Origin of the sequence: Pseudomonas sp. GL-B-19, assembly GCF_019956415.1 — a bacterium.
Lineage (GTDB): Bacteria > Pseudomonadota > Gammaproteobacteria > Pseudomonadales > Pseudomonadaceae > Aquipseudomonas.
The window spans coordinates 113325-164050 of the sequence record NZ_JAHBDK010000010.1 but is presented as its reverse complement, the minus strand read 5'-3'; the positions used below and the strand labels follow the sequence as shown (position 1 = coordinate 164050).

Here is a 50726-nt window from a genome sequence, read left to right as displayed (position 1 = left end):
CTGCGTTCGGCTGCGCAGCAGTCGTAAAACCTGAGTTTGCGGTCTTCCTGAAACACTGCATCGTCTGATTTCGCGACTGCTGCGCAGCCGAACGCAGGCTTCGCCAGCTGCTACAAAAATTGCGTTGCCGCATAAATTGCTTAACTGATCGGCATTAGGCATGACCACGGTCATTGCGCCCCGAACACCATCGTCCAATACACGCCTTTATCACTGCGTGCTTGCGCCGCATAACCTGCGCCGACTTGAGTAAACATCGGGTTCATCAGGTTCGCACAATGTCCGGGGCTGGCCAGCCATCCCGCCATGGCCTTGCTCGGTGAACTCTGGCCGGCGGCGATGTTTTCGCCGATCTGCCTTCCGCGAAAGCCTGCAGCCCTCGCTCGATCCGCTGGCATATCACCGTCGGGGTCCTGGTGTGCGAAGTAATTGCCGTAGGCCATGGCCTTGCTGTGCCCTTGTGCGGCGGCGCCGAGAGCGGGGTTCCAGCCAAGTGGTCGAGCGGCGGCGAAGCGCTGGCCGCCACACATCCGTGGTTTGGAGCGTGCTGCGTTGACCTGAGCCAACAATGCTTTGCTGACCGCTCGCGAATCGCCGATCTGACTGTCGAGCACTGGCCGCGCCAGCACCACTTGCCATTCGGTCCTGGAGCGACTGACGCCAATGTCGGCGTACTGGCCGTCCAGCAGCGCCCCGCAGTAATCGTCCTGCAGCATATCGAAGGCTTCATCGGCATCCTGTGCGCCGACCACCCGAATGCTGCGTACCGCCACCGCTGAATAGCCGGAATCTTTCAGCCGTTCGCGCAAACCGCCGCCATAGCCGATCGGCAGCGCCAGGCTGGAGTTCAGCGCCAGCGGTGCCAGACGCTGGGCCGGGCGTCTGTCGCAACGTTGCGGGTGGGCACGATAGTCGTTGATCGCCGCTACCAGTTGACGTTCGCCATTGGCATGAGCGGGGGCGGCGGATAGAGCAAGTACAGGCAAGAAACACAGCGAGGCGCAGCGCAAGGCGAGGACGGTCGGGTGCATGAGGCGGACAGCTCTGATAAGAGGAGGGTGGTAATGGGAATTCACGGCGGGAGTAAGACTGGGGTTTGCACACTAGGTTCAGGAGGGCGAGGGGCAAAAAGAGCGGCTTTGCCTACCGCATGTCGCAAATTGCTAAAAGTCCCGGTCCGGCGTTAAACATGTGGCGGCCGCGGTCGATAGCGTTTTCATAACGCCGACGTGGCAACAGAGGGCTTCACCGTGTCGATAAAACTCCGTTTACTCTTGTTGATTGGCACCAGTGTGCTCACCGCGCTCATCGTGAGCCTGGTCAGTTACGTGGGAAATACGCAGATGGCTGAAGCAGCGAATGAAAACGAGGTCAGCATGACCGCGCTGCGCAATCACCTCGAAGCCGACATGATGCATGACGCCCTGCGCGCCGACGTGCTGTCGGCGATATTGGTGGGCCTGGGCAAAAGCACTAGCAGCAAAGCCGAGGTGCACAGTTCCATCGAGGAACATGCCAAGCATTTTCGCGAAGTGCTGGGCGAAAACCTCAAGCTGCCGGTCAACGACACCCTCAATGTTGCACTGAACAAGGTCAAACCGAGCCTCGACACCTACATCAGCGCGGCCGAGCGCATCGTCGGCCTGGGGCTGGAAAATCCCGAAGCGGCGCAGAAAGAGTTGGGCGCCTTCAATACCGTGTTCAGCCAACTGGAAGACCAGATGGCGGCCCTCAGCGAGTTGATCGAAACCAACACGCAGCAGACCAGCCAAGGCACTGCGCAAGCCATCCAGAGCGCCAAATTCACCCTCGGCATCGTGCTGGTCGCCAGCCTGGTGTTGCTGCTCGTTCAGGGACGCTGGGTGATGCTGAGCATCATCGGGCCATTGCAGACCGCCAGCCGGATTGCCCAAAGCATCGCCCATGGCAATTTGAGCGAACCGATTGCCGAACCGACGCAAAAAGACGAAGCCAGCGCATTGATCCGCAGCCTGGCGACCATGCAGCGCGACTTGCGCGGCATGATCGAGGTGGTGCGCAGCAACGCTCACGGGGTGAGCGGCATGAGCGATCAATTGAGCAGCGGTTGCCATCAGGTCGCCGACAGCAGCCAGCAGCAAAGCGCCGCCGCCAGCACCATGGCCGCTGCCGCCAGTGAAATGACCGCGAGCATCGAGGAAATCACCCGCCACGCTGAACGTGCCCTGGACATGGCCAATCAAGCCGAGTCACTGGCCAAGGATGGCGGCCGGGTGATCCATCAGGTCGTCCAGGACATGGACGGTATTGCCCGTTCCGCGCAGCAGTCGGCTCAGGTGATCCGTACGCTGGACAAGGAGTCCGAAGGGATTTTCAACATCATTCAGGTGATCAAGGGCATCGCCGATCAGACCAACCTGCTCGCGTTGAACGCCGCCATCGAAGCCGCCCGTGCCGGCGAGCAGGGCCGTGGCTTTGCCGTGGTCGCCGATGAAGTGCGCAGCCTCGCTGGCCGCACCAGCGCCTCCACCCAGGAAATTGCCAGCATGGTCGCGCGTATCCAGCAAAGCACCCGCGAGGCGGTGACCAGCATGGAAGCCGGCGTGGCGCAGGTCGACAAAGGCATGGCCGTGACCGCCGACGTCGAGCGCGCGATTCGTCAAATCCTCGACGCGACGCTCAACACCACGCAACTGGTCAACGACATTACTCGCACCATCGGCGAGCAAAGCCTGGCCAGTAACGAAATCGCCCATCAGGTGGACATGATTGCCGGGATGTCGGAAGGCAACAGCAAGGTGATCGGGCGGACCGCGTCGACGACCGATGAGCTGTCGAGTCTGGCAGGCAAGCTGTCGCAGTCGGTGGATCGGTTTCGGCTCTGACGGATTTCAACGGCAGGCATCTGGCCCGCACGCCTTCCCGCTCCCACGCTGTTGCGTGGAAGCGGGGGAGAGGTTTTTAGATAAGTTCACCGCAGAAAATATCGTGATTGCCATCGGCCGGGCTATCGCGCACCACCAGCGAGTAATGGCCGGAACGCAGCGTGTCATAAGGCAGAGGCACAGTCTTCTGGAGATGGATTCCTTCTGTTTCGTTGAAGTTGTTAGTAATGACTCTGTTGAGTGAATAGGCCGGTTTCGGCTCATGCTTGGCACAGCTTCCCGAGTAGACATAGGTATACAAGTGCGCCGGAACCAAAGTGCCATCGGGTACACCACCCACGAACAATGAGAGCTCCGTTTCATTACTGTTCAAGGGGGTTAGAACGGCCTGAGCGATATGCCCGGCATTGTAAGTAGTTGCGTTCAAGGGAACGGCGTCGATCTGCTTCGGGGTTGCTACAGCCACGGAGATGCATCCTGCCGCTACCATCAACGCCAGCGAAGATACGATTTTCATCGTAGAACCTCCTGCCTTACAAAGGCGCGTTGAAGTGATTCCCCCTGTAAATTTTAGTCGTCTATACAAACCCAGGCTTTCTTCGGATAGTCGGTCTAATAGCGATTGGATATGTACCACGGTACTCGAACGGTCTTACGGGTTGCCTCTGATGTCTTAGAGCTGATGTCTTAGAGGTATTTATCCGTCACAGCCCCTTCCGAAGCACTCGACACGGTCTTCGCATACTTCGCCAACACCCCTCGCTTGTATTTGGATTCCGGCCGCACCCAACGGCTCTTACGCTCGGCCAACACTGCATCGGAAACATCCACTGTAATCTGCCGGGTTTCGGCGTCGATGGTGATTTTGTCGCCGTCTTCAATCAACGCAATCGGCCCGCCTTCAAAGGCTTCCGGCGTTATATGCCCCACAACAAAACCGTGCGAGCCGCCGGAGAATCGACCGTCAGTGATCAACGCGACATCTTTACCCAACCCCTTGCCCATGACTGCCGACGTCGGCGAGAGCATTTCGCGCATGCCCGGTCCACCCTTGGGCCCTTCATAGCGGATCACGATGACGTCGCCAGCCTTGACCTCGCCATTGAGAATCCCGGCTAGCGCACCTTCTTCACCGTGATAAACCCGGGCCGTGCCTTCAAAACGCAGGCCTTCCTTGCCCGTGATTTTGGCCACCGCGCCAGTGGGTGAGAGGTTGCCGTGCAGCACCACCAGATGTGAGTCCTTTTTGATCGGCTTGTCGAAGGGCAGGATCACGTCCTGGCCTTCGGGGTAATCGGGTACGTCTTTCAGGTTTTCAGCCAGGGTCTTGCCGGTGACCGTCAGCACGTCACCATGCAACATGCCGGCGTCGAGCATGCGTTTCATCAGCGGCTGGATGCCGCCAATGGCCACCAGTTCGCTCATCATGTATTTGCCGCTGGGGCGCAGGTCGGCGACGACAGGCGACACCTTGCCCAGCTCGACGAAGTCGTCCAGCGTCAAGTCGACATCCACGGCATTCGCCATGGCCAGCAAGTGCAGCACCGCGTTGGTCGAGCCGGCGAGGGCGATGACCACGCGAATTGCGTTTTCAAAGGCTTTGCGGGTCATGATGTCGCGCGGCTTGAGATCCAGCTTGAGCAATTCCATGACCTGCTGACCGGCGCGGAAACTGTCTGACGCCTTATCGCTGCCAACCGCGTCCTGAGAACTGGAACCGGGCAGGCTCATGCCCAACGCTTCAATGGCTGAGGCCATGGTGTTGGCCGTGTACATCCCGCCGCAGGAGCCGGGGCCGGGAATCGCCACTTCTTCGATCTGTTTGACCTGGATTTCGCTGATATCCCCCCGCGCATGCTGCCCCACGGCCTCGAACACGGAAATGATGTCGGTGTGGCCTGCGCCCGGGCGAATGGTGCCGCCGTACACAAAGATCGACGGGCGATTGAGCCGCGCCATCCCGATCAGGCAGCCCGGCATGTTCTTGTCACAACCGCCCACGGTCACCAGGCCGTCAAAGCCCTCGCAACCGACCACCACCTCAATCGAATCGGCGATCACCTCGCGCGACACCAGCGAATACTTCATGCCTTCGGTGCCGTTGGCGATGCCGTCGGAAATGGTGATGGTGTTGAAAATGACGCCTTTGGCGCCGGCCGCGTTGGCGCCTTTTTCGGCCTCAAGGGCGAGCTTGTCGATGTGCATGTTGCACGGCGTGACCATGGCCCAGGTGGACGCGATGCCGATCTGCGGCTTCTTGAAGTCTGCATCGGTGAAACCCACGGCGCGCAGCATGGCGCGTGCGGGCGCGGCTTCTACGCCGTCGATGACTTGAGAGGAGTATTTGCGCAGATCGTCTTTGTCGCTCATGACTTTTGCTCACATCAGCAGACCGTATCGGCAAGGATTGAAGTCTAGACCCGGGTGCCGCAAAAATCAGTTTGCCGATGCACACACCTCGCGAACACATTCGCGTAACCACCGATGCGCCGAGTCCGCATCCATGCGCGGGTGCCAGAGCATGGAGATCGTGATTGGTGGCGTCGGGATCGGCAGTAGAAAACTGTGGAGTCCGGCGCGCAGGTTTTGAGTATGTCGCTCAGGCACGGTCGCGATCAGGTCCGAGGCGCGGGCCAGTGCCAGTGCGGCAGAAAAACCGCCAACGATGGTGACGATGTCTCGCTCCAGTCCCAATGCTTTCAAGGCGTCATCCATCGGCCCGCTGTCCCGCCCGCGTCGCGAGACCAGGATGTGTCGGCCAGCGGCGTAACGGGCGGCTGTGATCTCGCCGTCGCTCAACCCGTGTCCAGCGCGCACCACACCGATAAAACGATCCTGAAACAACGCGCGGGTGCGCACTTCGGGGCTGGTGGTGTCGCCCACCACGCCGGTTTCCAGATCGACCGTTCCGTCACGCAGCAGTGCGCTGTCCTTGTTGAGTTTCTGCACGAACTTCAGGCGCACGCCGGGCGCTTCCGCGCTGAGGCGAGCAATGAGCGCCGGGCCGAAGTTTTCGACGAAGCCGTCGCTGGTGCGCAGGGTGAAGGTGCGAACCAAGTGCTGGAGGTCGAGTTGCTCGGCCGGGCGCAACACCGCTTCGGCGTGCTGGACCAATTGGCTCACTTGCTCGCGCAATTCAAGCGCTCGTGGGGTTGGCACCAGCCCACGGCCGGCGCGCACCAGCAACGGGTCGCCGGTGGTTTCACGCAAACGCGCCAGCGCCCGGCTCATCGCCGACGGGCTCAGGCGCAAGCGCTGGGCGGCGCGCGCCACGCTGCCTTCGGCGAGCAGGGCATCGAGGGTAATCAGCAAGTTCAGATCGGGTGTGGTCATGGCTGAACGTTAGCACGACTGTACGGTGACATGGCGTTGTGTGCATGTATCAAGTGCAAATGGTGCGTCTTCCGCCCTGTCCGCCGTGGGAATACGCTGAAAGCCAACCTTGCAGAAGCGGCCACCTCCATGAAAACCCTTACGCCATCCGCCCCGGTCCGTTGGGCGCTCGCCAGCCTTTCACTGTCGATGTTGATGCCTTCCCTCGATACCAGCATTGCCAATGCCGGATTGCCGACATTGGTTCAGGCCTTTGGCGCAGCGTTTGAAGACGTGCAGTGGATCGTCCTGGCTTATCTGCTGGCGATCACGACGTTGATCGTCAGCGTCGGACGACTTGGTGACCTGGTCGGTCGCAAACGCTTGTTGTTGAGCGGCATCGTCATTTTCACCCTGGCCTCACTCGCCTGTGGGCTCGCGCCTTCCTTGGGCTGGCTGGTCGCGGCCCGCGCCGTGCAAGGCCTCGGCGCGGCGATCATGTTGGCGCTGACTGTGGCGTTTGTCGGGGACACGGTGCCGAAGGCGCAGACCGGCAGCGCCATGGGCTTGCTTGGAACGATGTCGGCGATGGGCACCACGCTCGGTCCATCCCTGGGCGGTGTGTTGATGTCCGGTTTTGGTTGGCAGGCGATTTTTCTGGTCAACGTGCCGTTGGGCGTTCTGAACTTTGTGCTCGCGTATCGTTGCTTACCGGCGGATCGGCCAGTGGCTCGGCGGGGTGGATTCGATTTTCCGGGGATGCTGCTGTTGGCGCTGACGCTCGGTACGTATGCGTTGGCCATGACTTTGGGTCATTGGGGGTTGTTGCTGGTCGCGGGTGTCGGCGCCGGGACTTTCCTGTTTATAGAGGCGACGTCCAGATCGCCCTTGATCAGGTTGGCGCTATTGCGTGAACGTGGACTGAGTGCAAGCCTGGCGATGAGCGCGTTGGTGTCGACGGTGATGATGGCAACGCTGGTGGTCGGGCCGTTCTATCTCTCGGGTACGCTGGGGCTGAACGCGGCGCTGGTCGGGCTGATCTTGTCAGTCGGACCGCTGGTGGCGGCGCTGGCCGGCGTTCCAGCCGGTCGGCTGGTGGACCGTTTTGGCGCGCAGCGCATGACTGTGTTCGGGCTCTCCACCATGGCGCTCGGCGCTGGGGCGTTGTCGATCATGCCGGCGGGTTTCGGCATTCCCGGCTATATCGCGCCCATCGCGGTGATCACCGCCAGTTATGCGTTGTTTCAGGCGGCCAACAACACCTTGATCATGACGGGCGTCAGCGCGGATCAGCGGGGTGTGATCGCCGGATTGCTCAGCCTGTCGCGCAATCTGGGGCTGATCACCGGCGCCTCGGCGATGGGCGCGGTGTTTGCCGGCAATGGCATGCGGGTCACGTTTTTGGTTGCGGCAGGGTTGATCGTCCTGGCGTTGGCCATCGCGTTACGTGCCCAAAAACGCCAGCCCGCCGCCATCCCTTGTAGGAGCTGGCTTGCCAGCGAAAGCGGTGGATCAGTCGATATAAATGTTGACTGACATGCCGCTTTCGCGGGCAAGCCAGCTCCTACAGGGGACTATGCGGTGAGTCAGCCTTCGTCATCCTTATGCTCAATCGGCCGCAGTTTGAACCGGCAGACATTGCCGCCCCGGACCATGCATTCCGTATGGTCGACCTCACCACCGCCCAATGCACCAATCAAGGCCAGGTCCAGCTCGCACACCACCGGATGAGCGGCAGCGAGGCGGTGGAACACGCAGTTGTGCGCGACGATTTCCTTGTCGCCCGAGGAGCGAAAGATCACCTCGGCTTCGTACCCGGCCTGATTCATGTGCTGCACGATTTTGGCTTCGTCCACCACCTGTTGCTCACGGTCCAGCGCCAGTTTGCGGCCCATGCTGCGCATCAGCGACGCGAGCGCCTCGGGGCCGATGATGTCGGCCACTTCGTCGATCAGGACGCTGGCCAGCAGTTGATACTGGCGCGGAAACAGCTCCTTCGCATGCTCGGTGAGACGATACAGCTGCTCCGGACGCCGACCTGTCGGGCGCGTGTCCCCGCGCAGGACCAGGCCGGCACCCTCCAGCGCCGCCAAGTGCTGGCGAATCGCGGTGCGGGTGACGGCCAATTGCTCCGCCAGCTCGTCAATGCTCATGCCGTTCGCATGGTGCAGCAGCGCATTGAGCAAGTCCTGCTGGGTGCGGCCCAGTCCTTCAAGCATGACGTGTCCTCGCTCGGTTTCAGAATTTGTCCGGGAACTGTTTGACCAGTGCCGCCGTCAGTGCGTCGGCCAACGCCTGTATATGAACGCGCATCATGTGCCAGGTGCTGGCTTCGCCGGCATAGTCATGCGCGGCGATTTGATCGATCTGACTGACATGGTGTCCGCCGTGGGCTGACAGCATTGTGACCAATGTGCTTTCAGGCAAGTTGGGGTTGGCTTTGGCCAGGAAAGCCGCGATGGCCTTGGCATTGCTGGTCAATTCGGCAACGGCGGCCTGCTTGCCTTTCGCATCTTTGGCGACGGTGGCGTCGCTGTAGTGTTTCACCGCGGCCCAGTGACCGGCCAGCAGTTTGAGCAGCTGATCGGCGGCAGGCTGGCCGTAAAGCGGGGCGATGCTGTTGGCGATTTTGGTGGCGTTGTCGACGACCTGCTCAGCAGCGATTTTGGCTTGTGCCTTGTCGCCCGCCTGGTTGGCAATCACGTAGTCTCTGATCCAGAAAATATGCTCGACCCACAGGTCGCGCAACGCGAGGCGAGTGGTGAGGGCCGCGCTGTCGGCGGCGGGTGGTGTGGCGGGGGGAGTCTGGCTCCAGACGGGTTGAGCGCACAGAGCCAACAACAATAAAGCCAAGGTTTTGATATTCATCACGGCACCCTCTGTTCGTGGGATTGTTCGACAATATCAATTAAAGCATCAAAATATGTTTTTATTAGGCAGAAGTAAAACTTGCGGATCAACGGTCACGCCATCGATGTACCAGCGCAGCAGATGTGAAATCACCTCAACACAAAGTCCACCGGCGCCAGCACTGGAGGTAGCTGCGTTTCTCCCATCGCGGTCAAGATCTCCCGCTCGATGGTGCGCACGATCGCATCGAGCGGCAGATCGTTTTCGTCGCGACCAAAAGGGTCCTCCAGATCATCGCCAATCGCATCCAGGCCAAAAAAGGTGTAGCTGACAATCGCGGTGAAGATCGGTGTCATCCAGCCCAGGGGTTCGGCCATGGCGAAGGGCAGCAAGAAGCAGAAAAGGTAACTGGTGCGGTGCAGCAACAACGTGTAGGCAAACGGCAGCGGCGTGTGTTTGATCCGTTCGCAGGCGGCCTGTGCCTGGGTCAGGTGGGCCAGATGATTGGCCATGATCGTGTAACGCCATTCGTTGATCACCCCCGACTCGCTGAGCGCCGAACACTGCTGCCCGACCTGCAACAAAATGCTCCCGCTGAAGTCAGGCGCGTTGTCATTGGGGATCGGGTCGAGCCAGCGGCCACTCGCTGCCCGTTCGTTTTCCTGGCGCAGCTTGGCTTTCAGCGCATGGGCGAATCCGCACAAGTCACTCAAGATGGCGTTTCGCGTGTCGGCGTCCTTGATGATCGCGGTTTCGCGAATCATCGAACGAATCGCAACCATCACGTCGCCCCAGGCTTTGCGGCCTTCGTACCAGCGGTCGTAGCAGGCGTTGTTGCGAAAACTCATGAAGATCGACAGCGACAACCCCAGCAACGTAAACGGCGTTGCGCTGACTTTGGAAAAGTAGCTGGGGTGCATTGTTTCGATGAGCACAATAACCGAAGCCAGCAGCATGACCATCAGGCTGCGCAAGGCAATCCGTTTGGCAATCGAGCCCTTGATCGCGCTGAGGATATTGATGAAGTTCGGTTTGGGTCTGACGATCATGGAGTTCTGCCTTCAGGTATTTCGCGTCGCGCGCAGGCTAAGAGCAAGCAGGTGTGGAGTCCAATCACTCTCCGTTACCGTATGATCGATGCCGTCTATGAAGGGCCTCGTGATCATAATCCGTCGCCCAGTAATTTGAGGTATTCAGGGCTGTCGGAAAGGGAGTTATGACCCGCGTCCGGTATCACCTTCAGCGTGGCTACGCCGGGGGCGAAATGGGTGTAGAGCTGCTGCGTACTCGAACGCGGTATGACATCGTCATGCCCGGCGGCGATCAACAACGTCGGCACTGTGATGTGTGCCGCGTATCGCCACGATTCGTACCGATCCTGTAGCAGCCACTTCACCGGAAACAACGGGAAGCGCTGTTTGGCGAGGCTTTCCAGGCTGTTGTAAGGCGTGATCAGGATCAGCCGCGAGGCGGGGCGTTGGCTGGCCAGGCGCACGGCAACGCCCGAGCCCAGGCTGCGACCGACCACTGCAATATTCGGATGGCGGTTGTAGACCGTGTCAAACAAGGTCAGGGCATCGTGCGCAATCGCCTCTTCGGACGGCGAGCCGGTACTGCCGCCGTACCCTCGGTAGTGCATCAAGTACAGCGCATGCTCGGGAAACGCCTGGGAAAAATCGGCCAGGTTGCGAGAGACATCCTCGGCATTACCACCAAAGTAGATCAGCGCGTTCGGGCCGTCATGCGGCCTGACTGAAACCTGCACCTGCGCGTCCTCGACAGTCAGCGTCAGCAGCGAAGCGGGTGTTGCGATGGCACTGGGTTGCGGGAAGTAGATCAAGGCGCGCTGAAACACGAACAACGCCGCACATAGCGCTAGGTACAACGCGGCAATGATGACGATGGAAAACGCCAGGGTTCTGAACATTCGACTAACTTTAGTGGGCGACATTGACCGCTCTGGAGTTGAGGTCCGCTAACACGTAATCAGTGCCAGAGCTTAGTTCAACGGTAGCGGGGCACGCCGGTTTGGGCCACACAGGCAGATACGATGAGCCACACTGACGGATACACGCGTCGACAACTACTCACGCTGGCTGCCGGTGCTTCGGCGGTTTTCACCTTCGATCGGGCGTTGGCAACCTCTGCGCCGTCGACGGAAACAGGAGGCAAGACCATGCTGACTCGCGCCATTCCCTCCAGCAACGAGCCATTGCCCATCGTCGGGTTGGGCACGTATCGCGGTTTTGATGTCGAGCCTTCCAGCCCCGCCTACAAACAATTGCCAGAGGTACTCAGCGCCTTGTTCAAAAAGGGCGGGACCGTTATCGACAGCTCGCCCATGTATGGCCGCGCCGAACAGACCACCGGTGAGTTGCTGTCGATCCATGAGCCGCGCTCGCCGGCCTTTCTCGCCACCAAGGTGTGGACCAGCGGCCGCGAGGAGGGCATCGCGCAGATGGAGCAGTCCTTTCGCTTGCTGCAAACCGATCGCATCGACCTGATGCAGATCCACAACCTGCTGGACTGGCAAACCCATTTGCCGACGTTGCGCCATTGGAAGGAACAAGGGCGCATTCGCTACATCGGCATCACTCATTACACGGCATCGGCGTACGACGAAGTGGAAGCGCTGCTCAAGGCCGAACGGTTGGATTTTTTGCAGATCAACTATGCCCTGGACGATCGCGGTGTCGAGAAACGCATCCTGCCGCTGTGCCGCGAACGTGGCGTGGCAGTGATCTGCAACCGGCCCTTCGGTGGCGGTGGTTTGCTCGAACGATTGAAGGGCAAGCCACTGCCGGGATGGGCCGCGCAAGTGGGGGTCACCAGTTGGGCGCAACTGGCCTTGAAGTTCCTGTTGTCCCATTCTGCGGTGACTTGCGTGATCCCCGGCACCGGCAACCCGCGTTACATGGCGGACAATGCCGGCGCCGGTTTCGGGCCAATGCTCACGGGCGCGCAGCGTGAGCAATTGATCGATATCGTGCGTTAGGCGCGCGGGTAAAACCGTTGCGGGATGTCTTGCGCAAACGGGTAAAGCGGGAAGTAAGGCTGGGCTTCGTCGATCACCCGCTGCACGGATGGCCTGTTCATCAGCCTGTCGAAATAGGCGCTCAAGTGGCCGTATTCATCAGGAATCCGCTCAAGCGTACTGGCATAGAAAAGTGCCGGGGCCGCTGCGCAATCGGCCAGGCTGAAATCCGCGCTGGCCAGCCAGGTGCCGTTCGCCAGTTGGCGGTCGAGCATGCCGTAGACGGTCTGTAGCGTGGAGCGTTGCTGGGTTAGATTGCCGTTCGCACCGATGATGCGATCCAGGACAATTTGTTGCAGTGGGGTCTGAAGATAGTTGTCGCAGATCCGGTCCCACAGACGGACCTCCAACGCAGTGTCCCAATCGCCCGGAATCAACAGTTTTTGCCCGGCAAAATAGCGATCCAGGTATTCAATGATGATCGTGGACTCCGCCACGTCGAACTGACCGGTGTGATCGCGAATGACCGGGAATTTGCCGATCGGCCATAGCGCCTGCAATTCTGCTTTCTCTGCTGCATTGCCCAGATCAATGATCCGTTTTTCGAAGTCGACCGCGTGTTCATAGAGCGCGATCAGCACTTTGTGGCAGTACGACGACAGCGGATGGTAATAAAGCGTCAGTGACATTTTTCAGCTCCTGCGGGGAAGTGGCCTCCATCAGCATAGTCACCGTCCGCGAGGGTCAGATGGCGGTGCTAGACTTTTCAGGTTAGACCGATCAGCCCTCACCGGTGGTGTGAGGACGAGAAAGCTGGAGGTATGTCATGACTGCTCAATCGCTGGACAGGGAGCACATCAGCGTTGTCATTCGCAATTACGTAGAAGGGATGGTGTTCGCCGACGAAGTGCTGCTGCGGCATGCGTTTCATCCCGCTTGTCACATCATTGGCCACTACCATGGCGAGCTGGAATGGTCGTCGCTGGATGACTTTATCAGCGCTATCAAGGCCGAAGGGCCGGCGCCCAAAGAGGTCAAACCGTTCTGGGAAACGATCAGTGTCGATATCACGGGGGATGCCGCCGCCGTCAAAGTGATGGATGACTACATTGGCATGCGGTTCACGGATTATTTGTCGTTACTGAAAATCAACGAGCGCTGGATGATCGTTAACAAGCTGTATTACCTACACGAATAAAACTGCTGCCTGGGAACCAACGACTCCCAGGCAGGGTTTTTCGCTTAGCGGCGGTCCAGCCACACGGTCTGCGCATTGCAGAGCTCGCGAACCCCGAAGTGCGACAGCTCGCGGCCGAAACCGCTTTTCTTCACACCGCCGAAGGTCACGCGCGGGTCGGAAGCACTGTAGCCATTGATGAACACACCACCGGTTTCCAGTTCGCCGGCCATCTGTTGGGCGAGCGCGACATTGCCGGTAAAAATGGTTGCAGCCAAGCCGAACTCACTGTCATTCGCCAGTTCCAGTGCGTGCGCAGCGTCCCGCGCCGTGATGATCGACGCGACCGGGCCAAACAATTCTTGTTTGAACGACGTCATCTGATCGGTGACATCAGCGAACACGGTCGGCTCATAGTAGTTACCGGGGCCTTCAGCCTTCTTGCCACCCATCAACAACGTTGCGCCTTCCTCAAGGGTGTCACGCACTTGTTGATCCAGTTCGTCACGCAGGTCAAAACGGGCCATCGGGCCGATGTACGTGCCGGCGGCCAGTGGATCACCGACCACCAGTTTGCCCGTGGCTTCGACGAACTTGCGCGTGAATTCCTCGACAATGCCTTGCTCGACGATCAAGCGCTTGGCCGCCGCGCAGACTTGCCCGGTGTTCTGGTAGCGGCCGATGACGGCGGCTTTGACCGCTTCATCGAGGTCGGCATCGTTGAGCACGATAAAGGGATCGGAACCGCCCAGTTCCAGCACGCATTTCTTCAACGCCGCACCGGCCTGAGCGCCGATGGCCATGCCGGCGCGCACGCTGCCAGTGAGGGTCACTGCCGCGATACGAGGGTCGGCAATCGCCGTGGAAACGCCCTCCGGCGTGACGTTCAGCACTTCAAAAACACCTTGAGGGAAATCGGCATTCTTGAAGGCTTCCAGCAGTAGATAAGCACTGCCCATCACGTTGGGCGCATGTTTGAGCACGTAGGTATTGCCAGCGATCAACGCTGGAACAGCACCGCGCAGCACTTGCCAGATCGGGAAGTTCCACGGCATCACCGCCAGAATAGGTCCGAGCGGGCGGTATTCAATGCGCGCCTTACCGCCTTCAACCAGCGTCGGTTCGGCGTTGAGCATGGCCGGGCCGTGTTCGGCGTACCACTCGCAGAGCTGCGCACACTTTTCGATTTCGCCGCGGGCCTGGGTGATCGGCTTGCCCATTTCCAGGGTGATCATGTTGGCCATTTTGTCGGCACTGTCGCGCAGTGCCCGAGCGAGGGCGGTCAGCAACTGCGAGCGTTGCTCGACGGCTGTTTTGCGCCAGACGCGAAACCCGCCAGCGGCCCGCGACAGGGCGGCTTGCAGAGCCGATTCGGACTCGAAAGGGTAATGGCCTATCTGCTCGCCGGTGGCCGGGTTGATCGAAATCGCATGGGTAAGGCTGGAAACGCTGGTCATGGCACCGTCCTGCTGGGTGGGAATGCGATCAGGTTATGGTGGTGTTAATTTTCTGGAAACTGAATAATACTGAGCATAACGTTCACGTTTGGAGAATGATTTGGATCTGGTTCAGCTGGAAATTTTCAAGGCGGTTGCCGAGCACGGCAGCATCAGCGTCGCCGCGCAGCATATCCACCGGGTGCCCTCCAACCTGACGACGCGGATCAAGCAGCTGGAACTGGATCTGGGCGTGGACCTGTTTATCCGCGAGAAAAGCCGCCTGCGTTTGTCGCCAGCCGGCTGGAGTTTTCTCGACTATGCCCGGCGCATTCTCGACCTGGTTCAGGAAGCCCGCGCCACCGTGGCAGGGGAAGAGCCGCAAGGCGCGTTTCCCTTGGGTTCACTGGAAAGTACGGCGGCGGTGCGTATTCCCGAGCTGCTGGCAGCCTACAACCAGAAACACGCCAAGGTTGAACTGGACCTGTCCACCGGCCCTTCGGGGACCATGATCGACGGCGTGTTGTCTGGCCGCCTGGCCGCCGCATTTGTAGACGGACCGGTGCTGCACCCGGCACTGGAAGGCGTGCCGGCGTTTGAGGAAGAGATGGTGCTGATCGCACCGCTCAACCATTCGCCGATCCATCGCGCGCAGGATGTGAACGGCGAAAACATCTACGCCTTCCGCTCCAATTGCTCGTACCGGCACCACTTCGAGAGCTGGTTTACCAAGGACGCCGCGGTGCCTGGCAAGATCTTCGAAATGGAGTCCTATCACGGCATGCTGGCCTGCGTCAGCGCCGGTGCCGGCCTGGCGTTGATGCCGCGCAGCATGCTGGAAAGCATGCCGGGGTGCACCACGGTGAGTATCTGGCCGTTATCGGAGTCTTTCCGTTATTTGCGCACCTGGCTGGTGTGGCGCCGAGGCACGGTGTCCCAGAGCCTGACCATGTTTGTGCGCTTGCTGGAAGAGCGAGGCGTGGTGCAACCACAACCCTGAGTTCACCCCATAACCCTGTAGGAGCTGGCTTGCCAGCGAAAGCGGTGGGTCAGTCACATCGATGCTGGATGTGCCGCCGTCTTCGCTGGCAAGCCAGCTCCTACAGGGGACCGTGTTGGTCATGGGGTCGCCACCCCCTCGGCCTGGCCGGCAAACCATTGCATGATCAGCGCGCACGCCGGATGTGTCGCGGCCGAGGGTTGCAGGCATAGCGAATAGCATCCTCGGGTCTTCAAGGGATGACCAAACGGGACGATGAGCACACCACGCTCGATCGACTCCTCAGCCAGGGTCATGTCCGTCATTGCCACACCCAGACCACGCGCGGCGGCATCCAGCGCCAACTCATCGAGGTTGAAGGGGATGTGGCGGTAGTCCTCCAGCGACTGGCCACCATTGGCTGCCAGCCAGTCGATCCACGCCTGCTTGTCCGCCGAACGATGCAGCAGCGCGAAGCCGCTCAGGTCCTCCACCGAGACCAGTGGGCGGGTCGGACTGCCGAGACCGGGGGCGCACACCGGAATCAGCGCTTCCTCGAACAGGGTCAGGCAGGCGGGATCATTGGACGGCTCAGGCAGATAGAGGATGTAAGCGTCACTGTCGCTGGCCGGCTCGACAATCTCGGTGGCCACGGTCTCGATCGACAGGGAAATGTCCGGATGATGACGATAGAAGTCGCTCAGCTTCGGCAACAACCAGCGAACCGCCAGCGACACATGCATGCGTATGCGGAAGGGGCGTTTTTGCGGGGACAGTCGATCTTCGAGGGTTTTCAATTGCTCAAGGATAGTGCGCGCACTGCCCAGCACCAACTCACCCTCCGGCGTCAGGCGAAGGCTGCGACTGCTGCGCACAAACATCGGCACGCCAAAGTGGCTTTCCAATTGCTGGATTTGTCGGCTGACGGCGCTTTGGGTCAGGCACAGCGTTTGCGCCGCTTGCGTGAAGCTGCCGGCTTCAGCGACTTCCACCAAGGCTTGCAAGGCTTGGAGATTAGGTACGTGGCGAATTTTATCCATGCGTTTTCAGAATGGCTCAATGATTTTATAACGTTGGTTGTATCACCGAAGACCTAATAGATTCTAGCCCTGACGGCCACCATCAATCATCGTCTATGCGATTGCTGCATGCGAAGGCCGGAACGACAGTCAAGGCAGGTGATGCATGAAAAATGAATGTGGCTGGATCGCGCAAACCGAGAGTGTACCGGCGCGTGATCGTCTGAGCGGTTCGCAAAAAGCCGATTGGCTGGTGATCGGTGCCGGCATCACCGGCCTGAGTGCCGCCCATGCCCTCGCACAATTGCACCCTCAGGCGCGCATCGTGGTGGTCGACCGCCAGCGTGCGGCGCAAGGCGCCTCCGCGCGCAATTCCGGCTTTGTAGTGGCCCACGAACACCCAGGCAACGATGAGTTGATCGGCAGCGCCGGGTTCGCCGAATTTGACGTCGATACCACGATTTCACGCACCGCCAGCGCGGAAGTCCGCACGATGATTGCGCGTCACGGCATTGAGTGCGACTTCAAAGACTCCGGCTATTTCTTCGCCGTCAGCGATCCGGGCAAATTGACCCACGTCGAGGCCAAGCTGCAAACGCTGCGGGCACTCGGGGCTTCTGCGCAGTTTCTGGAAGGTGAACAACTGGCTCAAAAACTCGGCACCCGGCATTACCGCGCGGCAATCTGGTGCGGCAATGGCAACGCGCTGCTGCAACCGGCGAAGTACGTGAAAGGCTTGCTCGATGCGGTGCCCCAGACGGTCACGGTTTACGAAAACACCGACATCACCGGCCTCGAGCGTCTGGGTAAAGGAGGTCTGCGGGCCAACGGTGTCGAGGGCAGCATCGAGGCGAAACGGGTGTTGGTCTGCCTGAACGCCTTTGTGCCTCGTGCAGGCATCCAGGACAGCGGCACGTTTGCCATGGAACTCAGCGCCAGCCTCACGCGGCCGTTGAGTGACGCCGAGTTTCGCGAGATGGGCAACGTCGAACCTTGGGGCGTTTTGTCCACCCGTCCCCTGGGCGCCACAGTGCGGCTGACCCCGGATCGTCGGGTGATGATCCGCAACACGGCGGAATACCGTTCGCGGGATTTGTCTGCCAGTGAGCTGTCGATCCGCCGCCAACACCATGTGCTCGGCTTGCAACGACGTTTCCCCTGGCTGGGCGAGCAAGACATCCAATACACCTGGACCGGACACCTGAGCGCCTCGCGCTCCGGGCAACCGTATTTTTCACAGGTGCAAGAGGGCGTATTTGCCGTGGCCGGCTGCAATGGTTCCGGCGTGGCGCGCGGCACCCTGTGGGGGCGGTTGCTCGCCGAACTGGCGTCGGGCGTTGACTCGCCGATGCTCGATTCGGTGATGCGCAGGGCCCAACCCGGCTGGCTGCCGCCGCGCCCCTTGCTCGACATCGGTGCCATGCTGCGGATGCGCGTAGAGGCCATCCGGGCAAAGTCAGAAATCTAGAAATCCGCTTATCACAAAAGAACAAAAAGGTGATTGAACATGCGCGTTAACACTATGCCCTTGATGGTCCTGCTCACGACGTTTTCGGCAGCCACGTATGCCGACGAACAGGTCAATATTTCCAACTGGAACGGCTACATCGCCGACGACACCCTGGTCAACTTCACCAAGGAAACCGGGATCAAGGCCACTTACGATATTCACGACAGCAACGAAGTACTGGAATCCAAGTTGATGACCGGTAACACCGGTTATGACGTGGTCAGCCCGTCGAACCATTTCCTGTCCCGACTGATCAAGGCCGGGGCGATTCAGAAACTCGACAAAAGTCAGCTGCCAAACTGGAAGAACCTTGACCCTGCATTGATGAAAAAACTCGAGGTCAATGACCCCGGCAACCAGTACGGCTATCCGTATATGTGGGGCACCGCGGGTATTGGCTACAACGTCGAGAAAATCAAAGCGATCTTCGGCAACACCGACGTCACCCGTTCCTGGAACCTGTTTTTTGATGAAAACAACATCAAGAAGTTGAGTGAATGCGGGGTGGCGATTATCGATAACCCGACACAGATCCTGCCGATCACCCTCAATTACCTCGGTCTGCCGCCTCACAGTCACGACCCGGCGGATTACAAGAAAGCCGAGCAGGCCTTGCTGAAAATCAGGCCCTACGTGCAGTACTTTCATGCCTCCAAGTACATCAGCGACCTGGCGAATGGCAATGTCTGTGCGGTGATCGGTTTCAACGGCGATGTGGTGCAGGCCGCTGCCAGCGCCAAGGAAGCCAACAACGGCATCAACATCGCCTATTCGATTCCTGACGAAGGCTCGACGCTGTGGTTCGACATGGTGGTCCTGCCCAAGAGCGCACCCCACGAGAAGAATGGCTACACCTACATGAACTACCTGCTGAAGCCGCAAGTGATTGCCAACATCAGCAACAGCATTCATTACGCCAATCCCAACAGTGCCGCGGATGAGTACGTGGTGCCCGCCGTGAAGCAGGACCTGGCGATCTACCCGCCAAAAAGTGTGCTGGATAAGTTGTTCACCGTAGAGGAACTGCCCGCGGCCATTGCGCGGTTGAGTACCCGGTTGTGGACCAAGTTGAAGACCAATACCTGATGAACGTTGGGTCCCGTTGCCGGGACCCAAGGCATTACTTCAGAGCGCGCGTTTCGGCAGTTTCCAGTTCGGCCGGACGAAATGGCAGGTATAGCCATTGGGCACTTTTTCGAGGTAGTCCTGATGCTCCGGCTCTGCCTGCCAGAACGGGCCGGCGGGAACGATTTCCGTCACCACCTTGCCAGGCCACAGACCGGACGCATCGACGTCCGCCGCAGTGTCCTCGGCTACGTCGCGCTGTTCTTCGTTGAGATAGAAGATCGCCGAGCGGTAGCTGGCGCCAATGTCGTTGCCCTGACGATTGGCGGTCGAAGGGTCGTGAATCTGGAAGAAGAACTCCAGGATCTGGCGATAACTGATCACCGCCGGATTGAAGATGATCTCGATGGCTTCCGCATGGGTGCCATGGTTGCGGTAAGTGGCGTTGGGCACGTCTCCGCCCGAGTAACCGACCCGGGTAGACAGCACGCCGGGGATTTGTCTGATCAAATCCTGCATGCCCCAGAAGCAGCCACCGGCCAGGATCGCGGTTTCGGTTTGCGTGGTCATAGCTTTCACTCCTCAGTATTCATTGATTTGATCAGGTTGTTTCGCAGTTTTACGATTGCTTTCTGCATCTGCGTGAACTCGTCCGCCGTCAGGCCCGTTGCGCCGGCGAGGCCCGTTTCTGGGCGACCTTCGCGCAAGGCTTTGCCTTCTTTGGTCAGGTTGATGCGCACCTGACGCTCGTCCTCGGGATCGCGCTGGCGTTGCAGGTAGCCCATTGCTTCGAGCTTTTTCAGGATCGGCGTGAGCGTATTCGACTCAAGAAACAGCTTTTCGCCCAGGCTGCCGACGGTCTGATTATCTTCCTCCCACAACGCCACGATGGTGATGTATTGCGTGTAGGTCAGGCCGAGCTTTTCGAGGATCGGCTTGTACGCCTTGCCGAAGGCGAGGTTGGTGGAATAGACCGCAAAACACAGAAAGTCAGAGAGCTTGTGGCTCGCGGGTGCCGCTGGGTCGGTGGGTTTCATCTGTCACCTCATTCGTCAAAGACTGCTGTCGCGCAGGGCTGAAATATACCTCGTGTGCGATGGTGTCGTAAGAGCGATAAATCCAAAGTTGATCAGCGGCAGGTGGCGGGCTCGTCGAACAGCTCGAACCCGCCGCGCCGGACATCACGCCGTGAGCACGTTCAAGTCCACGTCGATGTTGCCTCGAGTTGCTTTCGAGTACGGGCAGATTTGGTCAGCGGTGTGGGCCAGCGTTCTCGCGATGTCGTCCGCCAGGCCTGGCACGCGCAGCGTCAATCGCGCCTGGAGGAAGTAATCCTGACCGGTCTGACCGACATCGACTTCGATGTCGACGGACAAATCCGCCGGCAGCACCACGTTCATGTCATTGGCCACCAGCCCGACGGCGGCGGTGTAGCAGGCCGACCAGGCACCGGCGAAGAGTTGCTCGGCAGTCGGGTGCGGCTGGGTCGCGGCGAACACATGCGAAGGCGTGGTGTTGCCGGGCGACGAGAGCGCGATATCAAGGCTGCCGTTATGGCCGCGCGAAGTGTGGCCGGTGCTGCTGGCGGTGGTGTGGGTTTTGCCGGTGGCCAGGACTTTTTCAATCTTGCTCATGATGATTCCCTAAGAGCTTGGTGATTTGTGTTTCGCATGCGTTTATATCGCATGCGATATATATGGGGTTTTTAGAAGCCAATGACTGGCTCGGTTACACGGTTCTTCAAGCCGTGAGGACGTTAATGGCCACGTCGATGTTACCGCGCGTTGCTTTCGAGTACGGGCAGATCTGATCAGCGTCGTGTGCCAGTTTCGTCGCGACCTCGTGCGACAGGCCAGGTGCGCGCAGCGTCAGTCGAGCCTGAAGGAAGTAGGCCTCGCCGGTCTGGCCCAGGTCGACTTCGATGTCCACCGCCACATCAGAGGGCAGTTCGACGTTCATTTGCTTGGCGGCGAGGCCGACGGCGGCGATGTAGCAGGCCGACCAGGCACCGGCGAACAACTGCTCGGCTTTAGGGTGTGGCTGAGTGGCTTCGAACACATGCACAGGGGCTGCGCTGCCGGGTGAAGAGAGCTGAATGTCGACGGTGCCGTTATGGCCGCGCGACGTGACGCCAGCGGCGCTCATTTTGGTGTGGGTCTTGCCGGAGGCCAGGACTTTTTCGATCTTGCTCATGGGATGAATCCTCAACGTTGCAGTAGGTTTGATTTCTATATCGCATACGTTTGTATCGCATGCGATGGATTAATATTCCCGCAGACCCCTTTCGGTGTCAAGGGGGAGCAGGGCGCCTTCGCGACGAGTGGTCAAAAACGAAAAAGCCCGCTTTACGCGGGCTTCGGATTTCGAGTAGGTGGCCAGTGCTGGTTTCTGGCTTACAAGGTTTATCAGGACTCTGACAGAACAGTGTTATGTACTTCTGCTTCACACGGCGTAAGGGCTGGATCTCAGCGCGGAGATCTTTCTAACCGTGTACCCTTCGGGACGTGCCCCACGTCTCCTTGCTATCCGCTTGCGCATCAGTCTGCGTCTTCACCTACACCTTGAGAATAGCAAAGCATGCGCGGTGTAAAGCGCGCTTTTTAGACCGATTCCATCCTTTTAAAAGCGCCGCAGGACGGAAAAATACTATCGGTACAGCCTGCCTCAAAAGACAGGCTGTCACAGGGGCGGATCAAACCAGATTGATCTCGACATCGATGTTGCCGCGGGTCGCCTTGGAATACGGGCAGGTTTGGTGGGCGGCGTCCACGACGGCCCGGGCGACCGCCGGATCGAGGCCCGGAAGGCTGACATTGAGGCGTGCCTGGAGGAAAAAAGCGTTGTCGGTCTTGCCCAGATCGATTTCGGTTTCCACGGCAACGTCGCTCGGCAGAGTCACCTTCAACGCAACCGCCGCTTTGCCCATTGCGCCGATAAAACAGGCCGACCAACCTGCCGCCAGCAGCTGTTCCGGATTGGTGCCGCTGCCAGACGAGCCGGGTGGGGACAGCTTGATGTCCAGACGTCCGTCCGAACTTTTCGACTGACCGTCACGGCCGCCGGTGGTGTGGGTTTTCCCGGTGTACAGCACAGTATCGTTTTGATTGATCATGGCAGGTTCCTGCTAAGGGTAGGGGCTTCATCATTCAAGTCGCAGGGTTCTGGGAAGCCCTTGCGACGAAGCCCACTTTTGCACCCTCATGTCGTGCGTGTGTGTCTTGAACCGGCCGTTGTGTAACGCTGTGTAAGATCCGCGCCGAACATACAGTTCGATACAAATCTGCGCGTCGCAGCGCATCTGATAGCGAGCGGGGGAAGTGATTGATGACGTGGAACGAAATCAATCAAGCAAACAAACGATTACCGGGAAAGCGAGTTCTTTTTCATGAAGATCAAGAACGTCTTTCCCGGTAATCCGTGAAGCGCTTTTTATGAGTGAGTCAGGTTTGACTTCACCTTATTAGTAGAACCGATCAATCACCCGAACTTCGTTCTGGTTCTGCAACGATGCCCACGCCTGTTTCAGCGTTTGCAGAACATTACCGATGAAGTCCTTGTCGGCTGCGGCTTTCTTGCCGACATAGCCCTGGCCGCGACGGTACATCTTCAGTCGGGCGAGCAGGTTCTGGTTGTTCTGGTCGAACTCCGCTTCATGAGCGTGAGGCGACAGGCAGTCGATATGAACCTGGCCCGATTTGCTGATCCACAGAATGTGGCTGTCGAGGCTGTCTTTTTGCGCCGCGAACATACGAGCCAGTTCATCGATAGTAGGTTGATTGTTCAGATTCATAATATGCCCCTTGACCATTTGGTAATTTTTTTAAGTTGAGTCGCTAATACAAGTAGCCCATCGGTTAGTTGATCCCTGGCACCGAAACCAGGACGTCAGCGGTCGGCCGTCGAATTCAACGGGGTCCCGCGTCTGTTGCATGTAGTCGTGTTGAATAACTGCTACGCGTTAGCGTCACAACGAAGAGAAGCAGCGATAACCTTCTGGCCACTGCCGACTTTTGAGGGTCGGCCACAAGCTTCATGAGGATTGATCGCCAGCGCTTCTCGTCCTTGTACTGGACGTTCGGGCCAGGTCAGCTTCTTCAATCTGCCTTGTGGGCAGCGTGTATCCGGGAAAAACAGCTCGGCGGTCAGACGAGCTTGCTCAAACATGTTGCGGTACTCCCGATCGGGGAGATGTCTGCATCATGCAAGGGCAAATCGGAGGCGTCAACCGTTATGTAGTGATTTTTTTAAGTCACTACATATTGTCTGACAAAACGGATTGGAATGAAAAACGCAAGCCTGGACGCGTCCGTCAGGGCGACGGCGGTGGGCAGTGGAAGCGGTAGAAGGTGGAGGGATAACCGTCTACTGGCCGCTGATGCAGGGTGAATAGGCCGCCTGCGAGATCGGGTATCACTTTGGCCCAGAACCGTCGTGCGGGCGGGTTCGCATCGATGTGGAAAATCTGCCATTGACCGGGGAATTGGCTCAAGAGGGTGGAAACGACAAATTTCGCGACACCTTGGCCACGGAAGCGCCGACTGACAAAAAAGTAGCCGATGTTGTACTCGGCACCCTTGATGTGGGTGTCGTCATCTACGGTCACGAAACCGGCCAGCTCACCGTCCACCCTGATCAGAAACGGCCGGGTCGCAGGGTTACGCCAGTACTCCGGTTTGGGCTGGATACTGAAAAAACCATGTTCACCCAATTTCAGTGGCAGCCATTCGCTGAAGTCGTATACGTAGAACTGCATCAGGTTTTCGAGGGTGTCGAGGTCGTCGCGCTGTGCGGCGTGCAGTTCTATCGAAGGCATTTAGGGGCGCTCCAGATTGCGCAGGGCCATCCGTGGCCCTGTCAGGATCACTCAGTGCGGCGCGAAGTCGTACTTCCCGCCTTTCTTCAATGCGGCGATGTAAGCCGGGCGCGCCTGGAAGCGATCGATCCAGGCCGCTACATGAGGATAGTTGCCCAGCTTGCCCTGGACTCTGGCGATCTCGCCAATGAAGCTCATCTGGATGTCGGCGGCGCTGAAGTCATCACCGAGCAGAAAATCGGACTGGCTCAGTGCGGTGTCGAGGTAGCCAAGGTAATTGGCCACTTCCGAGTTGATGCGCGGATGCAGCGGTCCACCGGCTTCACCCAGACGTCCGACATACAGGTTCAACATCAGCGGCAACATGGCGGAGCCTTCGGCGAAGTGCAGCCACTGGATGTATTCGTCGTAGGCGGGTGTGGACGGATCGGGTTGCAGACGACCCTGGCCATGCCGGCGAATCAAGTAGTCGATGATCGCTGCGGACTCGATCAGCGTCTGCGTACCGTCTTCGATGACCGGCGATTTTCCCAACGCATTGATCGCTTTCAGTTCCGGCGGTGCGAGATTGGTTTTCGGATCGCGCTGATACCGTTTCAGCTCGTAAGGAATTGACAGCTCTTCCAACAGCCAGAGAATGCGCTGGGAGCGGGAGTTGTTCAGGTGATGCACGATAATCATAAATAAAATTCCTGTAGCAGCTATCGAGTGAAACGAGGCTGCGATATCTGTTCAAAAACAGGCGGTCGCCGGACTTGAAGAACACTAGACCATCACCGTCCGTTCGAAGTGCCATCAAGCCTTGCTTGCCGGTTTGGTGGCGCGTTTGCTGCTCGTCGCGGGTTTACGTTTCACCGGCTTGCGTTTGTTTTTCCACGGTGCAGCGCCACGCCCGGCGGGACTGGCCGGCCCGCTGATGGTCAGGCTCAGACCGGCGCAACGGGCGACTTGCTTGCTCATCCACGCCGCCTGTTTGGTGACGAATTCTTCCAGGCTCATTTCGCCGCTCTGCACCATGTCCAGCGCCTGTTCCCAGATCGCGGTAGTGCCGGGGTCGGCAATCGCGCGCGGCACCGCATCGATCAGGCTGAAGGCCGCCGGGGTGGCGGCCAGGGCTTTGCCGTTCTTGATCAGATAACCACGGTCGAGCAAGCCCTGGATGATCGAGGCGCGTGTCGCCTCGGTGCCGATGCCGGTGGTGTCCTTGAGCTTCTGTTTGAGCAGCGGATCTTCCACCAGTTTGGCCACGTTCTTCATGGCCTTGATCAGGTCGCCTTCGGTGAACGGTTTGGGTGGCTGCGTCCACAGGTCCTTGAGCTTCACGTCGGCCACTGCGCAATCGAGCCCTTCGGCCAATGCCGGCAGGGTTTGTGGCGCCGGCGCCTCGCGGCCCTTGGCGGGGGCCAGGGCTTCCGGCAGGGCACGTTTCCAGCCGGGCTCGACGATTTGTTTGCCGACGGCGCGCAAGGCTTCACCGGCACAGTTGAAATCGGCTTGGGTGCGGTCGTATTCGTGATTGGGCAGGAATTGCGCCAGATAACGGGCGCGGATCAGCGTGTAGACCGCCCGCTGTTTGCCCACCAGCCGATCCAGATTCTTCGCCGCCGCCGTCGGGATGATGCCGTGGTGAGCGGTGACCTTGGCATCGTTCCAGGCCCGTGAGCGCCGTTGCGGTTCCAGGTAATCGTTCAGCGCGTTCAGGGACGGATCGGCCTGGCGCAGTGCGGCGAGAATCCCCGGGGCTTCGCTGTGCTGACTCAATGGCAGAAAACCACAATCGCTGCGCGGGTAGGTGATGACCTTGTGGGTTTCGTAGAGCGCCTGGGCGATATCAAGGGTTTCCTGGGCGCCGAGCCCGAGCTTCTTCGAGCAGACTTCCTGCAAGGTGCCCAGATCGAACGGCAAAGGCGCCATTTCACGCATTCGCTCGGTGCGCAGCTTGATCACGCGTGCACTCGCAGCGTTGCCAATTGCTCGGGCAGCGTCTTGTGCGAGGGACTGATTCAGGCAGCGATCCTGATCGTCGCAAGCATCGGATGCCGCGCGCCACTGAGCCGTGAACGCCGTGCCGTCGTGCAGCAGTTGCACATCGATGGCCCAGTAGGCCACGGGGACGAAGTCGGCAATGCTGCGATCACGATCCACCACCAGCCGCAACGTTGGCGTCTGCACCCGGCCCACCGGCAATACGCCCTGATAACCGGACTGACGCCCCAATAACGTAAACAACCGGCTCATGTTCATCCCGATCAGCCAGTCAGCCCGGGAGCGGCCCAATGCCGAATGATAAAGGCTGAAGGTTTCGGCCCCAGGCTTGAGCGCGGCCAGTGCCTTGCGGATCGACGCGTCGTCCAGCGCTGACAGCCACAACCGGCGGATCGGCCCGCGATAGCGGCAGTGCTCGACCAGTTCGCGGGCGATCATCTCACCCTCACGGTCGGCGTCGGTGGCGATTACCAGCTCATCGGCCTCGCCGAGCAAGCGTTTGACGGCTTTGTACTGGCTGGCCGTGCGCGGCTTGACGGTCATCTTCCATTTCTCGGGAATGATCGGCAGGTCCGCCAGTACCCAGCGTTTGTAGCGCGCGTCGTAGGCGTCCGGCGGTGCTGTTTCCAGCAAATGGCCGATGCACCAGGTCACCGTGACGTCTGTTCCCAGCCAGCAGCCATCGCCCCGACGCTTGGCGCCGAGCACGGCCGCAATGTCTTTGGCCTGGGAAGGTTTTTCACAGAGGTACAGCCGCATAACCACCATCGTTCTTCAAGTGTGCAAGAGGCGCACAGAATGGCCGGAGATGAGCAATCGATCAATCTTTATCTGTATGGATGTACAGCAAAGCTGTTGCGTTTGGTTGCTATCGTCGAAACGGTCCGTTCGGCTGCGAGGCCGTAGCGATGACGAATTTTGGGTTATACCTGACAGATGTGGTCTCGGGTTTTGGGGCCGCTGCGCGACCCATCGCGGGCAAGCCGGATCGCCGCACCGCACGCTCCCACAGGTTTATCACCGTCATGAGGAACGTATTCCATGAAAAGCTCCGCTCCTAGTCCTGTCATTACCATCGCCGAGCAGCCGGGCTGCCTGTTGGTGAAGTTTCATGGCATTCAGGTGGCCGCGTCCGCGCGCGCACTGGTGCTGTTGGAGGCCAATTACCCGCCGGTGTATTACGTGCCGCGAGAGGACATCGACGAAAAGTATTACGCCCGCACCGACCACACCAGCTATTGCCCCTACAAGGGCGATGCCAGCTATTTCAGTTTGCAAGTCCCGGGGCATGAAAGCGCCAATGCGGTTTGGAGTTATGAAGACCCCAAAGTGTCCGTTGAGCAGATACGCGAATATGTGGCGTTCTACCCGGATCAGGTGAAGTTCGAGTTACTCGACGCCGAGGTCTGAGGGACGTTTTACTGAAGATAAAAAAGCCAAGCGTGGCGAGGGAGTCCCTCGCCACAAAGGCCCGTCAGTTTTTATCGAGGTCCACGTTCTTGGTCTCACGCAAACAGATCATCCCCACCACCAGGCTCACCGCGGTAATCACCACCGGGTACCAGAGCCCGTAAAAGATGTCGCCGGTGTAGACCACCAAGGCAAACGACACGGTCGGCAGGAACCCGCCAAACCAGCCATTGCCGATGTGATAGGGCAGTGACATCGAGGTGTAGCGGATTCGCGTCGGGAACAGCTCGACCATCAACGCCGCCAGCGGGCCGTAGCACATGGCCGAGATGATGATCAGGATCACGATCAGCGCGACGATCATCGGTTTGTTGATTTGCTGCATGTCAGCCTTTGACGGATAGCCGGCGAGGGTCACCGCGCCACGCAGGGCAGCTTCATCGAAGCCTTCCAGCGTCACGTCACCGACACTGACCTGCACGCCACTGCCAGCGGGTGCGGCAGCGCTGGCGTAAGGCAGGCCTTGCTTGACCAGAAAGGTTTTGACCTTGTCGCACGGGCTATCAAATTTCGCCTTGCCCACCGGGTCGAACTGGAACGTGCACGTCGCCGGGTCGGCCAACACGGTAATAGGCGCCTGGCGGCTGGCCTGGTCAATGGCCGGGTTGGCGTAATGCGCCAGGGATTTGAAGATCGGGAAATACAGCGCAGTGGCCAGCAGCAGGCCAATCATCAGCACCGGCTTGCGCCCGACCTTGTCCGACAGCCAGCCAAAGAAGATGAAGAACGGCGCGCCGATGATCACGCTGACGATCAGCAGGCCGTTGGCCAAGGCCGGGTCCATCTTGAGGAACTGGGTGAGGAAAAACAGCACGTAAAACTGCGCGGCGTAAAAGGTCACCGCTTGCCCGGCGTTGATGCTGAACAGGGCAATCAGTACAACTTTGAGGTTTTCCCACTTACCGAAGGACTCGCGCAGCGGCGATTTGCAGAGTTTGCCTTCGGCTTTCATTTTCACGAAGGCCGGCGATTCGTGCAGGCTCAGGCGAATCCAGGTCGAGATGCCCAGCAGAACGATCGAAAACAGGAACGGAATGCGCCAGCCCCAGACTTCGAACTGGTCACCGGTGAAGTAACGGCAGCCGAGCACCACCAACAGCGACAGCAACAATCCGAGGGTCGCCGTGGACTGAATCCAGCTGGTGTGGAAACCGCGTTTGCCCATCGGTGCGTGCTCCGCGACATACGTCGCAGCGCCGCCGTATTCACCGCCCAGGGCCAGCCCCTGAAGCATGCGCAGCACCACCAGGATGATCGGCGCGGCGATGCCGATGCTCGCGTAGGTCGGCAGCAAGCCGACGCAGAAGGTCGCCAGACCCATGAGTACGATGGTTGCGAGGAACGTGTATTTACGTCCGATCATGTCCCCCAGTCGGCCGAAGACCAGGGCGCCGAAGGGCCTCACCACGAAGCCCGCCGCGAAGGCCATCAGCGCAAAAATGAACGCCGTGGTGTCGTTGACCCCGGCGAAAAACTGTTTGCTGATCACCGCCGCGAGAGCGCCATAGAGGAAAAAGTCGTACCACTCGAAGACCGTTCCGAGCGACGAGGCGAAGATGACTTTGCGGGTGTCGTGGCTGATCGTCTCGACCGGCACGGCTTCCAGAGACTGAACATTTTCTGACATATCGGTATCCCTTACAGTGATTGTTTTTGTTGTTCCACTGGTGTTGCGTGTTCCTTGTAGAAGTAGTCCTCAATGCCCGCGAGCCAACTGCAATCCTAGGGGCTGCACAATCCCCTGTGGGAGCGAGCCTGCTCGCGATGGCGGTGTATCAATCAACACATATGCTGGATGTCATCTCGTCATCGCGAGCAGGCTCGCTCCCACAGGGGTGGGTGTGTTGGCGGTAGTTTCGAGTATTAGTTGCGCCGCTTTTTCGGCGATCATCAGCGTCGGCGAACAGGTATTGCCCGAGGTGATGCGCGGCATGATCGAGGCGTCGGCAATGCGCAAACCATGAATGCCGTGGACCCGCAACTCGGCATCCACCACCGCATCCGCGTCGTTGCCCATCCGGCAGGTGCCGACCGGATGGAAAATGGTGGTGCCGATCTGCGCGGCGGCTTCGTGCAATTCCTCTTCGGTCTGCAAGCGCGCACCGGGCAAGTACTCGACCGGATTGAAGGCGCGCAGCGCTGGTGCGGCGACGATGCGGCGGGTCAGGCGAATGGCATCGGCCGCGACGCGCAAATCCTCCGGGTGGCTCAGATAGTTAGGCTGGATCAGAGGCGCGTCCTGCGGGTTGGCGGAACAAATGTCCACCCGGCCACGGCTTTGCGGCCGTAGATCGCAGACCGACGCGGTAAAGGCAGGGAAGGGGTGCAACGGCTCGCCGAAGCGCTCCAGCGACAACGGTTGCACGTGGTATTCGAGATTGGCCGAGGTCTGTTCCGGCCCCGAGCGGGCGAAGGCCCCCAGTTGACTCGGCGCCATGGACAGCGGGCCGCTGCGGTCATACAGGTAGCGCAAGCCCATGCCCATCTTGCCCCACACGCTGCCGGCGATCTGGTTCAGCGTCCGCGCGTTTTCCAGTTTGTAGATCAGCCGCAGTTGCAGGTGATCCTGCAGATTGCCGCCCACCCCCGGCAGTTCATGCACCACGCCGATTCCGAGTTTTTGCAGCAGCGGGCGAGGGCCGATTCCGGAGCGCTGGAGGATGCCCGGTGAGCCGACGGAACCGGCACACAGGATGATTTCCTTGCGAGCCTTGAAGGTTTTCGCCTGACCTTGCCAGCGTGTAATGACTGCCGATGCGCGGCCGTTTTCCAGCAGCACACGGTCCACCTCGACGTCGGTCAGCACCGTGAGATTGGCGCGGTGGCGGATCGGTTTGAGAAACGCTTTGGCCGCGTTCCAGCGGATCCCGGCCTTCTGATTGACCTGAAAGTAGCCGCAGCCTTCGTTATCGCCCTGGTTGAAATCATCGATGCTGGCGATGCCGCTTTGCTCGGCGGCGCTGCGAAAGGCATCGAGAATCGGCCACGACAGCCGCTGACGCTCGACCCGCCAGTCGCCGCTGGCACCGTGAAATTCGGAGTCGCCGGCAAAATGGTTTTCACTCTTTTTGAACAGCGGCAACACGTCGTTCCAGCTCCAGCCCGGATTGCCGTCAGCGGCCCAGCTGTCGTAGTCGCCCGCCTGGCCACGCATATAGATCATGCCGTTGATCGAGGAGCAGCCACCGAGCACTTTGCCGCGCGGGTAACTCAGGGTACGCCCTTGCAAACCGGGTTGCGCCTGGGTCTTGAAACACCAGTCGGTGCGCGGGTTGCCGATGCAGAACAGGTAACCCACGGGGATGTGAATCCACGCGTAATTATCGCGGCCGCCGGCTTCGAGCAGCAGCACCCGGTGTTGCGGGTTGGCCGACAGTCGATTGGCCAGCAAACAGCCGGCCGGGCCGGCGCCGACCACGATGTAGTCGAATTCATCAAGGGAAGTCTGCATCCCTGACCTCGTATTGTTGTTCTTGTTGTCAGTCATCCTAGTTGTTAGCTTTCGGCAAAAGAATGTTAGTTTTTGCGCAGCCGCTGTGCGTTTTTAAACAGCCTTGCCTCAAGGACGGATCATGTTCGACTGGAATGACCTGCGGTTTTTTCTCGAGTTGCAGCGCAGCGGGCGTTTGCTCACCGCTGCCCGCCGTTTGAACACCACCCACGCCACGGTCGCCCGGCACATTGAGGCCATCGAAAAGAGCCTCGGCACGGCGCTGTTCGTCCAGCATGCCCAGGGTTATGAAATGACCCCGGCCGGCGAAGCCCTGCTCAAACACGCCGAAGCGATGGAAAACGTAGCGCTGCTGGCCCAGGAAGAAATCACCCAGTCCAGCGCGCCACTGGGCAAGATTCGCGTCGGGGTGACGGAAGGGCTGGGCATCATGTTCCTCGCCAGCCGCATGAACGGTTTGTTCGAACGCTATCCGGGGCTGGAAGTGGAACTGGTGGCGGTGCCGCGCTTCGTCAGCATCCTCAACCGCGAAGCCGAAATCAGCATCCACCTCGAACGCCCGGCCGCCGACATGCTGGTCACCCGCAAACTCACCGACTACCGCCTGGGGCTCTACGCCAGCCAGGCGTATCTTGACCGTTCCCCACCGTTGCACACTCGCGAAGACCTCGGTCGTCACGCCTGGATCGGCTACGTCGACGACTTGCTGTTCAGCCAGGAACTGATGTTCCTCAACAGTTTCTGCCGCAACCCGCGAGTAGTGTTCCACAGCACCAGCGTCATCGCTCAACAACAGGCCGCGCGTTCCGGGTTGGGCATCGCCGTGTTGCCGTGCTACATGGCCAGCGCCGATGCGGATTTGGTGCCGTTGCTGCCGGATGAAAGCATCCAGCGCAGCTACTGGATCAGTACCCGGCGCGAGCTGCACAAATCGGTGCGGCTGCGAGTGGTCTGGGATTATGTGGTGGGGTTGTGTGAAGCGGAGCAGGGGTTGTTGCTGGGATAGCGTTCGGCGTCCAATCTATTGGAGACGACAAGGAGCGTTATCCGACACTCCGTCGCGCTTAAGGGAGCTTGCAGCATGAGCGAAGAGACAAAAGTAAAAGGGCCAGCGTCGTACTTCCCTTCAATTGAAAATAAGTACGGTCAGCCCATCAGCCATTGGCTGAATCTGCTTGGAACAGTGAGCGGCAAGAAGCACATGGAAATGGTGGCCTGGTTGAAGACTGAACACGGTCTGGGGCATGGCCATGCCAATGCTTTGGTTGCGTATTATTTGGCAGCCAACAAGAAGTGACTGAACAGGGCGGGCAGGGCATGTTCATGCCCTCCCAATACCCCCAGATAAAACACAAAACCCTGTAGGAGCAGGCTCGCTCCCACATGGATTACGTTTGACTGACGCAGTGAGTAATTTCCCTCTGTTTACCGACGCTTAAACAACAAAAATCCTGCCTGTTTAAACGAAGCCCCCTGTTACCACTCAAAGGCTACAACACCTTGCGCCATCGCCTACGGGTAAGACAGAATCCGCCGGCTTGTGCGTCCAGGTGCCCACCAGTAACTTGATTCCTGTCACTGCTCATCAGTGATCGGGTCTGCAAGCCCGCCGGAATACCAGTCGCATAGCCCTGTCAAAGGACGCTCGTTTATGTCCGCGAAATGGCGGCTTTGTGCGGGAGACCTCGGTCTGCCGGGTTCCTGGTTTCCCGGTCTTGCAGACCCGCACATAGCTGCCACCCATCATCTGCAAGTGATGCAGGTAACTCCTAATGAACAATCAGGAGTTTCGCCATGATCAAACCGATCCGGCATCCCCCTACGAATCCCTCGATTCCAAAAAATTCCACGAAGCGGCTGAACGCGCCCTCGACCATTACCTCAACCCGGCGGCCCAAATCATGGCCAGTAACCACGAACCCGAACCCGAACCCATGTTCCTCGCCAACCCGAAGTACGACACCGAATCCCTGCTGGCCAACGCCAGCGAGTCACTGGGCTCGGCCACCACCATGCTCAGCAATTTTGCGGCGTTACTGGAGAACTCACACCGCAAGACCCTGCTGGGGATTACGCAAGTGGTGATGTTGGGGGAATTGGCGGTGAATCAAGCGTTGGATAAGGTTGAGCTGAAGGAGTAAGCACGACCTTCTGTAGCGGGGGGAGGGTAGTTCTTCGCCACAGAGGGATATGTAGTAAGTCCGCATGGGCGTGCATGATTTCTAAGCTTTCGGGAAAAATCGTGTCTGTTCTGGCTGATATCGGCCAATAGCGGTCTTCGCAGATAAACGACATCGGACACATCTGCGCTCCCAAAGCGCCGGCAAGCTGCAACCCTTGCGCGCGGACAGTCTCCTTGCTAATCCAGAAAAAAGGGGGCCCATTCCCCCTGTTGGCTTCACTTCATTTTTATTTTTGACCAAGTGCATGTTCGCGTCGCCCGACCAGGCTGCTGCATTTACACACAGTCCGAGTGGGAGGCAGCCGGTCACCAATGCATCGCCTATATACAATTGAAACCAACAATATTCATGAGTGAGGACAAGCATACTTTTTAGCGGATGAGATCCAATGAAGCTTCGAGCACCTCACGCGGCAATGGCACGTCGCTAGTCAAGACCTGTTTACCCTGAGCATATCGGAACAAAAACACCAGAAGAATACCCTCTAACCTAACTTCCTCGATGTATGGAAGCGGCTATTAGGGTGGAGCATAGTATCTATGGACCATTTAAAAAAAAGCGCATCCGTGCTAAAAGCAGCGTATTCAATATTATGTATTTTTGGATGCAATTAATGCACACGACTCGTGTATTCGATGATTCGGCCCAAGGACTGAGGGCGGCGCAGAACGGCCGCGAGGTGTCAAGCGCTGGTTCATGAGCGCTACGCTCTTTTGCTCGTCATGTGTCAGACGTTCGTCAGCGTGGCCAATGCGCCAATTTCAGGAATGATAGCGAGCTAATATGCCCTCCAAAAAATTATCTTTAAGAATGGGCGGGCCTGGAGAAATTAGTACAAGCCCATTCCGTAGCTTCTCGGAAGTAGTTGACGCGATAGGGGGTTCCTCGCGAAGCGTTTTTAAAGACGCCGGTATCAGCCTTGAGCAATTTACAAATGAAGACAACCACCTCGCCTACATGGACGTTGCTCGCCTGTTCAAAACGGCATTCGAACACACTCAGTGCCCCCATATTGGCCTGCTGATCGGTGAGCGCTTTTCGCTGGATAAATTGGGGCCGGTGGGTCAGCTTATGCGTCTCGCGACTTCACCAGGCGACGCATTGAACGACCTGGTCGGGCATGCCTGTCTCTATGATCGTGGCGCGACCCCACTCCTTCTTCCCTTGGCGGGCCAACACAGTTTGTTGGGATATGTCATTTATCGCCACGACCTGCCCAATCAATCATTACTTGTTGACACTGCCGTCATGGTTGGCCTCAAAATGCTGCGGACCTTATTAGGCGCTAACTGGACGCCAGTTCGCGTGCAGTTTTCATATCGCAAGCCATCAGACATCACCCCGTACGTCAGAAGATTTCGCTGTAACATTCAGTTCAATGCAAGCATCTCCGGACTTGTAATAAACAATCAGCAACTCCGGCAAGTTCAATGTACGGCGAATCCACGCTTACACCATCTGCTTAAACTGGCTATTTCGACCGCCACGTCACATTTGACGATTTCAGAAAAAATAAAGAGCCAGACATACGCTCTATTATTGAAAGGCCAGGCAAACTCCAAGCACATCGCCAGTCAATTCTCATTGAATGAAAGAACGCTGCGACGCCGACTGGATGCGGAAGGTTCTCACCTGAGAGAACTCATCGCCGATTCCAGAAGCAACTTCGCGCGGCAGCTCTTGAAAGATACGGATTTGCCGATATCCATAATCTCTCAGACCCTTCAATACCAGGATCCAAACGCCTTCTCCCGTGCGTTCAAAACGTGGACAAATACGTCACCACAGCATTGGAGAGATGAACTGGGGTAGCCTCCATTGAGGGTTGATTCAACAATTTCCATACACCCATACCGCACGTCGGTGTCCGCAAATGCAAGATGCCTTTCTGATGATTGCCGTAAAGTGAACGCAACAACAGGCTGGCTGCAAAGCTGATCTTCGGTTTCTTGTGCTGTTCATGAGGCTGGCGATTAGTTGCACCTGCGGTCGGAGTTCCGCGCAGATACTCAAGAAAGCCGCATGAGTAAAAGACGGCGCCCCGGCCTTGTGGCGATCTAAGCGATATCGATTGAGTGATCTGAAGAGAGGGATTTCATGCCATTAAATAAAAGTGTGTTGTCGATTACTGTTCTTGGTGTGCTGACACTCTTTACCAGTGGCCACAGTGTTGCAGGTGGCCTTATGTTGTACGAAATCGCCACCGACAACGTCGGACTGGCCAATGCCGGTGCAGCGGCCCGGGCACAAGGCCCTTCGACCATCGCCAGCAACCCCGCAGGCTTGAGTTACCTCAGCGGAACACAGATCTCCGCTGGCGCCCAGGTTCTTTTTGGTGACTTATCGTTTGATCGGGACAGTGAAACCAATGTGCCGGGCACTGGCAGCGGTAACGCGCTCAATCCCATACCGGGCGGCAGTTTCTTCATCAGCCATCAACTGGATGATCGGTGGTCCGTCGGCTTCGGCTCCTATGGCGATTTCGGCCTCGCGGAAAACTACGACAACGACTGGTCCGGCCGTTATTTCGTGCAGAACGCGAGCATTGCGGGACTGTCACTGGTACCCAGTGTCGCCTATCGCTTCAACGATCAATGGTCCGTCGGCGTCGGACTGAAAGCCATGTACGGGACGCTGAAGAGCGAAGCCGCCATCGATCAGGCTCCGCTCGGACTGACACAACGGGGTGACGGCCAATACAAATACCGGGACAGCACCTGGGGTTACGGCGCCAACGCAGGCGTGATTTATGCCCCAAAGCCCGGTACCCGGATTGGCCTGGCTTACACCAGTCAGGTTGACCTCGACTTCGAGGATCGCCTGGATGTGAAGAGCAGTGCTCCGTTGGTGAGTCGCCTCAACAGCCTCAATACCAAGATCGACCTGAAAGTACCGCAAACGGCGACCCTCAGCCTGTACCAGCAACTGGATACGCAATGGGCTTTTCTGGCCTCGGTCAATTGGCAGGATTGGTCGAAATTCGGCGACATCGGCATTGACGTAGACACGTCCAGAACCGGTTCCCGGGCCGCTTCAATCGATGCGCATTACAAAGACACGTATCAATTGGCGCTTGGCGCTCAATACCAGATGAACCAGGACTGGGTCTGGGATTTCGGTGTCGCCTATGACACGTCCGCTGTGTCCGACGGTAATCGTACGCCCACCGTGCCCATGGGCGCCGCCTGGCGCTTCGCCACAGGCTTTACTTATTCGCTGAATAAAGAGACAGACGTGAATTTCAGTTGGGTCACGGTGTGGATGGGGGACATGCCAGTCGATCAGCAAAAATCTCTGTCTGGCAATCGTGTATCAGGCGAATTCGACAACGCCTGGATTCAAGCCCTGACCGCCAACATGACTTGGCGCTATTGAAAAAAATCGGCGAGGGTTTCAGGTCTTCAGATTACTTAACCGTGGACATGAATACTCACGACGCCAGCTTGCACAAAACTAACGAGGTGGAAATGAACAGGAAGTCTCACAGTAGCTGGACAATGGCTGCGGCGGTCGTCGTCGTAGGTTCAACGCTTTTCACGGGGTGTGCGAGCAAGAACGATCCGATCGCGCAGGCAGACAAGGCGGATGCGGCCAAGGGCGTTTCCGCGCCGAGTCTGGAGCAAACCAAGGCGATCGCCGAGGAAGGCTTTATCTACGGCTTGCCGCTGGTCATGAACTACGCCGTGATGAACGAATTCGCGGTGGATTCCAAGTCCAGCCAGTTCAAGGCCCCCTTCAACCAGCTGCACAACGATCATCAGGTCGCGACACCGGCTGACACCGCCATCATTACACCCAACAGCGACACGCCGTACTCCTTTCTCTGGGCCGACCTGCGTGCAGAGCCGCTCGTAATCACCGTGCCGGCCGTCTCCAAAAAACGCTACTACGCGGTTCAAATGATCGACGGCAACACCTATAACTACGGTTACATCGGGAGCCGGGCAACTGCCAGCGCTCCCGGGAACTATCTAATTTCAGGCCCCGACTGGAAGGGGGTGACACCTCCAGGCATCGAGAAGGTGTTCAGCTCTACGACCCCCTTCGCGCTGACACTGATCCGGACCCAGTTGTTCAATCCGGCCGACATGCCAAATGTCGAGAAGGTGCAGGTGGGCTACAAGATCCAGCCGCTGTCCGCCTTCCTCCATCAACCTGCGCCGCCCACCGCGCCGAAGATTGCTTTCGTGCCGGCTACCACGGAAGGCATCAAGGCCAACTTCTTCGAGTACCTGTCGGCGGCGCTGCAGTATGTGCCGCCATCAGCGGAGGACAAGGAGATCCGGGCGAAGCTGGCCAGCATCGGTGTAGGCCCCGGTCGGAACTTCGAATTCAAAGACCTCTCGCTCGAGCACAAGGCCGTGGTCCTGCTCGGGATGAAGGCCGGCGACGAGCAGGTCGACAAGTTCCTCTCGAGCGGAATGAAGAATATCAACGGCTGGAGCGTCGGCGCGTTCTTCGGCGACCAGGCGTTCTACAAAGGCGACTGGCTGATGCGTTCTGGCGCCGCGAAGGCTGGTCTGTACGGCAATGACGCCGCCGAGGCGATGTACCCCATTACGCGTACCGATGGCAAAGGCCAGACGTTGGATACCGGCAAGCACAACTACACGCTCACCTTCGCCGCCGGCAAACTGCCGCCAGTCAATGCCTTCTGGTCGGTAACCATGTACGACGGCAAGAGCCAACTGCTGATCAAGAATCCGATCAACCGCTACCTGATCAATTCGCCGATGCTGTCGGCCATGAAGAAGAACGCGGATGGCTCACTGACGCTGTACATCCAGAAGGATTCGCCGGGCAAGACCAAGGAGTCCAACTGGTTGCCGGCGCCTGACGACTCGGCCTATCTGGTGATGCGCCTCTATTGGCCGAAGGCCACGCCGCCTTCAATTCTTCCCGCTGGCGCGGGCAGCTGGCAGCCGCCGGCAGTGGTGGCATCGAAGTAACGCGACGCTTGCGACTGCTTGCAGTTGGCAAGCAGTCGTTCGATTGCTCAGGCTGAGATCCAGTGGCCCTATTGCCGAAAGGGCTGAGGCCACAAGGTCTGACCTTGAATAAAGTACATTCAGGAACACATCCCTCAAGGAGTACCGTTATATGAGCCTCTCGCACAAATGGATAACGGGTGCCGCACTGAGCAGCTTGTTATTGACCGGCTGCGTATCGAAAGTCACTGAAACCGAGCAATACTCGGGCTACCTGTCCAACTACAACAATTTGCAGCAGGTCGAAACGCCGAGCGGCGGCACAGCCATGCGTTGGGTCAGTCCGTCGTGGAACCCGAATGCCTATGACACCGTGGTATTCAACAAACTGGAGCTCTATCCCGCGCCCAAGCCCGATGAGCGGGTCAGCCAGCAAACGCTGACGGATATCCAGAGCTACATGACCAGTAAGGCCAAAAGCACTCTGGGTCAGAAATACCGCGAGGTGACTAACACCAGTGCTGCGCCGGCGGGCTCCAAACCCCTGCTGATGCGTGCGGCGATCACCGGGGTGAATGCCGAAAACCAAGGGATGAAATGGTATGAAGTGGTGCCGGTCGCCGCCGTGATCGGGGCAACACAGGCCGCCACCGGCCACCGCGATCAGGACAGCACTTTGTTCATCGAGGCCGAGATAATCGATGCGAGAACCAACCAGACCGTAGCCAAAGTCGTGCGCAAAGTGTTCGGCACTACCCTGGAAAATGAAAGCCAGAAGATCACCGCTCAGGACTTCAAGGTAGCGATCGACAGGTTGAACGCCGATCTGTGGGCATTCATTCGCAGTTGAGCCTTGATTGAACTACCAACAGACCTTGGCTCAATAAGATTCCAGCAGAGGATGCTGACATGTCTCCCTCTTCATCGCTTCGATTCTCAAGATTGAAGCGGCCGTTGCTCGTCGCGGCTCTCGTTGCCAGTGCGCTTGCGTTAAGTGCCTGCGCATCGGTTGACGCCCAGACAACCGCTTACGTTGGGGTCGAGCATCCCGCGCCGACCTTGCCCAGCAAAGTCCAGGTGTTACGCTCAGAACCGACAAGACCCTATGTGCGGTTGGGCGAAATACTGATTGATGCCACGGTCCACCCGGCACCGGCGATCACCCAAGTCGAACAAAAACTGCGTGAAGAGGGCGCCAAACTTGGCGCAAATGCCGTCGTTGTCGTCTACGACCGCATTCAACCCGTCGCCGCCTATATCACAGGCCCTCTGTGGAGTCGGGACATCGAAACGATTCAGGGGCGCAGCTGAAAGGCATCGCCATCAAATACCAATAACGAGGTGCACCGCAATGAAAGCAATTCTGTCCTGGCTGTCAGTCACGTTGATGACTGTGCTGATAAGTGCCTGTTCCGCCGTCGGGTCAACCGATGGCGGCGCCGGTGAAATCGAGATTCGCTCAGGGAAGATCGAGCAGATATCGCTGACGCAGATGCAGACCAACCACGACAGTGGCGTCGGCGCCGTACTCGGTGGCCTTGGCGGTCTGGCGGTTGGCAGCTTGATCGGGGGTGGCACCGGGCGTGACGTCGCCATGGTTGCCGGCGCACTCGCCGGTGCGGCTGGAGGTAACTACGCCGAGAAGAAAAAGTATGACCAACCGGTCGAGGCACAACAGATCATCGTGCGAGTCAGCAGTGGCGTGCTGGTGTCGGTGACCCAACCGATCAATCCGTCCCTGGCTAAAGGCTCGAAGGTGTATATCCAGGGCGCAGGCAATAATGCCCGCGTTGTGCCGCAAGGCAGTGAAGGCTGACTGTTCAGATTCGTAAACACTGTACCTGCTTCCTGTACGAATTTTGTGGGGGCGAGCTTGCTCGCTTCTACAAAACCTCCCACCGGCTAAAAAACCTTGAGTCGGCAAAAAAAGCAAAACTGCCATGTGCTCCCCTCGTTCTTTCATCAGATGAACATGGCAAAACTCCCCATGCATCGTGATTTGGCATACTTCGACTTCAGCACCTCCAGCGCAGACGCCCGCTTGGCTAGCGGGACACCGCTGCTAAGCTTATCCACAATTGCTGATGCAAAAAATCAGCAAGCCGCCCTGGGTCAATTTTCAATCAGCGCCAACAGATCGGCAGCATCGAGTGCTGTCACGTAACGGTTGATGCTCGATTCAATCTCTTCCATTCGCCGCTTCAGTTTGGTGCTAGTGAAATTGCGGTCACGGTTGTTGATCGCTTTGAATTTACTGCCATTGATGGCGACCAGATTCTCTCCAACTACTGGCGACAGCCGCCCTGGATGGCCTTGCTGTTGTCTTTTCGGAAGTTGGCGATGGTCTTGAGGTCAGGCATCAAACGCCCGGTCAACCACATCAGTTCGGCGTTGCGCTGAGCTTGACGCTCCAAACATCGACTTGACTGGATGCGGTTGAGATAGCCGTAGAAGTAGATCTTCAGCAGGATCGCGGGGTGGTAAGCAGGTCGATCAGAACCGGCTGGAATGACGCCTTAAAAACCCAGCTTGCCCAGGTCGACTTCATCAGCGAAGGCGTCGACTACTCGCACCGGATTGGTATCGCTGATGTAGTCGTCGAGGCTCTCGGGAAGTAAGGTGTTTAGGGCTCGATGTTCGCTTTGCATGAAGCGCTTCATGGGCAATCCTTGCAATGAAATCCTCAGAAATCATAGCAACGTCTCGCAGACTTGCCTTGCACCACTGCGCCCGGAACGCATTCGGCACAGGACAGATATCTGTGCGCCACTCGCCATAATTTTCAAAGCTATGAAGGTGATGAATGGTGGTCGAGTGATTCGGTACTTAATCTTCGAGACTCAACTGGCAGAACCAGCGATACGCCAGGTTCAAATGGGCCTCTTCGCACAACCGCCGTTCGGAGCAAATACCGTAGTAATAACCCACGATCAGCATGCGGATCATCAGCTCAGGATCAATCGACGGACGCCCAATCGGACGATAGAAGTCGATGAGGTAATGGCGCAGATCGCTCAGATCGAGACACGGATCAATGTTGTGCAGAAGGTGATTGGCGGGGATGTGATCTTCAAGGTTGAACGAGTAAAGCAGCCGTTCCTGGCCACTCGACAACTGTTCCATCTTGCTGCGTGCTTCCCTGCTGGCCAATACAGAAATTTTGCCGGGAGCTACGTTTCAACACAATCAGCCTATTGCAGCCCGTGATACCTGGCAGTAATCGGTCAATAGCACAGAAGAGTTTTGACCCTCATACGTTCGACGCCAAATCTTTTCGCGGATCATCGAAAGAGTTCAGGTGCTTGGCAACCGCATCAATTTAACAGGGAGTTGGTGTCCGTTTTTGTAGGGTTCAATCCACACTGCCGCTGCTATGCTTGAACACTTTCGAAAGGAGTTGGCAAACGAATACTCGATGGAGGGGATGACACGGATCGTAAAGAGACATCATGTCGCGAGCATCCGCGACATTGTTTATCGCCTAATTAGTAGCTAGCCAACACTCAGACAATTCAAAAAATGGAGATGCAGGTACATGAGATTACCAAGAGCCTTTAGTGGTGCGATAGCATTGCTCGCGTCCTTTACATTCACACTCGCCCAAGCAGCGGACATCACTCCCGCCGAAACGAAGGCCATCGCCGAAGAGGGTTATGTCTTCGGCCTGCCCATCGTGATGAACTACGCAACCATGTACGACTATGCCGTGGACAAGAACTCCGGCCAGTACAAGGCGCCGTTCAACCACATCCACAGCATGCACAATGTCTTTACCTACAAAGACACAGCCATCGTCTCGCCGAACAGCGACACACCGTATTCCTTGATGTTCATGGATGTGCGCAGCGAGCCTATCGTGATTTCGGTACCGGCGGTGGAGAAGCAACGGTACTACTCGGTGCAGCTCATCGATAACAACACCTACAACTTCGGTTACATCGGCAGCCGCACCACCGGCAACGAAGCCGGCGATTACTTGGTGGTCGGTCCCGACTGGAAAGGCGTGACCCCGCCGGGAATCAAGAAGGTGTTTCATTCCCGCACGCAACTCCCCTTCGTGATCTTTCGCACCCAGCTCTTAAACTCGGCGGACATGCCGAATGTCGAAAAGATCCAGTCCAGCTACGCAGCACAGCCGCTATCGGCTTTTCTCAAGCAACCCGCGCCGCCTGCCGCGCCGGTGATCGACTTCCCGAAGATCGACAAGGATCTGGTGAAGACCGATTTCTTCAAATATCTGGGCGTTGTGATGCAGCTTGCCCCCGCCACACCGGAGGAAGCATCGATCCGCGCGAAGCTGGCCCGTTTGGGCATTGGCGCCGGCAAGGATTTTAACTTCCAGGCGCTCTCTACCGAACAAAAGGCCGCCATTGTTGAGGGCATGCAGGCTGGGCATGCGAAGGTCGAAGATGCAGTCAATCATCTCGGTACGCAGGTCAATGGCTGGAACATCGTGAGCTCCGGCGGTGACGCCGCCTTCTACAATGGCGATTGGCTAAAGCGTGCCGCCATCGCACAAGCGGGCATCTACGCCAACGATGCCGAAGAGGCGACGTACCCGATGGCCAAGGCACTGATCGATGGTAAGCCGCTCGACGGCAGCAAGCACAACTACACCATCACCTTTCCCGCCGGACAGCTCCCGCCAGTGAATGCCTTCTGGTCGGTGACCATGTATGACGGCAAATCGCAGCTGTTGATCAATAATCCGATCAATCGCTACCTCATCAACTCGCCGATGCTGCCCAACATGAAGAAGAATCCAGACGGCTCGCTCACGCTGTACATCCAGAAGGATTCACCCGGCGCGGACAAGGAAAGCAACTGGTTGCCCGCACCGGATGATCTGATCTACTTGGTGATGCGCCTCTATTGGCCGAAGACGGTAGCGCCTTCCATCCTGCCTGCCGGCAAAGGAACGTGGAGCCCACCCCAACTCGTCAAGGCTATTTGACCCACTGACAACCGGTTACAGCGGACGGCGCTGGTGCGCTGCCACTGTACCTGGGCATTAGAGTATCGCGACTGATCGATAACTTACCCAGTAACAGCTTTTGTTTTGGGTAATAACTGACCTAGTCGTTTTACTGCCCCTCTACTGGGCGAAGGCGACATAGCCTTCGATTCTTCACGCGAGAGCGGCAGTTGGCAGCCACCGGCGCTGGCGGTATTGAAGTAGCGCGATCTCGCGACTACTTGCTGTTGGCACGCATTCGTACGATTGCTCAGGCCGAGATCCAATCGGCCCTATTGCCGAAAGGGTTGCCGCCATTTCTGACATTGAATAAAAAACATTCAGGAACACATCCCTCGAGGACACCATATATTCGCAAAGACGAGCGAGCGCTGATCCTGCAGACAGAATCACTGGCGTGACTGACTTCAAAACGGCCATTAGAGGCATGACCGGCGACATGCAAACATTACTCAGGTAATCGTCACCGCAGCGGTAAAACTTTACGACTCCTCGTGCCTAGTCTCTACAAGACTTGGTTGCGGGGGACGTTGAACTTGTGAAGTACGTAACCTCAGTATGAAGCAGGTATGCCCACAACAGATCGGGCGCCTTTATCGTTTTGGGTCAGTGAATCACGGCCCACTGAGATCGAGGTGTTCCAGTAACTTCTGCTTGTCGTTAGCAGGCTTCCGTTGATCATTGAGGAGCCAGCGGCGATCCGCATCCAAGGAATTCGACATGAACAAGCACATTGAACGACTTTTGCTATCACCTTTGGTTTTCGGTATTTCCGTTTCCAGTCAGGCCGATGATCAGGCGGAGTTGGCTAAACAGTCATTGAATCCAGTCGCGGCACTGTATAGCTTACCCATCCAATACAACTGGAATCAGAAAATGGGGCCCTCCGGTAATGGAATCCAAAGCGTCACCAATATCCAGCCGGTTTTACCCTTCACACTCAATGAAGATTGGAATCTGATCTCTCGCACGATTCTCCCGATCATTGATCAACACGGATTGGCACCGAGGGGTATCGCCGATAAAAGCGGAGTAGGCGACACCTCGCAAAGCTTCTTTTTCTCACCCAAAGAGCCGACCGAGAGCGGCTGGATCTGGGGCGCAGGCCCGGCGTTGTTGTTGCCGACTGGTAGTGATGAGCTATTGAGTAGTGAACAATGGGGGATTGGACCGACAGCGGTGGCGTTGAAGCAGGCCAATGGTTGGACGAACGGTATTCTGGCGAACCACATTTGGTCGCTGGACAACAACCCGGCCAATGACAAGGAGAAGGTCAATCAGACGTATCTGCAACCCTTTCTGGTCTATACCACAGCGTCGTACACCAGTTTTGGCATTAATACAGAATCCACTTACGACTGGGAGGCCAGGGAGTGGAATGTGCCGATCAACCTGTTCGTGACGCAATTGTTCAAAGTCGGCAAGCAGCCCATGAGCCTTCAGGTGGGGCCGCGATACTGGGCGGACAGTCCTGAAGATGGTGCACACGGTTGGGGCTTTCGGGTGGCGTACACGCTACTCTTTCCTAAGTGAAACTATCCGTAAGATTCACTTTTAGCGCTCGAATGGTTGATCGCCTACGATTCGGTGAAATTCGAGAAATTGCCCCCCTGATGAGGATAGATATGAATCAAGATCATCAGGATTCATGCCTTTGAGGGCACATCAGTGTTAACTGAAATCGCTGCCTACGAGATGCGCAGTCCGGGCAGGTGAGGAAAGACACGACCAAGTGTTGTCCAGCTTCTGCAAGTAACGGCGCGTTTGAGCATGGCTTCGAGTTGCGGACATCCTGCCCCGAAGCCAACCGTACACAGCTTCGGGAAGGGGCTGGTCAGCCAGACCTGGGCTCGGGATCTATAGTGACGTTGACGACACTGGAGGTATTTAGGGCTGCCCAGCGTCCGCAATGGGTCGATTCTGTTGAAAAAGTCGGCCATGGTTTGCGCATCAGAAAAGTACGCGTCCGAGATTGAAATCTTTAATTTTGGCAGAGGCTTCTGGGCTCGGATTTCACGTAGCAGCGTGCAGAAAAGGCGTTTTCACCAGTCAATGATCAGGCAGTTTGGGCAGACCGACTTTTTCAACAGAATCGGTCGTTTTCAGCCCTTCGCGGCAGGCAGCAATTGGCCAGCAGGAGTCATCCAATCATGACCGCTCGGTGGGGAAATCGACTTCTAATCAGAGGAAGTAAGCCCCCAAAATACCCGCAGCAACAAACCAAACTAATACAACGATAACTGCAGCAAATCTGTTCACTGGCCTCTTCATATGACTTTTCTCCCACTCACTCGCTTTGAGCTGACAGTGCTCGAGCACCTGTGCAGGCATCAGCCGAATAGCGAGCAGAATTCCAAGCGGCAAAATAATCACGTCGTCCAGGTATCCAAGCAGAGGAATGAAATCAGGAATCAGGTCGATTGGACTCAGAGCATACGCCACGACAAAAACCGAAATCCATTTGGGTAACCAGGGTGTTTGCGGATGCTGATAGCAAAACCAGAGAACCATGGTTTGCCGTTTTAGTTTTCTGGCCCAGCCACGTAAACGATCAAGTATGCGTTTCATGTCGTAATTGTCATTACCTGAAGGAACGTGCCTGCGAGCGTAGCGCCTTGGGTGATTGACTGCTATCGGTCGTTTGCTGCCCTACGCGACATTCAGCAGTAGGCCAAAAGCAGGCGTTCGGGAGCGCCTGCTCGTGATGGCAGTAGCAAATTCAATATGGATGTTGGCTTATACACCGCCTTCGCAAGCAAGCTCGCTCCTACAAGGACTCCGTTTAACTGGAGCAGCGAGCCGCGGTGCCGCGCCCGCAAGGTCGCCGCCATATTTTCCAGAGGTTTGAGGCCCCAGCCGATAGCGATCCAGATCATCGCCGCCAAAATCAAACTACCCAGTACATTGGGCCATAAGGTATGGCGCACGATCCGATCCGCCAGATCCGAACGCACGTCGTCCCGTTCGCCCACCCAGATTCTCAGATCATTTTGTTTGTCTTCGAGCATGAACGCGCGCCAGTGGTGGTTGGTCAAGTCGACCACATCACTGAAACCGGGTGTCGATGGTGGCGTGCTGAAGGAGGGCGCGCTGGCCGTGTGTACCAGCACTTCACCGCGGCGATTTCAGACCTGAAAAGCCAGTTTGGTTTCATAAGGATGGCTGTCGCCCTTGGGCGCTGCTTCACCCAAGGCTTTATTGAATGCTTGGTACAGGTCGGCGTGATCTTTGCTGCCCATGGGCATGCGCATCAATCAGCGTGAGGCTGCGACGCCGGATCGACGTCATCGACGCTCCTCCACCAGATAACCGACACCGCGAATGGTACGGATCAGGTCAGTGGAGAATTTTTTGCGCAAATGGTGGATGTGTACTTCCAGGGTGTTGCTTTCGGCTTCCTCGTTCCAGCCATAGAGCAACTGCATCAGGTGATCGCGGGTCATGACCCGGCCCGGCGGCGAGAGCAATTCGTGGAGCAACTGATATTCCTTGGGCGTCAGTGCAACCGGCTCGCCGTGATAACTGACGAGTTGGGTGCCGGGGTTCAGGCTGATCCCGGCGTGTTCGATCAGCATTTGAGCGCGCCCGACGCGTTACTCATGCCGAACAGCTCGGGCATGAAATGACGGATGTCGGCACCGTGGGCCTTGCGGAAACGTTGCTGGATAAAATCCTCAAACAGGCGACGGCGGGGCTCGTCCGGCAGGGCTCTGTCCAAACTCATCTGTTCGGTTTCGGTTTGGCCGAAACGCAGGGGAAGCGCAATGTTCCAGTCAAAATCGGGCATTGGAAGACGCCTCCACGGGTCAGTTCGGGAGGAGTATCAAAGGCATTGCTTAAGAGAGTCTGAAGGTGGCGAAAATGGGGGAGGGGAGTTGTCTTCAGAGGGCCTTGAGACTTGGCGGGGAGGGTTAGCCAATCTGTTGCATCGGCCGGTTGAATCCACAGCCAAAAGCAGACAGTGGACGGAGCAATATCAAATGAGTAGCTATGCTTGGTCTGTTGCCAGTCTCTGGTAGCAACATCATGAATGGAGGCGTTTGAGATGCAACTCATCACGTTGAAAATCGATAAGCCGGATGAAACGAACTTCATTTTGGGTCAGACGCACTTCATCAAGTCCGTCGAGGACATTCACGAAGCGTTGGTAAATGCCGTGCCAGGGATCCAGTTTGGCGTGGCCTTTTGTGAAGCCTCTGGCAAATGTCTGGTGCGATGGTCTGGCACCGATACCTCTATGATTGAACTTGCACAGAAAAATGCGAAAGCCATCGCCGCAGGCCATAGCTTCATCATTTTCCTGGGCGACGGTTTCTATCCGCTGAACGTGTTAAACACCATCAAAATGGTTCCAGAGGTATGCCGTATTTTTTGTGCAACAGCCAATCCAACTGAAGTGATTCTCGCTGAGACGGAACAAGGGCGAGCAATCCTGGGCGTAGTGGATGGCTTCTGTGCCAATGACATTGAAGGCGACGACGACGTCCTGTGGCGCAAGAACTTCTTGCGGCAGATTGGCTACAAGCTGTGAATTGCAGAGAGTCATTTAATAGCGAATCCATTCACTGATCCGCAGATCCCGTAACGGCGAAAATGTTGCAGGGCACTTGATACAGAACATGCTCCGTCGTACTGCCCACCCATTTGCCCAGACCCTTGCGATGCGCATTTCCCATGACGATCACATCGGCGCGGTGATGCGCTGCAAAGTCGGCCAGCGCTTTGCCAGGCGGCCCCTCAACGAAGTGTTGTCGCTCAGTGGGCACGCCGTAGTGGGCGGCCAATGCGATAAATGACTTTTTCAGTGACTTGCGCACATCGCTGCTGAAGCCCGGCATCGTCACTGCACCAGCGCCTGCGTCGGAAATATGTGTCTGCGAAAGATCGTAGGCATGCAGCAGATGCAGCTCCGCGTTGCATTGCATCGACAATCCGTTCGCTGCCTGGATGATGCGGTCGTTTATGCCAGTGATCTGAGTCTCGGGATGTGACGGATCGACTGCCGCCACTACCACCCGCGGAAGTGGACACCTGACTTCGCTGACCAAATGCACAGACACCGGGCATTCGCGCAACAGGTGCCAATCCAGAGGCGTAATAAAAACGCGTTTGAGCGCTGACTCGTGTTGCACGTCCTTGATCAACAGATCCGGCTGCATTTCTGCCACGTGCCGAAGTATTTCTTGCAACGCGGTACGCGTAACAAGCACTTCGGTACTCACCATGACCCCGCGCCCGCGGATTAGATCGGCTTCATCCTTCAGCCACCTTTCGTTCTCTTGCTGACAGGCCTCACGAAAACGCGCACCGGCGCTCATCAACCCCATAAGGTTGGAGTCTTCGATAAACACCGTGATGTGCAGCGCTGCGCCAGTGGCTTCGGCAATGGCAGCAGCTCGCTCCAACGCCGGGGTGTGACGCATGGCTGGACCGACTATCAGAAAGAGTCGTTGATATTGGCTCATGTAACACCTCCAAACGTTCCGGGATATCTAGCTCCCCAGCACTCTCGCCTGTCACACCACCGACGATTTACTATCGCCTCAACTATCTGGATCAACACTATCAATATACGCCTGGATTCCATCAATTCCCCACTTGGCCGGGTCGACTGTTTTCAACAGAATCGGACGAATGGAACCGTTGGGTATGGCTTTGCGATGCCGAGGTGAGGATGGGGGGGGCGACCCCTTCTCCTGTCTCTCAGGACCGCTCCAGACCAGCAAAAGAAAAAGGGGGCGGATTTATTTTTGAATAATTAATCCGTCCCTTTTTTATGCTCTTTTTTCGCCTTGCGACCATTGGTCGCATTCACTGAACATAGGTAGCAAAAGACCAGAAATCCGCTATTACGTTAGTAGCTGTCACTTCATTCATTGCAAATCGTCACAGGAACGTCCCACGATGCGAAATCAACTTAAGCATTCGAGACTTCGTTTTTGTTTTTTGTTTAGTGTTATCTCAATGGGGTTGACCGCTTGCGCCAGCGATGAAAGCATTATTACACCTACTAAAGAAGTTACTCGACCACCTATCGATGACAGCGAGACTTCGTCTGTGCGTGTAACGACTAGTTGGATACGACATTCGCTTAGCCAAACTGACTGCCTGAAGCACGCCAGAACAGCTCTTACAAAAGCGAGATACTTTGTTGAAACAGGAGAAAGAACAGTTTATGGGTTGCGTGAGGGTATGACTTTTTCAATTCGCTGCGACTACGAAGGCGTTGCTTTTTTAGCAGTGGCTTATCGCCAAAGACCAAGTACTCAAATCCAGGATCGGATCTTGAATGAAGTCACCAGGCTATTTTAAGGGCTACAGACTAGAGGTATAGGGGGTCGTCCACAGCAAGATCAATGTCGGTCCTCTTTTATGAGGCAAAGACTTGGACTTACCCCTCCCGGACGGTACCCAGGAATACATCTTCGAGGAACAAGCGAAATTGCTCGGATAGTAGGAGTTTATTATTTTTTCGAAAGTTGAATGCATAAACGCACTAATGATCTGTTTTGTTGTTTTTTGTCACCCTGTTTGGGGTGTGCATTTCTGATATTTTCATAGCAATTAAAAACAACAACACAATGCGCCTAAAGTTCCTTGCGTCACTTCCAGATCGGTTGAATCCACCGTCGATGCCCCCTTTACAACAGACAGAAATCGGCCAGAAACAATGGGATGGACTCCTCCTCACCGAGGCGTCTTGAGTGCCAGACTGAAGGTGCGAGCCGCAGCAATCGGCTGTGGATTCAACCGGTCGAACGCTTACGTTTCTCGATGGCTATTGCAAAGGCTGGATTGCAGCGCTCCGGGTACTGGCGAACGCACTCGTGCCAAGCCAGCGCCATAAGTTTTCTGCATCCTGCACTGCGCCGTCTACACGCAGCTCTCGCGACTGAAGAACTTCCCTGGGTGTGCGGTCGCCAGACCACACCTCGGTCAACGCGCGCACGCTAGAGTCCACGATGAGTGTGAGTTCGCGTCCGGGGTCGTCGCGGCACAGATCTGCCACACCCTGTTCGACCACGAGCCACCACTCTTGCTCGCCGGACCGAGCGTCGCGGAACCTGAAGTGGATGACCACCGGCCGGGACGGGAACATCTCGATGCGTACAAACCGGCGCACGTCCCACATGAGCAGGCCCGCGTCGAGTTCGTTGTCGCGAAGACGACTGCCTATCCAGCGTGCGCCCCAATGCCCTAACGCCATGATGATGGGGCGCAAATCCTCGCCTGCCTCGGTCAGGCTGTACTCCCAGACTTTGCCTGCGGCCGTGCGATGTACGACACCGATATCTTCCAGGTGGCGCAGCCGCTGTGCCAGCAAGCTGGTGGACATTCGTGGAACGCCGCGGTGCAGTTCATTGAAGCGCTTACTGCCGCACAGCAGCTCGCGCACGACCAACGGCGTCCAGCGTTCGCACAGTGCTTCAGCACCGCGTGCGACGGTGCAGAACTGACCGTAGCTTTCATCCATCGCCTGTACTCCGCAACTACAACGCTTCAGATTCTGAACTAGCCCCGCGACTTCGCCACGCGCACGCTGAAGCCCTCGATAGCCCACCGCCACAGGAGAACGTCATGACCAAGATAGCCATCATTCAGCGCCCGCCAGTGCTGCTCGATCGCAGCGCGACGATCGCCCGAGCCGTGCAATCGGTCGCTGAGGCTGCGGCGGCGGGAGCCTCGTTGATTGTTTTACCCGAATCGTTCATTCCAGGTTACCCGTCGTGGATC

The 50726-nt window shown here is 57.5% G+C and carries 48 protein-coding genes and 7 pseudogenes (1 of these 55 only partly in view); 24 read left to right on the top strand and 31 right to left on the bottom strand.

All coding sequences use genetic code 11. From position 1 onward, the window contains the following. Positions 1-170 precede the first annotated feature (170 nt). A complete protein-coding gene (locus KGB06_RS00880) occupies positions 171-1031 on the bottom strand; it encodes a CAP domain-containing protein (protein WP_223511260.1) in 861 nt (286 codons plus the stop codon). A 198-nt stretch (positions 1032-1229) separates the two neighbouring features. On the opposite strand from KGB06_RS00880, the pseudogene KGB06_RS30035 reads away from it, so the two are divergent. Together KGB06_RS30035 and KGB06_RS30030 are read left to right on the top strand one after the other, a co-directional pair. Further along, positions 1230-2006 (top strand): annotated as a pseudogene (locus KGB06_RS30035) (MCP four helix bundle domain-containing protein); the annotation flags it as partial. Next, entirely contained in the window at positions 2001-2864 is an 864-nt protein-coding gene (locus KGB06_RS30030) for a methyl-accepting chemotaxis protein (protein ID WP_411741825.1), read from the top strand. The pseudogene KGB06_RS30035 and the gene KGB06_RS30030, both read left to right, overlap by 6 nt. A gap of 76 nt (positions 2865-2940) precedes the next feature. Here KGB06_RS30030 and KGB06_RS00870 read toward each other — a convergent pair whose 3' ends face one another. The 3 genes from KGB06_RS00870 to KGB06_RS00860 form a co-directional block, all read right to left on the bottom strand. Beyond that, positions 2941-3381, bottom strand: a complete 441-nt coding sequence (locus tag KGB06_RS00870; RefSeq protein ID WP_223511258.1) for a hypothetical protein — start codon at positions 3379-3381, stop codon at positions 2941-2943. A 170-nt stretch (positions 3382-3551) separates the two neighbouring features. Further along, positions 3552-5234, bottom strand: coding sequence for a dihydroxy-acid dehydratase (gene ilvD, locus KGB06_RS00865; protein WP_223511257.1), 1683 nt, complete (start codon positions 5232-5234; stop codon positions 3552-3554). A gap of 66 nt (positions 5235-5300) precedes the next feature. Further along, complete coding sequence (locus KGB06_RS00860; protein ID WP_223511256.1) at positions 5301-6197, bottom strand: LysR family transcriptional regulator; 897 nt, start codon at positions 6195-6197, stop codon at positions 5301-5303. 129 nt (positions 6198-6326) lie between these two features. Between KGB06_RS00860 and KGB06_RS00855 the strand changes: the two genes are divergently transcribed. Then, a complete protein-coding gene (locus KGB06_RS00855) occupies positions 6327-7712 on the top strand; it encodes an MFS transporter (RefSeq protein ID WP_223511255.1) in 1386 nt (461 codons plus the stop codon). 50 nt (positions 7713-7762) lie between these two features. On the opposite strand, the gene KGB06_RS00850 is transcribed toward KGB06_RS00855, so the two are convergent. From KGB06_RS00850 to KGB06_RS00835, 4 genes are all read right to left on the bottom strand, one after another. Continuing rightward, positions 7763-8395 (bottom strand): helix-turn-helix transcriptional regulator, encoded by a 633-nt coding sequence (locus KGB06_RS00850; protein ID WP_223511253.1) that lies wholly within the window; start codon positions 8393-8395, stop codon positions 7763-7765. Positions 8396-8414: 19 nt separating this feature from the next. Further along, positions 8415-9044, bottom strand: coding sequence for a hypothetical protein (locus tag KGB06_RS00845; protein WP_223511252.1), 630 nt, complete (start codon positions 9042-9044; stop codon positions 8415-8417). A 131-nt stretch (positions 9045-9175) separates the two neighbouring features. Further along, the gene (locus KGB06_RS00840) at positions 9176-10075 is read right to left on the bottom strand and encodes a bestrophin family protein (protein WP_223511250.1); all 900 of its coding nucleotides are present in this window, start codon (positions 10073-10075) and stop codon (positions 9176-9178) included. Between the two features lie 113 nt (positions 10076-10188). After that, positions 10189-10977, bottom strand: a complete 789-nt coding sequence (locus tag KGB06_RS00835) for an alpha/beta hydrolase (protein WP_223511248.1) — start codon at positions 10975-10977, stop codon at positions 10189-10191. A 99-nt stretch (positions 10978-11076) separates the two neighbouring features. Between KGB06_RS00835 and KGB06_RS00830 the strand changes: the two genes are divergently transcribed. After that, the gene (locus KGB06_RS00830) at positions 11077-12021 is read left to right on the top strand and encodes an aldo/keto reductase (protein WP_223511247.1); all 945 of its coding nucleotides are present in this window, start codon (positions 11077-11079) and stop codon (positions 12019-12021) included. On the opposite strand, the gene KGB06_RS00825 is transcribed toward KGB06_RS00830, so the two are convergent. Beyond that, the gene (locus tag KGB06_RS00825; protein ID WP_223511246.1) at positions 12018-12689 is read right to left on the bottom strand and encodes a glutathione S-transferase family protein; all 672 of its coding nucleotides are present in this window, start codon (positions 12687-12689) and stop codon (positions 12018-12020) included. The two genes, KGB06_RS00830 and KGB06_RS00825, sit on opposite strands and share 4 nt — an antisense overlap. A gap of 137 nt (positions 12690-12826) precedes the next feature. Here KGB06_RS00825 and KGB06_RS00820 point away from each other — a divergent pair, with 137 nt between their 5' ends. After that, on the top strand, positions 12827-13198 hold the full coding sequence (locus KGB06_RS00820; RefSeq protein ID WP_223511245.1) for a nuclear transport factor 2 family protein: 372 nt from the start codon (positions 12827-12829) through the stop codon (positions 13196-13198). Between the two features lie 44 nt (positions 13199-13242). On the opposite strand, the gene KGB06_RS00815 is transcribed toward KGB06_RS00820, so the two are convergent. Continuing rightward, the gene (locus tag KGB06_RS00815; RefSeq protein WP_223511244.1) at positions 13243-14634 is read right to left on the bottom strand and encodes an aldehyde dehydrogenase family protein; all 1392 of its coding nucleotides are present in this window, start codon (positions 14632-14634) and stop codon (positions 13243-13245) included. A gap of 100 nt (positions 14635-14734) precedes the next feature. Here KGB06_RS00815 and ptrR point away from each other — a divergent pair, with 100 nt between their 5' ends. Beyond that, a complete protein-coding gene (gene ptrR, locus KGB06_RS00810; protein ID WP_223511243.1) occupies positions 14735-15613 on the top strand; it encodes a putrescine utilization regulator PtrR in 879 nt (292 codons plus the stop codon). A gap of 119 nt (positions 15614-15732) precedes the next feature. Here ptrR and KGB06_RS00805 read toward each other — a convergent pair whose 3' ends face one another. After that, positions 15733-16632, bottom strand: coding sequence for a LysR family transcriptional regulator (locus KGB06_RS00805; protein WP_223511242.1), 900 nt, complete (start codon positions 16630-16632; stop codon positions 15733-15735). Between the two features lie 145 nt (positions 16633-16777). Between KGB06_RS00805 and KGB06_RS00800 the strand changes: the two genes are divergently transcribed. Continuing rightward, positions 16778-18079, top strand: a complete 1302-nt coding sequence (locus KGB06_RS00800; RefSeq protein WP_223511241.1) for an NAD(P)/FAD-dependent oxidoreductase — start codon at positions 16778-16780, stop codon at positions 18077-18079. Between the two features lie 39 nt (positions 18080-18118). Next, on the top strand, positions 18119-19207 hold the full coding sequence (locus KGB06_RS00795) for a polyamine ABC transporter substrate-binding protein (protein WP_223511239.1): 1089 nt from the start codon (positions 18119-18121) through the stop codon (positions 19205-19207). 39 nt (positions 19208-19246) lie between these two features. On the opposite strand, the gene msrA is transcribed toward KGB06_RS00795, so the two are convergent. From msrA to KGB06_RS00745, 10 genes are all read right to left on the bottom strand, one after another. Then, positions 19247-19756 carry a peptide-methionine (S)-S-oxide reductase MsrA gene (gene msrA, locus KGB06_RS00790; protein WP_223511238.1) on the bottom strand — a complete coding sequence of 170 codons (510 nt, stop codon included), beginning with the start codon at positions 19754-19756 and terminating at the stop codon, positions 19247-19249. Positions 19757-19761: 5 nt separating this feature from the next. Beyond that, positions 19762-20223 carry a MarR family winged helix-turn-helix transcriptional regulator gene (locus tag KGB06_RS00785; protein WP_223511237.1) on the bottom strand — a complete coding sequence of 154 codons (462 nt, stop codon included), beginning with the start codon at positions 20221-20223 and terminating at the stop codon, positions 19762-19764. 144 nt (positions 20224-20367) lie between these two features. After that, positions 20368-20820, bottom strand: a complete 453-nt coding sequence (locus KGB06_RS00780) for an Ohr family peroxiredoxin (RefSeq protein WP_223511236.1) — start codon at positions 20818-20820, stop codon at positions 20368-20370. Positions 20821-20926: 106 nt separating this feature from the next. Then, positions 20927-21379 carry an Ohr family peroxiredoxin gene (locus tag KGB06_RS00775; protein WP_223511235.1) on the bottom strand — a complete coding sequence of 151 codons (453 nt, stop codon included), beginning with the start codon at positions 21377-21379 and terminating at the stop codon, positions 20927-20929. 499 nt (positions 21380-21878) lie between these two features. Continuing rightward, a complete protein-coding gene (locus tag KGB06_RS00770; RefSeq protein ID WP_223511234.1) occupies positions 21879-22298 on the bottom strand; it encodes an organic hydroperoxide resistance protein in 420 nt (139 codons plus the stop codon). 348 nt (positions 22299-22646) lie between these two features. Continuing rightward, positions 22647-22976 (bottom strand): hypothetical protein, encoded by a 330-nt coding sequence (locus KGB06_RS00765; protein ID WP_007946256.1) that lies wholly within the window; start codon positions 22974-22976, stop codon positions 22647-22649. A 161-nt stretch (positions 22977-23137) separates the two neighbouring features. After that, complete coding sequence (locus tag KGB06_RS00760) at positions 23138-23350, bottom strand: hypothetical protein (RefSeq protein ID WP_223511233.1); 213 nt, start codon at positions 23348-23350, stop codon at positions 23138-23140. 145 nt (positions 23351-23495) lie between these two features. Beyond that, positions 23496-23999: a GNAT family N-acetyltransferase gene (locus KGB06_RS00755; protein ID WP_223511232.1), complete on the bottom strand. Its 504-nt coding sequence runs from the start codon at positions 23997-23999 to the stop codon at positions 23496-23498. A gap of 51 nt (positions 24000-24050) precedes the next feature. Then, positions 24051-24680, bottom strand: coding sequence for a glutathione S-transferase family protein (locus KGB06_RS00750; protein WP_223511230.1), 630 nt, complete (start codon positions 24678-24680; stop codon positions 24051-24053). 114 nt (positions 24681-24794) lie between these two features. After that, complete coding sequence (locus tag KGB06_RS00745) at positions 24795-26744, bottom strand: DNA topoisomerase III (protein WP_223511228.1); 1950 nt, start codon at positions 26742-26744, stop codon at positions 24795-24797. Between the two features lie 282 nt (positions 26745-27026). On the opposite strand from KGB06_RS00745, the gene KGB06_RS00740 reads away from it, so the two are divergent. Then, positions 27027-27395 (top strand): DUF427 domain-containing protein, encoded by a 369-nt coding sequence (locus KGB06_RS00740; RefSeq protein WP_223511226.1) that lies wholly within the window; start codon positions 27027-27029, stop codon positions 27393-27395. A 64-nt stretch (positions 27396-27459) separates the two neighbouring features. Here KGB06_RS00740 and KGB06_RS00735 read toward each other — a convergent pair whose 3' ends face one another. Together KGB06_RS00735 and KGB06_RS00730 are read right to left on the bottom strand one after the other, a co-directional pair. After that, entirely contained in the window at positions 27460-29082 is a 1623-nt protein-coding gene (locus KGB06_RS00735; protein ID WP_223511225.1) for an MFS transporter, read from the bottom strand. Positions 29083-29253: 171 nt separating this feature from the next. Further along, positions 29254-30906 (bottom strand): GMC family oxidoreductase, encoded by a 1653-nt coding sequence (locus tag KGB06_RS00730; protein ID WP_223511224.1) that lies wholly within the window; start codon positions 30904-30906, stop codon positions 29254-29256. Positions 30907-31027: 121 nt separating this feature from the next. On the opposite strand from KGB06_RS00730, the gene KGB06_RS00725 reads away from it, so the two are divergent. From KGB06_RS00725 to KGB06_RS29860, 10 genes and pseudogenes are all read left to right on the top strand, one after another. After that, positions 31028-31912 (top strand): LysR family transcriptional regulator, encoded by an 885-nt coding sequence (locus KGB06_RS00725; RefSeq protein ID WP_223511223.1) that lies wholly within the window; start codon positions 31028-31030, stop codon positions 31910-31912. 75 nt (positions 31913-31987) lie between these two features. Next, positions 31988-32203: a DUF4287 domain-containing protein gene (locus KGB06_RS00720; RefSeq protein WP_223511222.1), complete on the top strand. Its 216-nt coding sequence runs from the start codon at positions 31988-31990 to the stop codon at positions 32201-32203. Positions 32204-32678: 475 nt separating this feature from the next. Beyond that, complete coding sequence (locus tag KGB06_RS00715; protein ID WP_223511221.1) at positions 32679-33047, top strand: DUF6124 family protein; 369 nt, start codon at positions 32679-32681, stop codon at positions 33045-33047. An 825-nt stretch (positions 33048-33872) separates the two neighbouring features. After that, on the top strand, positions 33873-34901 hold the full coding sequence (locus KGB06_RS00710; protein WP_223511220.1) for an AraC family transcriptional regulator: 1029 nt from the start codon (positions 33873-33875) through the stop codon (positions 34899-34901). A gap of 285 nt (positions 34902-35186) precedes the next feature. After that, entirely contained in the window at positions 35187-36464 is a 1278-nt protein-coding gene (locus tag KGB06_RS00705) for an OmpP1/FadL family transporter (protein ID WP_223511219.1), read from the top strand. A gap of 122 nt (positions 36465-36586) precedes the next feature. Further along, positions 36587-38038, top strand: a complete 1452-nt coding sequence (locus KGB06_RS00700; protein ID WP_223511275.1) for a DUF1254 domain-containing protein — start codon at positions 36587-36589, stop codon at positions 38036-38038. A 151-nt stretch (positions 38039-38189) separates the two neighbouring features. Further along, positions 38190-38867, top strand: coding sequence for a DUF3313 domain-containing protein (locus KGB06_RS00695; protein ID WP_223511218.1), 678 nt, complete (start codon positions 38190-38192; stop codon positions 38865-38867). 59 nt (positions 38868-38926) lie between these two features. Further along, a pseudogene (locus tag KGB06_RS00690) lies at positions 38927-39354 on the top strand (hypothetical protein). A 14-nt stretch (positions 39355-39368) separates the two neighbouring features. Then, positions 39369-39833, top strand: coding sequence for a glycine zipper 2TM domain-containing protein (locus KGB06_RS00685; protein ID WP_223511216.1), 465 nt, complete (start codon positions 39369-39371; stop codon positions 39831-39833). Between the two features lie 150 nt (positions 39834-39983). Beyond that, positions 39984-40181, top strand: coding sequence for a hypothetical protein (locus tag KGB06_RS29860; protein ID WP_411741823.1), 198 nt, complete (start codon positions 39984-39986; stop codon positions 40179-40181). On the opposite strand, the pseudogene KGB06_RS00675 reads toward KGB06_RS29860, so the two are convergent. Continuing rightward, a pseudogene (locus tag KGB06_RS00675) lies at positions 40154-40677 on the bottom strand (transposase); the annotation flags it as partial. The gene KGB06_RS29860 and the pseudogene KGB06_RS00675 sit on opposite strands and share 28 nt — an antisense overlap. Positions 40678-40846: 169 nt before the next feature. Then, positions 40847-41140: pseudogene (locus KGB06_RS00670) on the bottom strand (transposase); the annotation flags it as partial. 412 nt (positions 41141-41552) lie between these two features. On the opposite strand from KGB06_RS00670, the gene KGB06_RS00665 reads away from it, so the two are divergent. Beyond that, positions 41553-42971 carry a DUF1254 domain-containing protein gene (locus tag KGB06_RS00665; RefSeq protein WP_223511214.1) on the top strand — a complete coding sequence of 473 codons (1419 nt, stop codon included), beginning with the start codon at positions 41553-41555 and terminating at the stop codon, positions 42969-42971. Between the two features lie 741 nt (positions 42972-43712). Next, positions 43713-44525 (top strand): transporter, encoded by an 813-nt coding sequence (locus KGB06_RS00660; RefSeq protein WP_223511212.1) that lies wholly within the window; start codon positions 43713-43715, stop codon positions 44523-44525. Positions 44526-45173: 648 nt separating this feature from the next. Here the strand turns inward: KGB06_RS00660 and KGB06_RS00655 are convergent. The 4 genes and pseudogenes from KGB06_RS00655 to KGB06_RS00640 all read right to left on the bottom strand — a co-directional run. Continuing rightward, positions 45174-45560, bottom strand: a complete 387-nt coding sequence (locus tag KGB06_RS00655; RefSeq protein WP_223511210.1) for a YkvA family protein — start codon at positions 45558-45560, stop codon at positions 45174-45176. Between the two features lie 189 nt (positions 45561-45749). Next, positions 45750-46246 (bottom strand): annotated as a pseudogene (locus KGB06_RS00650) (two-component sensor histidine kinase); the annotation flags it as partial. Positions 46247-46276: 30 nt separating this feature from the next. Next, positions 46277-46579, bottom strand: a pseudogene (locus tag KGB06_RS00645) (winged helix-turn-helix domain-containing protein); the annotation flags it as partial. Then, a pseudogene (locus KGB06_RS00640) lies at positions 46570-46779 on the bottom strand (thermostable hemolysin); the annotation flags it as partial. The pseudogenes KGB06_RS00640 and KGB06_RS00645, both read right to left, overlap by 10 nt. Positions 46780-47037: 258 nt before the next feature. On the opposite strand from KGB06_RS00640, the gene KGB06_RS00635 reads away from it, so the two are divergent. Further along, entirely contained in the window at positions 47038-47523 is a 486-nt protein-coding gene (locus KGB06_RS00635; protein ID WP_223511208.1) for an adenosine-specific kinase, read from the top strand. A gap of 31 nt (positions 47524-47554) precedes the next feature. On the opposite strand, the gene KGB06_RS00630 is transcribed toward KGB06_RS00635, so the two are convergent. Continuing rightward, positions 47555-48457 carry a universal stress protein gene (locus KGB06_RS00630; protein WP_223511206.1) on the bottom strand — a complete coding sequence of 301 codons (903 nt, stop codon included), beginning with the start codon at positions 48455-48457 and terminating at the stop codon, positions 47555-47557. Between the two features lie 439 nt (positions 48458-48896). Between KGB06_RS00630 and KGB06_RS00625 the strand changes: the two genes are divergently transcribed. Then, positions 48897-49304, top strand: coding sequence for a hypothetical protein (locus tag KGB06_RS00625; RefSeq protein ID WP_223511204.1), 408 nt, complete (start codon positions 48897-48899; stop codon positions 49302-49304). Between the two features lie 466 nt (positions 49305-49770). Here KGB06_RS00625 and KGB06_RS00620 read toward each other — a convergent pair whose 3' ends face one another. Continuing rightward, the gene (locus KGB06_RS00620) at positions 49771-50466 is read right to left on the bottom strand and encodes a winged helix-turn-helix transcriptional regulator (RefSeq protein ID WP_223511203.1); all 696 of its coding nucleotides are present in this window, start codon (positions 50464-50466) and stop codon (positions 49771-49773) included. Between the two features lie 104 nt (positions 50467-50570). Here KGB06_RS00620 and KGB06_RS00615 point away from each other — a divergent pair, with 104 nt between their 5' ends. Beyond that, positions 50571-50726, top strand: partial view of a carbon-nitrogen hydrolase family protein gene (locus KGB06_RS00615; RefSeq protein WP_223511202.1) — the start only. The gene runs 786 nt beyond the window's last position; only the first 156 of its 942 coding nucleotides appear in the window; its start codon is at positions 50571-50573; its stop codon lies beyond the right edge, outside the window.

Bases quoted from the DNA above. Each gene is read 5' to 3' on its own strand.
- KGB06_RS00880 (WP_223511260.1), bottom strand. From the start codon at position 1,031: ATGCACCCGACCGTCCTCGCCTTGCGCTGCGCCTCGCTGTGTTTCTTG.
- KGB06_RS30030 (WP_411741825.1), top strand. From the start codon at position 2,001: ATGCAGCGCGACTTGCGCGGCATGATCGAGGTGGTGCGCAGCAACGCT.
- KGB06_RS00870 (WP_223511258.1), bottom strand. From the start codon at position 3,381: ATGAAAATCGTATCTTCGCTGGCGTTGATGGTAGCGGCAGGATGCATC.
- ilvD (WP_223511257.1), bottom strand. From the start codon at position 5,234: ATGAGCGACAAAGACGATCTGCGCAAATACTCCTCTCAAGTCATCGAC.
- KGB06_RS00860 (WP_223511256.1), bottom strand. From the start codon at position 6,197: ATGACCACACCCGATCTGAACTTGCTGATTACCCTCGATGCCCTGCTC.
- KGB06_RS00855 (WP_223511255.1), top strand. From the start codon at position 6,327: ATGAAAACCCTTACGCCATCCGCCCCGGTCCGTTGGGCGCTCGCCAGC.
- KGB06_RS00850 (WP_223511253.1), bottom strand. From the start codon at position 8,395: ATGCTTGAAGGACTGGGCCGCACCCAGCAGGACTTGCTCAATGCGCTG.
- KGB06_RS00845 (WP_223511252.1), bottom strand. From the start codon at position 9,044: ATGAATATCAAAACCTTGGCTTTATTGTTGTTGGCTCTGTGCGCTCAA.
- KGB06_RS00840 (WP_223511250.1), bottom strand. From the start codon at position 10,075: ATGATCGTCAGACCCAAACCGAACTTCATCAATATCCTCAGCGCGATC.
- KGB06_RS00835 (WP_223511248.1), bottom strand. From the start codon at position 10,977: ATGTCGCCCACTAAAGTTAGTCGAATGTTCAGAACCCTGGCGTTTTCC.
- KGB06_RS00830 (WP_223511247.1), top strand. From the start codon at position 11,077: ATGAGCCACACTGACGGATACACGCGTCGACAACTACTCACGCTGGCT.
- KGB06_RS00825 (WP_223511246.1), bottom strand. From the start codon at position 12,689: ATGTCACTGACGCTTTATTACCATCCGCTGTCGTCGTACTGCCACAAA.
- KGB06_RS00820 (WP_223511245.1), top strand. From the start codon at position 12,827: ATGACTGCTCAATCGCTGGACAGGGAGCACATCAGCGTTGTCATTCGC.
- KGB06_RS00815 (WP_223511244.1), bottom strand. From the start codon at position 14,634: ATGACCAGCGTTTCCAGCCTTACCCATGCGATTTCGATCAACCCGGCC.
- KGB06_RS00805 (WP_223511242.1), bottom strand. From the start codon at position 16,632: ATGGATAAAATTCGCCACGTACCTAATCTCCAAGCCTTGCAAGCCTTG.
- KGB06_RS00800 (WP_223511241.1), top strand. From the start codon at position 16,778: ATGAAAAATGAATGTGGCTGGATCGCGCAAACCGAGAGTGTACCGGCG.
- KGB06_RS00795 (WP_223511239.1), top strand. From the start codon at position 18,119: ATGCGCGTTAACACTATGCCCTTGATGGTCCTGCTCACGACGTTTTCG.
- msrA (WP_223511238.1), bottom strand. From the start codon at position 19,756: ATGACCACGCAAACCGAAACCGCGATCCTGGCCGGTGGCTGCTTCTGG.
- KGB06_RS00785 (WP_223511237.1), bottom strand. From the start codon at position 20,223: ATGAAACCCACCGACCCAGCGGCACCCGCGAGCCACAAGCTCTCTGAC.
- KGB06_RS00780 (WP_223511236.1), bottom strand. From the start codon at position 20,820: ATGAGCAAGATTGAAAAAGTCCTGGCCACCGGCAAAACCCACACCACC.
- KGB06_RS00775 (WP_223511235.1), bottom strand. From the start codon at position 21,379: ATGAGCAAGATCGAAAAAGTCCTGGCCTCCGGCAAGACCCACACCAAA.
- KGB06_RS00770 (WP_223511234.1), bottom strand. From the start codon at position 22,298: ATGATCAATCAAAACGATACTGTGCTGTACACCGGGAAAACCCACACC.
- KGB06_RS00765 (WP_007946256.1), bottom strand. From the start codon at position 22,976: ATGAATCTGAACAATCAACCTACTATCGATGAACTGGCTCGTATGTTC.
- KGB06_RS00760 (WP_223511233.1), bottom strand. From the start codon at position 23,350: ATGTTTGAGCAAGCTCGTCTGACCGCCGAGCTGTTTTTCCCGGATACA.
- KGB06_RS00755 (WP_223511232.1), bottom strand. From the start codon at position 23,999: ATGCCTTCGATAGAACTGCACGCCGCACAGCGCGACGACCTCGACACC.
- KGB06_RS00750 (WP_223511230.1), bottom strand. From the start codon at position 24,680: ATGATTATCGTGCATCACCTGAACAACTCCCGCTCCCAGCGCATTCTC.
- KGB06_RS00745 (WP_223511228.1), bottom strand. From the start codon at position 26,744: ATGCGGCTGTACCTCTGTGAAAAACCTTCCCAGGCCAAAGACATTGCG.
- KGB06_RS00740 (WP_223511226.1), top strand. From the start codon at position 27,027: ATGAAAAGCTCCGCTCCTAGTCCTGTCATTACCATCGCCGAGCAGCCG.
- KGB06_RS00735 (WP_223511225.1), bottom strand. From the start codon at position 29,082: ATGTCAGAAAATGTTCAGTCTCTGGAAGCCGTGCCGGTCGAGACGATC.
- KGB06_RS00730 (WP_223511224.1), bottom strand. From the start codon at position 30,906: ATGCAGACTTCCCTTGATGAATTCGACTACATCGTGGTCGGCGCCGGC.
- KGB06_RS00725 (WP_223511223.1), top strand. From the start codon at position 31,028: ATGTTCGACTGGAATGACCTGCGGTTTTTTCTCGAGTTGCAGCGCAGC.
- KGB06_RS00720 (WP_223511222.1), top strand. From the start codon at position 31,988: ATGAGCGAAGAGACAAAAGTAAAAGGGCCAGCGTCGTACTTCCCTTCA.
- KGB06_RS00715 (WP_223511221.1), top strand. From the start codon at position 32,679: ATGAACAATCAGGAGTTTCGCCATGATCAAACCGATCCGGCATCCCCC.
- KGB06_RS00710 (WP_223511220.1), top strand. From the start codon at position 33,873: ATGCCCTCCAAAAAATTATCTTTAAGAATGGGCGGGCCTGGAGAAATT.
- KGB06_RS00705 (WP_223511219.1), top strand. From the start codon at position 35,187: ATGCCATTAAATAAAAGTGTGTTGTCGATTACTGTTCTTGGTGTGCTG.
- KGB06_RS00700 (WP_223511275.1), top strand. From the start codon at position 36,587: ATGGCTGCGGCGGTCGTCGTCGTAGGTTCAACGCTTTTCACGGGGTGT.
- KGB06_RS00695 (WP_223511218.1), top strand. From the start codon at position 38,190: ATGAGCCTCTCGCACAAATGGATAACGGGTGCCGCACTGAGCAGCTTG.
- KGB06_RS00685 (WP_223511216.1), top strand. From the start codon at position 39,369: ATGAAAGCAATTCTGTCCTGGCTGTCAGTCACGTTGATGACTGTGCTG.
- KGB06_RS29860 (WP_411741823.1), top strand. From the start codon at position 39,984: ATGAACATGGCAAAACTCCCCATGCATCGTGATTTGGCATACTTCGAC.
- KGB06_RS00665 (WP_223511214.1), top strand. From the start codon at position 41,553: ATGAGATTACCAAGAGCCTTTAGTGGTGCGATAGCATTGCTCGCGTCC.
- KGB06_RS00660 (WP_223511212.1), top strand. From the start codon at position 43,713: ATGAACAAGCACATTGAACGACTTTTGCTATCACCTTTGGTTTTCGGT.
- KGB06_RS00655 (WP_223511210.1), bottom strand. From the start codon at position 45,560: ATGAAACGCATACTTGATCGTTTACGTGGCTGGGCCAGAAAACTAAAA.
- KGB06_RS00635 (WP_223511208.1), top strand. From the start codon at position 47,038: ATGCAACTCATCACGTTGAAAATCGATAAGCCGGATGAAACGAACTTC.
- KGB06_RS00630 (WP_223511206.1), bottom strand. From the start codon at position 48,457: ATGAGCCAATATCAACGACTCTTTCTGATAGTCGGTCCAGCCATGCGT.
- KGB06_RS00625 (WP_223511204.1), top strand. From the start codon at position 48,897: ATGCGAAATCAACTTAAGCATTCGAGACTTCGTTTTTGTTTTTTGTTT.
- KGB06_RS00620 (WP_223511203.1), bottom strand. From the start codon at position 50,466: ATGGATGAAAGCTACGGTCAGTTCTGCACCGTCGCACGCGGTGCTGAA.